Source organism: Dongia rigui, assembly GCF_034044635.1.
GTDB classification, from domain to species: domain Bacteria; phylum Pseudomonadota; class Alphaproteobacteria; order Dongiales; family Dongiaceae; genus Dongia; species Dongia rigui.
Genome location: NZ_JAXCLX010000004.1, coordinates 399,132 through 449,061 on the forward strand (window position 1 = coordinate 399,132; position 49,930 = coordinate 449,061).

The 49,930-nt window shown below is 61.9% G+C and carries 49 protein-coding genes, 1 tRNA gene and 1 riboswitch (1 of these 51 running past the window's edge); of the genes, 9 read left to right on the plus strand and 41 right to left on the minus strand.

All coding sequences use genetic code 11. The annotated features are described in order from the left end of the window. A protein-coding gene (locus tag SMD31_RS20645) for a class I SAM-dependent methyltransferase (protein ID WP_320502829.1) crosses the window boundary here: on the plus strand, positions 1-306 show its final stretch. 387 nt of this gene lie to the left of the window's left edge; 306 of the gene's 693 nt are visible here — the last part of the coding sequence; the start codon falls outside the window, past its left edge; it ends in the stop codon at positions 304-306. Between the two features lie 142 nt (positions 307-448). Here the strand turns inward: SMD31_RS20645 and SMD31_RS20650 are convergent, their stop codons facing one another. The 8 genes from SMD31_RS20650 to SMD31_RS20685 all read right to left on the minus strand — a co-directional run bounded on the left by SMD31_RS20650 (position 449) and on the right by SMD31_RS20685 (position 6,639). After that, positions 449-850: a DUF6285 domain-containing protein gene (locus SMD31_RS20650; protein ID WP_320502830.1), complete on the minus strand. Its 402-nt coding sequence runs from the start codon at positions 848-850 to the stop codon at positions 449-451. After that, the gene (locus SMD31_RS20655; protein ID WP_320502831.1) at positions 847-1,911 is read right to left on the minus strand and encodes a phosphotransferase family protein; all 1,065 of its coding nucleotides are present in this window, start codon (positions 1,909-1,911) and stop codon (positions 847-849) included. Before SMD31_RS20655 ends, SMD31_RS20650 begins: the two co-directional genes overlap by 4 nt. A gap of 6 nt (positions 1,912-1,917) precedes the next feature. Further along, positions 1,918-3,117 (minus strand): acyl-CoA dehydrogenase family protein, encoded by a 1,200-nt coding sequence (locus SMD31_RS20660; RefSeq protein ID WP_320502832.1) that lies wholly within the window; start codon positions 3,115-3,117, stop codon positions 1,918-1,920. 12 nt (positions 3,118-3,129) lie between these two features. Further along, positions 3,130-3,894 (minus strand): SDR family NAD(P)-dependent oxidoreductase, encoded by a 765-nt coding sequence (locus SMD31_RS20665; RefSeq protein ID WP_320502833.1) that lies wholly within the window; start codon positions 3,892-3,894, stop codon positions 3,130-3,132. 501 nt (positions 3,895-4,395) lie between these two features. After that, positions 4,396-4,923, minus strand: coding sequence for an inorganic diphosphatase (gene ppa, locus SMD31_RS20670; RefSeq protein WP_320502834.1), 528 nt, complete (start codon positions 4,921-4,923; stop codon positions 4,396-4,398). A gap of 171 nt (positions 4,924-5,094) precedes the next feature. Next, a complete protein-coding gene (locus SMD31_RS20675) occupies positions 5,095-5,475 on the minus strand; it encodes a hypothetical protein (protein ID WP_320502835.1) in 381 nt (126 codons plus the stop codon). A gap of 171 nt (positions 5,476-5,646) precedes the next feature. Continuing rightward, positions 5,647-6,021, minus strand: a complete 375-nt coding sequence (locus tag SMD31_RS20680; RefSeq protein WP_320502836.1) for a hypothetical protein — start codon at positions 6,019-6,021, stop codon at positions 5,647-5,649. Positions 6,022-6,180: 159 nt separating this feature from the next. Next, positions 6,181-6,639, minus strand: a complete 459-nt coding sequence (locus SMD31_RS20685; protein WP_320502837.1) for a PAS domain-containing protein — start codon at positions 6,637-6,639, stop codon at positions 6,181-6,183. Between the two features lie 169 nt (positions 6,640-6,808). Here SMD31_RS20685 and SMD31_RS20690 point away from each other — a divergent pair, with 169 nt between their 5' ends. Then, entirely contained in the window at positions 6,809-7,537 is a 729-nt protein-coding gene (locus SMD31_RS20690; protein WP_320502838.1) for a GntR family transcriptional regulator, read from the plus strand. Here SMD31_RS20690 and SMD31_RS20695 read toward each other — a convergent pair whose 3' ends face one another. Further along, positions 7,538-7,981, minus strand: a complete 444-nt coding sequence (locus SMD31_RS20695; protein WP_320502839.1) for a hypothetical protein — start codon at positions 7,979-7,981, stop codon at positions 7,538-7,540. Between the two features lie 121 nt (positions 7,982-8,102). Here SMD31_RS20695 and SMD31_RS20700 point away from each other — a divergent pair, with 121 nt between their 5' ends. Then, on the plus strand, positions 8,103-9,266 hold the full coding sequence (locus SMD31_RS20700; protein ID WP_320502840.1) for a hypothetical protein: 1,164 nt from the start codon (positions 8,103-8,105) through the stop codon (positions 9,264-9,266). A gap of 229 nt (positions 9,267-9,495) precedes the next feature. Here SMD31_RS20700 and SMD31_RS20705 read toward each other — a convergent pair whose 3' ends face one another. From SMD31_RS20705 to SMD31_RS20740, 8 genes are all read right to left on the minus strand, one after another. Continuing rightward, positions 9,496-10,569: a DUF1513 domain-containing protein gene (locus SMD31_RS20705; protein WP_320502841.1), complete on the minus strand. Its 1,074-nt coding sequence runs from the start codon at positions 10,567-10,569 to the stop codon at positions 9,496-9,498. Continuing rightward, positions 10,566-11,741 carry an imelysin family protein gene (locus SMD31_RS20710; RefSeq protein WP_320502842.1) on the minus strand — a complete coding sequence of 392 codons (1,176 nt, stop codon included), beginning with the start codon at positions 11,739-11,741 and terminating at the stop codon, positions 10,566-10,568. Before SMD31_RS20710 ends, SMD31_RS20705 begins: the two co-directional genes overlap by 4 nt. A gap of 71 nt (positions 11,742-11,812) precedes the next feature. Beyond that, positions 11,813-12,931: an imelysin family protein gene (locus SMD31_RS20715; protein WP_320502843.1), complete on the minus strand. Its 1,119-nt coding sequence runs from the start codon at positions 12,929-12,931 to the stop codon at positions 11,813-11,815. A gap of 11 nt (positions 12,932-12,942) precedes the next feature. Further along, positions 12,943-14,319: a di-heme oxidoredictase family protein gene (locus SMD31_RS20720; RefSeq protein ID WP_320502844.1), complete on the minus strand. Its 1,377-nt coding sequence runs from the start codon at positions 14,317-14,319 to the stop codon at positions 12,943-12,945. Beyond that, on the minus strand, positions 14,309-15,805 hold the full coding sequence (locus SMD31_RS20725) for a multicopper oxidase family protein (RefSeq protein WP_320502845.1): 1,497 nt from the start codon (positions 15,803-15,805) through the stop codon (positions 14,309-14,311). Before SMD31_RS20725 ends, SMD31_RS20720 begins: the two co-directional genes overlap by 11 nt. 66 nt (positions 15,806-15,871) lie before the next feature. Then, positions 15,872-17,155 (minus strand): imelysin family protein, encoded by a 1,284-nt coding sequence (locus tag SMD31_RS20730; protein WP_320502846.1) that lies wholly within the window; start codon positions 17,153-17,155, stop codon positions 15,872-15,874. Positions 17,156-17,278: 123 nt separating this feature from the next. Then, positions 17,279-17,782: a hypothetical protein gene (locus SMD31_RS20735; RefSeq protein WP_320502847.1), complete on the minus strand. Its 504-nt coding sequence runs from the start codon at positions 17,780-17,782 to the stop codon at positions 17,279-17,281. A 109-nt stretch (positions 17,783-17,891) separates the two neighbouring features. Beyond that, positions 17,892-18,824 (minus strand): 2-hydroxyacid dehydrogenase, encoded by a 933-nt coding sequence (locus tag SMD31_RS20740; protein ID WP_320502848.1) that lies wholly within the window; start codon positions 18,822-18,824, stop codon positions 17,892-17,894. Positions 18,825-18,903: 79 nt separating this feature from the next. On the opposite strand from SMD31_RS20740, the gene SMD31_RS20745 reads away from it, so the two are divergent. Both SMD31_RS20745 and SMD31_RS20750 read left to right on the plus strand, forming a co-directional pair. Further along, complete coding sequence (locus SMD31_RS20745; protein ID WP_320502849.1) at positions 18,904-20,271, plus strand: aspartate aminotransferase family protein; 1,368 nt, start codon at positions 18,904-18,906, stop codon at positions 20,269-20,271. 227 nt (positions 20,272-20,498) lie between these two features. Further along, positions 20,499-21,038, plus strand: a complete 540-nt coding sequence (locus tag SMD31_RS20750) for a GNAT family N-acetyltransferase (protein WP_320502850.1) — start codon at positions 20,499-20,501, stop codon at positions 21,036-21,038. 75 nt (positions 21,039-21,113) lie between these two features. Here SMD31_RS20750 and SMD31_RS20755 read toward each other — a convergent pair. The 15 genes from SMD31_RS20755 to SMD31_RS20825 all read right to left on the minus strand — a co-directional run bounded on the left by SMD31_RS20755 (position 21,114) and on the right by SMD31_RS20825 (position 35,268). Next, a tRNA-Val gene (locus tag SMD31_RS20755) sits at positions 21,114-21,189 on the minus strand. 46 nt (positions 21,190-21,235) lie between these two features. Next, entirely contained in the window at positions 21,236-21,508 is a 273-nt protein-coding gene (locus SMD31_RS20760; RefSeq protein ID WP_320502851.1) for an HU family DNA-binding protein, read from the minus strand. Between the two features lie 157 nt (positions 21,509-21,665). Then, on the minus strand, positions 21,666-24,077 hold the full coding sequence (gene lon / locus SMD31_RS20765; RefSeq protein WP_320502852.1) for an endopeptidase La: 2,412 nt from the start codon (positions 24,075-24,077) through the stop codon (positions 21,666-21,668). Positions 24,078-24,438: 361 nt separating this feature from the next. Further along, positions 24,439-24,891, minus strand: coding sequence for a type II toxin-antitoxin system RatA family toxin (locus SMD31_RS20770; RefSeq protein WP_320502853.1), 453 nt, complete (start codon positions 24,889-24,891; stop codon positions 24,439-24,441). A gap of 12 nt (positions 24,892-24,903) precedes the next feature. After that, on the minus strand, positions 24,904-25,851 hold the full coding sequence (lipA, locus tag SMD31_RS20775) for a lipoyl synthase (RefSeq protein WP_320502854.1): 948 nt from the start codon (positions 25,849-25,851) through the stop codon (positions 24,904-24,906). Positions 25,852-25,860: 9 nt separating this feature from the next. Further along, entirely contained in the window at positions 25,861-26,079 is a 219-nt protein-coding gene (locus tag SMD31_RS20780; RefSeq protein ID WP_320502855.1) for a DUF805 domain-containing protein, read from the minus strand. Between the two features lie 29 nt (positions 26,080-26,108). Next, complete coding sequence (lpdA, locus tag SMD31_RS20785; RefSeq protein WP_320502856.1) at positions 26,109-27,509, minus strand: dihydrolipoyl dehydrogenase; 1,401 nt, start codon at positions 27,507-27,509, stop codon at positions 26,109-26,111. A gap of 13 nt (positions 27,510-27,522) precedes the next feature. Beyond that, complete coding sequence (locus SMD31_RS20790; RefSeq protein WP_320502857.1) at positions 27,523-27,876, minus strand: hypothetical protein; 354 nt, start codon at positions 27,874-27,876, stop codon at positions 27,523-27,525. 14 nt (positions 27,877-27,890) lie between these two features. After that, positions 27,891-28,226 carry a hypothetical protein gene (locus SMD31_RS20795; protein WP_320502858.1) on the minus strand — a complete coding sequence of 112 codons (336 nt, stop codon included), beginning with the start codon at positions 28,224-28,226 and terminating at the stop codon, positions 27,891-27,893. Further along, complete coding sequence (locus SMD31_RS20800; protein ID WP_320502859.1) at positions 28,226-29,512, minus strand: pyruvate dehydrogenase complex dihydrolipoamide acetyltransferase; 1,287 nt, start codon at positions 29,510-29,512, stop codon at positions 28,226-28,228. The genes SMD31_RS20795 and SMD31_RS20800 overlap by 1 nt, the downstream gene beginning before the upstream one ends. A 15-nt stretch (positions 29,513-29,527) precedes the next feature. Beyond that, the gene (locus SMD31_RS20805) at positions 29,528-30,886 is read right to left on the minus strand and encodes a pyruvate dehydrogenase complex E1 component subunit beta (protein WP_320502860.1); all 1,359 of its coding nucleotides are present in this window, start codon (positions 30,884-30,886) and stop codon (positions 29,528-29,530) included. 15 nt (positions 30,887-30,901) lie between these two features. Beyond that, entirely contained in the window at positions 30,902-31,909 is a 1,008-nt protein-coding gene (gene pdhA / locus SMD31_RS20810; RefSeq protein WP_320502861.1) for a pyruvate dehydrogenase (acetyl-transferring) E1 component subunit alpha, read from the minus strand. 268 nt (positions 31,910-32,177) lie between these two features. Then, the gene (locus tag SMD31_RS20815) at positions 32,178-32,534 is read right to left on the minus strand and encodes an FtsB family cell division protein (protein ID WP_320502862.1); all 357 of its coding nucleotides are present in this window, start codon (positions 32,532-32,534) and stop codon (positions 32,178-32,180) included. A 107-nt stretch (positions 32,535-32,641) separates the two neighbouring features. Then, positions 32,642-33,928: a phosphopyruvate hydratase gene (gene eno / locus SMD31_RS20820; protein WP_320502863.1), complete on the minus strand. Its 1,287-nt coding sequence runs from the start codon at positions 33,926-33,928 to the stop codon at positions 32,642-32,644. An 89-nt stretch (positions 33,929-34,017) separates the two neighbouring features. Next, positions 34,018-35,268 (minus strand): YihY family inner membrane protein, encoded by a 1,251-nt coding sequence (locus SMD31_RS20825; protein WP_320502864.1) that lies wholly within the window; start codon positions 35,266-35,268, stop codon positions 34,018-34,020. 282 nt (positions 35,269-35,550) lie between these two features. On the opposite strand from SMD31_RS20825, the gene SMD31_RS20830 reads away from it, so the two are divergent. Next, positions 35,551-36,348: a hypothetical protein gene (locus SMD31_RS20830; RefSeq protein WP_320502865.1), complete on the plus strand. Its 798-nt coding sequence runs from the start codon at positions 35,551-35,553 to the stop codon at positions 36,346-36,348. A 19-nt stretch (positions 36,349-36,367) separates the two neighbouring features. Beyond that, positions 36,368-38,050 carry a methyl-accepting chemotaxis protein gene (locus tag SMD31_RS20835; RefSeq protein WP_320502866.1) on the plus strand — a complete coding sequence of 561 codons (1,683 nt, stop codon included), beginning with the start codon at positions 36,368-36,370 and terminating at the stop codon, positions 38,048-38,050. Between the two features lie 73 nt (positions 38,051-38,123). Here SMD31_RS20835 and SMD31_RS20840 read toward each other — a convergent pair whose 3' ends face one another. The 9 genes from SMD31_RS20840 to SMD31_RS20880 form a co-directional block, all read right to left on the minus strand. Further along, entirely contained in the window at positions 38,124-38,870 is a 747-nt protein-coding gene (locus SMD31_RS20840) for a CbtA family protein (protein WP_320502867.1), read from the minus strand. Between the two features lie 11 nt (positions 38,871-38,881). After that, positions 38,882-39,076: a CbtB domain-containing protein gene (locus SMD31_RS20845; RefSeq protein ID WP_320502868.1), complete on the minus strand. Its 195-nt coding sequence runs from the start codon at positions 39,074-39,076 to the stop codon at positions 38,882-38,884. A 112-nt stretch (positions 39,077-39,188) separates the two neighbouring features. Then, a riboswitch (cobalamin riboswitch) is annotated at positions 39,189-39,427 on the minus strand. A gap of 66 nt (positions 39,428-39,493) precedes the next feature. Further along, positions 39,494-40,537 (minus strand): carbohydrate kinase family protein, encoded by a 1,044-nt coding sequence (locus tag SMD31_RS20850; RefSeq protein ID WP_320502869.1) that lies wholly within the window; start codon positions 40,535-40,537, stop codon positions 39,494-39,496. Between the two features lie 91 nt (positions 40,538-40,628). Continuing rightward, positions 40,629-41,657 carry a hypothetical protein gene (locus SMD31_RS20855; protein WP_320502870.1) on the minus strand — a complete coding sequence of 343 codons (1,029 nt, stop codon included), beginning with the start codon at positions 41,655-41,657 and terminating at the stop codon, positions 40,629-40,631. Next, entirely contained in the window at positions 41,657-43,234 is a 1,578-nt protein-coding gene (locus SMD31_RS20860; RefSeq protein ID WP_320502871.1) for a ribulokinase, read from the minus strand. Before SMD31_RS20860 ends, SMD31_RS20855 begins: the two co-directional genes overlap by 1 nt. 2 nt (positions 43,235-43,236) lie before the next feature. Continuing rightward, a complete protein-coding gene (locus SMD31_RS20865; RefSeq protein ID WP_320502872.1) occupies positions 43,237-43,944 on the minus strand; it encodes an L-ribulose-5-phosphate 4-epimerase in 708 nt (235 codons plus the stop codon). 65 nt (positions 43,945-44,009) lie between these two features. Continuing rightward, the gene (locus tag SMD31_RS20870) at positions 44,010-44,942 is read right to left on the minus strand and encodes an ABC transporter substrate-binding protein (RefSeq protein WP_320502873.1); all 933 of its coding nucleotides are present in this window, start codon (positions 44,940-44,942) and stop codon (positions 44,010-44,012) included. A 98-nt stretch (positions 44,943-45,040) separates the two neighbouring features. Next, complete coding sequence (locus SMD31_RS20875; RefSeq protein ID WP_320502874.1) at positions 45,041-46,048, minus strand: ABC transporter permease subunit; 1,008 nt, start codon at positions 46,046-46,048, stop codon at positions 45,041-45,043. A gap of 28 nt (positions 46,049-46,076) precedes the next feature. Beyond that, on the minus strand, positions 46,077-47,642 hold the full coding sequence (locus SMD31_RS20880; protein ID WP_320502875.1) for a sugar ABC transporter ATP-binding protein: 1,566 nt from the start codon (positions 47,640-47,642) through the stop codon (positions 46,077-46,079). Between the two features lie 203 nt (positions 47,643-47,845). Here SMD31_RS20880 and SMD31_RS20885 point away from each other — a divergent pair, with 203 nt between their 5' ends. Then, positions 47,846-48,679, plus strand: coding sequence for a DeoR/GlpR family DNA-binding transcription regulator (locus tag SMD31_RS20885; protein ID WP_320502876.1), 834 nt, complete (start codon positions 47,846-47,848; stop codon positions 48,677-48,679). Between the two features lie 84 nt (positions 48,680-48,763). Further along, the gene (locus SMD31_RS20890) at positions 48,764-49,807 is read left to right on the plus strand and encodes a zinc-dependent alcohol dehydrogenase family protein (protein ID WP_320502877.1); all 1,044 of its coding nucleotides are present in this window, start codon (positions 48,764-48,766) and stop codon (positions 49,805-49,807) included. Positions 49,808-49,930 lie beyond the last annotated feature (123 nt).

Genomic DNA, 49,930 nt, shown 5'->3' on the forward strand with positions numbered 1-49,930 from the left:
GACCTGTGGAAAGGCGTGGCGCTCGCCCGGCTCAACCGCGCCTTGAAGCCGGGCGGCCGGTTGTTCCTGCGCGACGTCGTCTTCGTCTGCGACCCAGCAGAGATGCCGGCCGTGGCCGAGGAATGGATCACCTGGATGGGCCATAACACCGGGTATGACCGCGCTGAGGTGGCAACCCATATCCGCGACGAGCACAGCACCTATTCCTGGATCATGGCCGGCCTCATCGAACGCGCTGGGTTTCGCATCGAGCATGCGGAATACAGCCAGAAGATCTATGCGGATTATTGGGCGGAGAAGGTTTGAGGAGCGGTCGCTACGCGCCCCCTCTCCCTAGCCCTCCCCCACGTAGGGGGGAGGGAATTCTAGCCAGCTTGAACGCAGTCGCTCTCGCGAAACTGGATAGGGCTCCCTCCCCCCTACGTGGGGGAGGGTTGGGGAGAGGGGGTTACACCGCTGATTCCGCCCCCCGGCCGCGTTGGCGTTGGGCGAGGTATTTGGTGTTGGTGAGGCGGAGTTCGGTGGTCGTGGTTTCGACCAGGTGATCGATGAGGCGCGTTTCTTCCGCTGTGCCGGGTTTGAAGCGGCGGGCGCGGATGTCGGCGGCGAGTTGGCGGCGCAAGGCGGTGAGGTCGTCGCCGACATCGCGGCCATAGAGGCGCGAGAGGCTTTGCAGTTCGCTGTGGCGGGAGTTCGCGGCGTTGGCCATATCCTGCTTTGCCACAGAAATTGCGCGGGCGATCATGGCGGCCTGGAATTTCTGCCGGCCGCTCAATGTCGGCAGCAGATCTTCCTGCAAGGTCGCAAGTGCTGCATCGAGAAGGGCTTCGGCACCGGGGCGTTGCTTCATGCTGCGTCTCCATCTTCCTGGCGCTTCTTCGGCGCGGGCTTGAAACCGGGCAAACGCAGATCGACCAGCAGATCGTATTCCATTTCCAATGCGACCAGGCCGGTCAGCGCCAGCTCGATCGATCGCTCGCGCCCAGAGAGGTGCCGCTCCGCCTGCTCCAGCGCCATGATGGCCCAGCGCAAGGCAGCCATCTGCTCCCAGAAGCGAACCTTGCCGTCATCGACTGTGTCGCCGCCCGCCTCTTCATAGCCGGCATAGAAGGCGGCACGTTGACCGACACCGCCGGCTTCAGCCCCATACATGCCGAAGCGCCAGCAGCGGGCGCAGAACCAGCCGAAGTCTTCATATGGGTCCGACCAGCCGGCGAACTCGAAATCGAGCACGCCCACCAGATGCGCATTTTCGACCAGGTAGTTGCCAGTGCGGAAGTCGCGGTGGCAGAGGCGGATCGCATCTGGGCCGCGCGCGTAAGTGGATGCTTCGTCTTCAAGGCGGTTGATCGCCCATTCGAGAACCGGCTGCGCTTCCGGCAATGCATCCAGGCGGTGGCGAAACTCGGCGAGGCGCGCGGCGACGATGTCGGCGGGCGGCTGCGGCAGGAAGGCCAGTTCGGCAGGCGACTTGGCGGGTGTCAGACGGTGCAGCTTGGCAAGCTCCGCGCCGAGTTCGCGGGCGAGGGCATCCCCCTCCTCTTCCTCCAGCGCGCGCACGAGCTTGCGCGGATCGGCCGAACCCGGGAGGCGCGCGGTGATGTGGAAGGGTTGACCAATGACACTGCCCGTCGGCTCCAGCCACAAGGCCTGCGGCGCTTTCATGCCAGCTGCATGCGCCACTTTGAGCAGGGCGAATTCCTGTTCCTTGCCCCAGCTTTCATCGATGCCCGATGGCGCGTCGGCACGCAGCACGGCCGCGACAGATTTGCCGTCGATGTCGATGTCGGTGGCCCAGTTCTCCTGGATGGCGCCGCCGCCCAGGCGGCCGACGAGCTTGACGGCAACGTCGCGCGCGCCGGTTTCACGGCGGAGGAAGTCTGCAATGGCAGGGATCTTGTTTGCCAGCACGATGCTTTAGCCCCATTTCCAGAAATCGGCGCCTTCACTGGCGAGATGCTGCGCCAGCACCATCTTATGCACTTCCGAGGCGCCGTCGACCAGGCGCGCCTGGCGCGCATAGCGATAGATCCATTCGAGGATCGTGTCCTTCGAATAGCCCTTGGCGCCAAGGAGCTGGATCGCGGTATCGGCGGCCTTGTGCAGGCAGTCGGCCACCGCCACCTTGGCCATCGACACCTCCTTGCGGGCGCGGTGGCCGAGATCGAGCTGATAGGCGGCGTTGAAGGTGAGCAAGCGCCCCATCTGCACCTGCATCGCCGCTTCGCCCAGCATCCACTGGACCCCTTCATGTTCCATCAGCTTGGTGCCAAAGGCTTCGCGGGTGCCGACATGCTTGACCGCGATATCGAGGCAGCGCTTGGAGAGGCCCAGCCAGCGCATGCAATGCGTGAGGCGGGCAATGCCGAGGCGAATCTGCACGGCCTTCAACCCCTCGCCCACCCCCATCAAGCGGTCGGCATCGTCGATCTCAAGACCGTCGAAAATGAGCTCGCAATGGCCGCCATGTTCTTCCGGGCCCATGATCGGGATGCGGCGTTCGATGCGCCAGCCGGGCTGGCTGCGGTCGAAGAGAAAGGCCGTCAAGCCGCGGCGCGGATCGTCGGAGGTGCGGGCCAGGAGAATGAAATGCTCGGCCACCTCGCCCCCGGTGATGAACCATTTGTGGCCGCGGATGACCCATTTGTTGCCACGCTTCTCGGCCGTGGTGCGCATCATGCCGGCGGGGTCGGAGCCGGAGCCCGGCGCCGGCTCGGTCATGACGATGGAGGAGCGCACCTCGCCATGGACGATCGGCATCAGCCAGCGCTGCTGCTGCTCGGGCGTCGCCACGCGGGCAAGGAGATGGATGTTGCCGTCATCAGGCGCCGCGATGTTGAAGCAGGTGGGGCCGAAGATGGAGCGGCCGGCGGCTTCATAGATCGGCACAAGCTCGGTGAATTTGAGCCCCTTGCCGCCGAGATGTTCCGGCAGCTGGAAGTTCCACAGGCCCGCCGCCAGGGCCTTGGCATGGAGTTGCTGCAGCAGTTCCTCGCGGATGTTCTCACCGGCATCGAAGCTCGCACGCTCGCTTTCCAGCGGGATCACGTGCTCATCGAGGAAGGCATCGATGCGGCGGACATAGTCGGCAGCGCGGGGGCTGAGCGAGAAATCCATGGGTAGGGCTTTCTAGAGGCTGGAATTGAGATGGCCGCCGTCGACCGTCAAGACGGTACCGGTCATGTAGCGCGAGGCGTCGGCGGCCAGCAGCAGCAACGGGCCGTCGAGATCCTGAGGCGTACCCAGCCGCCGTTGCGGAATGCGCTTGACCAGCGCGGCGCCGGCTTCGGTGTTGAAGAAGTCATCGTTGAGGGCGGTGCGGATATAGCCCGGCGCCAAGGCATTGACGCGGATGTTGTGGCGCGCCCATTCCAGCGACAGGGCCTTGGTCATTTGAATCATGCCGGCCTTCGAGACGGCATAGGGCAGCGTCTGGCTGGCGACACGCTGGCCCAGGATCGAGGCAATGTTGATGATGTTGCCAGGGCGCTTGGCGCCGATCCAGCGCCGCGCGGCTTCCTGGGCTGCGAGCCAGGCCCCTTTGAGATTGGTGTCCATGACCTGGTCCCAATCTTTGTCCTCGAGTTCCAGCGACGGTGTGGTGAGCGACACGCCGGCATTGTTGACGAGGAGCGAGATCGGCCCCAGCTCGCTCTCGGCCGCGGCGAAGGCGGCGTTGAGGCCCTTGGGCAATGTGATGTCGCCGGTAACGGAGGCCGCCTTGAAGCCGCGGGCGCGGAGCTTCTCCGCCTCGGCCGCAACGATGTCGCCGCGCCGCGCCATGAGCGCCACGGCTGCACCCGCTTCCGCCAAAACGGCCGCGAAATGCCGCCCGAGATCGCCGGAGGCACCGGTCACAAGAGCCACCTGTCCGGTAAGATCGAACGCCGCCATCCTTGCCCCTGATCTTTTTTATCTGTGCGCTGTTCGCACTATGCCCGGCGTGTGCGGCCAAGGGAAAGACTTCAGGGCCAAAAAATGAAACCCGCCGCGGCCTCGGCCCGGCGAGTTTCGCTTTTAGATGTCGCAGGGATCTAAATGGACGGATCGGGATTGAGGAGAACCCTCGTTTCGCCGCCGCCCTCAGGCCTTGGACTGCTGTCCGGGAAAAGGCCCCTCGGTATCCCTGGTTCTCAGATGAGAGATATCAATCTGCTGTGGTAGCCAGATTGTCAGGTCTTATCGCCGGTGGAGTCATGGTTCTTAATCACCCTCCTTGGCTCGGGTTGCGGGCGTCACCTTCCGCAAAGCCAGCTTTGCCCCCACCTCCTGTGCAGGGGAAGCGGCGCTGGAAGATCCAGATCGCGCGCTTCCCATTGTGCACAGGATCGACCTGAAGTCAAGAATTACGCAACAAATATGCGCGTTTTGCGCAATATTTATTCCGAATATTGCTTACTTCTTGCCGGCCTCGATCGCCTTGCGGATGAGGTCGACCGCCTCTTCCGGCTCTGCCCAGCGCGAGAACTTGACCCATTTGCCCTTCTCCAGATCCTTGTAATGGCTGAAGAAATGGCGGACCTGCTCGCGCAGGACCTCAGGCAGGTCGCGGTACGAACTGACGTTCGAATAGAAGGGATGCAGCTTGTCGACGGGGACGGCGATGATCTTCTCGTCGCCACCCGCTTCATCTTCCATCATCAGGCAGCCCACCGGGCGCGAGCGCACCACGGCGCCCGGGACGACCGGGGTGGGGCCAAGGACGATGATGTCCAAGGGATCGCCGTCGCCGCCCAACGTGTGGGGGATGAAGCCGTAATTGCCGGGATAGAACATCGCCGTGTAGAGGAATCGGTCGACGAACATCGCCCCGGAATCCTTGTCGAGCTCGTATTTCACCGGCGTGCCGCCGAGCGGAATCTCGATGATCGCGTTGAGGTCGTAGGGCGGGTTCTCGCCGATCTTGATCTTGCTGATATCCATGATGGTCTCTTTTTCGGGGCTGCGGCCAACCTGCTGGCAGGCCTTTGCTGCACTGCAAATAAAGACCAATCCCCCGCCTCTGCAAGGAAAAAGCACGGCGAAACCGGAAGGTCACAAAAAAACCCCGCTTCGGCCGAGGCCGCAGCGGGGTTTTCTTGAAAAATCCGGAGGTTAGTTGAGGACGTTGTAGCCCCGACCAGCCATGCAGCGGCGATAGACATCGCGCTGGTTCTGGACGCCGGTGACCGCACCGCCGCCAAGGCCCAAGGCACCACCGGAAGCGGCACCGAAGGCAGCGCCTTCGCCGGCGCTGACACCGCCCACCAGGGCGCCGGTGATGGCACCAAGTGCTGCACCAGCGGCGGCACCGCCCACGGCGCCGACAGCGGCATCACCGACCGGGCTGACCTGGTTGGCGTATTGCTCGCACTCGTAATTGTCCTGGGAATAGCGCGACTGATCGACCCCCTTGGTGTCGACCATCGGCTGGCTGTAGCTGGAGCACGCTGCCAGCATCGACGCCGTCATCACGACCGCCACAATACGCTTCATCTCGGTTGTCCTTTCCTGCTTCTCGTCCCGGCACCAGCCCATGAGGGTCCGGTTTGCCAGATAGCGTCAAATCACACGCATTATAGAGCGGTTCCCTGCCGCCCCGCACACTCAAATTTAAGTGAACGAGGCCCCGCCGAATGCCCAAAAATGGGCGGGATTTCAATGAACTTAGTAGTAGGTGCTGTAGCCGCGACCACGCATGCAGTTGTTGAGCACCTGCTTCTGGTTCTGGGTCCCGGTATAGGCACCGCCAGCCAGGCCCAGAACGCCACCGGCAGCGGCGCCGACCGCCGCACCTTCACCGACCGAGACGCCCTTGAAGAGGGCGCCAGACAGGGCACCCAAGGCGGCACCGCCGGCAGCGCCACCCAGGGCACCGACCGCGGCGTCCTGCACCGGGCTCACCTGATTGGCATAGGCCTGGCACTCGGCCAGATCCTGGTTGTAGGTGTTGGCACCGGCCTGCTGGTAAGGCTGATAGGTCTGCGCGACAGCGGCCTGGCTCACCAACGTGAAGGCGGCAACAAGAAGAATGCGTTTCATGATCTGATCCCTTTCCCAACCGGATGGAGCGTCGTTGCTCCCTTGCCTTGAGACTTAAGGGTTGGCCGGGATTTCCGCAGTGACCCGCAACACAAGTTCGGCGTGATAGCGCGCACAGAATCGGGGCAAAAGAGGGTTCAGCGCCCTTTCCGGGCTGAATCAGTCCCAATGCGGGGTCAGCACGACCATCAGCTGGTCCACCTTGGCGCCGTCCGAGGATTGCGGCAGAACCACGAACTCGTAGCGGATGATGCGGCCGGCATAGGGCACCTTGCGCTGATAGTATTGGGGCCGCCCCTCGGCAACGGTGCGGCCGTAGCTCTCGACCGCCAGGGCGTAATAATCGGCCGGAAAGCAGTCGTCGAGATAACGCTGCGAACAATCGACCCCGAACAGCTCGACCTGCCGCGTGCCGTCGAGGCGGCACCAATAGCGGCGCGGATTCTCTTCGACATCGTAAAGGCTGATGTCGCCCAGCGCGTATTTCATCTCGATAGGATCGAAATCCGCACGGCTCGGCCACACCCGGCCAGCGCGCTTCTCGTCCCAGAGCGCAATCAAGCGCTTGAGCACGGGATGCTCGGCTGCGGCAAGAATGCCGGCGACGTGTTCATCCATGTTTCGCTTACCCGCCCCAGAAGATGGCGGAGTATGGACGTCATTTCGCCGCCAAATCCAGTGCGCAAAACCACGCACGCATCGGCACAGCTATATACAGCTCTATTGACAGGCCCGGCTGGCAGGATAGAGAGGGATCAGACAAAGAATCCGAGGTTTCATTTCGACCATGCGCAAGAACGGCAGCACCAAGAAGGCGGTCGCACGACCCAGCAAGACCGCCGCCGCAGCCGGCGGGCGCAACGGGGTTTCGCCGACCCAGATCTATGAGCAATTGCGCCAGCGCATCGCCACGCGCCTCTACGCGCCGGGCACGCGCCTCAGCGAATCGGAACTGGCGACGGAATTCGGCCTCAGCCGCACGCCCGTGCGCCAGGCCCTGCAGCGCCTGGCAACGGATGGACTGGTCAGCATCAAGAACGGCGTCGGCGTGACGGTGACCGATCTCGACCGCACCGAGATCGACCAGGCCTATTACCTGCGCTGCCAGCTGGCGGCGATGATCGGCCATACCAATCCGCGCCCGTTATCGGACGCCGATCTTGCGGCACTGAAGTCATTGCACGCACGCGTCAAGGCCATGCTGGCCAAACGCAGCGCCATACCGCTCGCCGAGTTTTCGGAGCTGTGCGAGCGCTTCCACAATGTCGTCAACAATGTGATCGGCTCGCGCATGCTGCGCGATTTCATCGAGATCCTCTATCACCAGACGGACCGTTTCTGGTTCGGCTGGATGAGCGAGGCCGACATGCGGGACGAGGTCACCCATTTTCTCCACGAACTGGAAGAAACGCAGCGCGCGCTGGAGATCAACGATTTCGAAGCCGTGGGCTATATCCGGCGCAACCACATCACCATGATGCTGGCGCGCATGGCGGCGTTCCGGGACAGGTCTTAACTATGTCCCACGCTGCTTGGTCCACACATAGGATCGCGTGACATAAGTCACGACGGCGGTTGTAATGAACGAACTCACTGCGATTGCGACCATCTGCAGCGCGGTACCGTCCACGCCGTCTCCATCCACACCAAAGACCGCAGCATCGACAACTCGATCAATCTTGCCGAGGAGATACCCGGTCAGAATGGCAGAAACGGTTTTGCCGACGCCGAGCAAGCGCTTCGACTCTCCAGCGGTATAGGGCGTTGCAAGTATACCAGCACCCCAGCCAAGTACCCCAGACATAACCAGGATTAGGACGCAATTGGCTTGTTTTTCGCTAGAGACGCCGAAGTAAATGATCCATCCAATGATTCCGATCACCACGAGCAAGACAAGCGCTGCGATCATGACGTCCCAAATATCACCCCCATAGGAAGAAGAGCGTGCGCCGTCAGCCATGACTCCACCTTGCAATTCCCTTGATATCTATATGCCCTTTTTAGTATATTGATACAATATAAATCTCCCATTTATCGCACCTCGACCTTTTGAACTGACTCTCTATAAGGGAGACGCGGTGATGCCCGAACTCTATCTCGATCTAGCCGAAGTTCGTCCATTCGACATTTTGTTAACAAGCGAGAAAACTTGGCAATCAATTGCGATAAACGCGATCCAAACGCTGGACCGACGTCGCAGGAGCAAATACTCCCACGCCGCCCTCTTTCTAGCGCCTAGTCTGCTCGTCGAATCCGATGCGGCGATCACTTTCCGGAGTGTCACTCACCGCTGGAAAGACCGGTTAAATTCCGAACCCATAATGATCTTTTGCCGACGTAACGGAGTTTCGACGATTCTTGTCCCATTGCAGAACTGTCGTGCGGCGACGGTCCTGCGCGTAAAAGACCAAAGCACCGGCATCTCCTTTGCGACTATCGAGAAGCCTTTGGAAGCGGCGCTCTATCGACAATATGATTATTCTCGCATTCCTGCGGCGCTCGGATTTCTTTCTCCACGGATAGCCGCTCTTCTGACAGATATATACCGCAAATTCGTTCGAGTGACGCACGCAGGTCCATTTTGCTCGGAGTTCGTGCAGACAATGATGGCGTCAATCGGCCTCACCTTTGCGAAAGGGCGGCCCCTTTTGCCTTCAGACTTTTGTGATGACAAACAACTTACCGAGATCAGATCTGCCGTCTTTGTCTCAAGCCACGACCAGGACATAGAGGAAATTGGCCCCCAGCAAAGCACCAGATTCTCAAGCTTGCTGATTCCGCCTTTACTCTGGCAAGCGATGCCCGATGTTGCGTTGGCCGCATTCACTATCGACAAAGTGGAGCGGACTCTAGGTGCCAATCCACGGGATCTGCCAGATCCTAGTCAATCGGCAAAACAACTTGCGCAGTGGCATACCGAAGTGATCGAACGCTGGACGTCGATCAGTGAGCGCTTCTGGTTCTACTTTAAGGAGAGTCGCAAATGCTTTGACAAATGCCCTTCACACAAAGACTCTGCGCGGGCGAAGAGAGAGTGGCGCCCGCGGCTGCGTTTCCCAAACACAACGAACACACTCTCCCCATCAACTGAGACGAGATGTAGATCTGCCAACGACTGTTACGTCATCAGCCCTTACTACGAGGAAATCGACGAACAGAGAAGTCAGTTACTAAAAGAGATATGTCTCGCGTCGACACAACGTTTTGTGGACGCTAAGAAAGCCTCATCATCTTTTCCAGATTGAACAATCCGCATTGTCGGCAAATTGGAACCGGCAGAGCAGAGGTGGATCACGTCACCGCACTTGAGGAACCAGTCGAGTTTCGCCTTTGTCTCCAAGAGGGTCAGCGGACCCTCAGAAAAATAGCGGTCGATACCGGCATCTCAATCGAGCGCAAAAAGCGGCCGCAGATCGTCAGGCCGTACTCGACGCAGGACAACTTAGTTAGTCTCCAGCACCGGCATGGAGCGGGTCAGCCGCGGACCAGCGACAGGTGGTTGTCCCATTGCAGGGGATCGAGGCGCAGCGCCTCCGGCAGGGCGACGATGCCCTCGACCGGATCGATATGGATCGGCAGGCGCGCACCATGTCCGGAACTGAGCAGGAAGTCCCCTGCCCCCGGGCCGCCGGCGGCGCCGCAGGTATCCGGGAGATCGATGGTGTCGATATAGTGGCCATCGATCGCCGACCAAACGACCGCCAGCCCCCCGCGCGGTGAGGTCGCGCAAATATAGGCACCGCTGGGATCGACGGCGACACTGCCGATATAGCCCATGAGGCGGCGGTGAACGGCGGCTGGTAGATCGAGGGCAGTGACACGCCCAGCGGAATCGGCAAGGAACACCAACGGTCGCAGACCGGTCGCAAAATCCTGGTCCTGGACGCCGCACACGACCCGGCCATCGCCAAGGCGCGCGATGTGCCGCAGCGACAAGGTTTCATTGTCTTCGTCGAGCACCACCCTGCCCAGGAGGTCGCCGGTTGCAGCATCGAGCCACACCAGGCTCGACGTGATGGGGTCGGTGGAATTGCGGTCGAGTATGCCGCCATTGCCGATGGCGAGCGTCTTCGCATCGGCCCAGAGCAGTTCATGCGGCTCGATGCCCTGGCTGGAAAAGCTGTGGGCGATCGCACCGCTGGCGACGTCATAGATCACGACATGGCCGATCTGCGCCTTGCCCTGGCTTTGCGTCGTATAGAGGTTGGCGCCATCACCTGAAAAGACGGCATGGCCGTCGAATGTGCAGCCCGGCAGCGGGTGCAACCTGCGCAGCGCCTCGCCACTTGCCAGGTCGCACAGCAGTGCCTCGTGCCCCGGCTTGCGGCCGATGATGGCGCAGATTTCTCGCGCCGGATCGGCGATCACGTCATGTGCCCGCCAGCCGAGTGCTTGGCGCCACACTTGACGCCCGCTGTCGCTGACCGCAATCGCCGCGAATGTCGCTTTGCCACCGGCATTGTCGCCAACGGCCAGGAGATGCGCCGGGATCTCCGCCCGATGATCGAGCGCCTGCGCGCGGCGCTTCAGGAAACGATCGATGCTCATGTCTCTTTCAGATCCGGGACGAGGCTGATGGCCTCAGCTAAGTCGGTTTGCATGAGTTTGCGTAGATCAGCGACCGCGCGGCGCAGATCGTCGAACTGAAGTCTGATTTTTTCGCTCCGCGCCTCCGCGCGCTTGCGTTCATCCTCGATCATGTCAGTCGTGCAAAAGCAGCACATGCCAAAGTGCCCGCCGCTTCGCAACACCCAGCCGGGATAGCCACCCGCCTCATACCCAAGACTGAGCGCTGTCGCGCTGGTGCTGAGCAGCGACGCCTTCAGCGCACTCTGATCGTCTCGCAACAATGCGCCAAAACCGGCTGACGACTGGAGCGACGTATTAACAACCTCCAGAGCGTTGATGAGGCCACTCTCGCGTCGCGCATCCGACGCCACCTCATCCCCGTGCCCAAGTGCAAACGGGACGGGCCGGAGTTCGCGCCGGAGCAACCTCCCCAGCACATTGATCTGAGCGCCCAGGAACTGAGCCGTCATCCGGCGCGGGGTTATACCCGCTGGCCGTTCCATCTCGGCGATTTTGGCCCAAGCCTGTCCTGCTGCTGCCGCTTCGGATTGCATATGGTCGACGAGTACTTGCAGCAATTTCGTGCGTGTCGGGCCGTTCTCCGCCACGTAGAAGTCATGCATGATGTGTGCGTCCTTACCATCAGGCAGCAGAAGGTGATCCATGACCTCAAGGCTGTGCTGTCCAATGAGAGATGTCCGAACCAGCTCCGGCGACAGATCTTCAGGTGTCGAACGCGCAAGTAGGGCGTCCACATCCTGATACAGGCCAGCAGGTCCGCGCGCCCATCCGGCCAACTCCATCTCACGCTTTTGTGATGGCCCGGGGAGGTACATGAAGGGCTCCGCCGCCATCCAATTGTCCCAGATCTCGTCATCTCGGCGGCCCATCATATCGACCTTGCCTGCCGAAGGCTGGTGCACGGCCGGTGCAATTCGCTCGCTCCATGCCGCGCATGTTGCTGCCAGTCTGGTGAAGCGGGGAACAATGACTTCAGCGATGTAGCGCCGATTAAAGCCGGCAAAATCAAAGGAAACTGCAAATCCATGGCGGGGTGCCAAAGCGGCGAGACCCGCGCCACCGAGCAGTGCCAGCGCATGTCGGCGCGGCAGTCTCTTTCGCTCAGCGATATGCCGATCATGAGTCGTCATGGCCCGTGCCCCCACCTATTCGATCACTCTTGATGAGAGCGCAGGCAGGGTTCCTCTGCAAGCCCCGATCGTCAGGAGCCATCGCCGTCCAACTCGTTGAAGCCCAGGGTCACACCAAGGGCCGGTGGCATTTGCTGGCGCAGCAGATCGCGTAGATGGTTGACCTTGACCAGGAGCGCCGTCACCGGCTTGCGGTGATCTTGATGCGTCACGGCGGCGGAAAGATCACTGCCAGCCGCCTTGGTGGCGGCGATGGCGTCATCGAAAGCTTTGGTGACGCTGTCCTGGAGGGCGGCTTGGTCGGATGGCAGAAGATCGGCAAAGCCCCCCGGCGCCAAGACCGAGTTCCTGGCGGTCTCGAGGTTGAGCTGAATGTTTCGCAAAGACCTGCCCGAGCGCCATTGTTCCGCCGCCTTGGGCTTGGCGTTGGCGGCATCGGCACCGCCCAGGGGCGCGCCGAGTTTCTGATCGGCCACGATCTGGGTGATGGTGAGGAGATTGGTGTAGGCTTGCGCGATGCCTTCGCCTGGATTGGCGGCAAAGATGTTCGCGGCCTTGGCCGGATCCTTGATGTTAGCAGCCCAAATGCCTTGCGCGTCTGCGGCGATCGATTTGAGGTTGCGGGCGATCGCCACGACGATGGCACGGCGCCGTTCCGCTTCGTCGCCCGCCAGCAAGTGCTGACCCTTGTCCTCGCCATAGAGAATGCGCTCAAGGACCGGCAGGCCTTGGACGGCGACGCTGCCATTGGCCAATTGGTCGGGCGCCAAGCCGTCCTGGCCTTTGCCGGCCAGCAAGGCGTTGATCTGCTTTTCGACGACGTTGCGCCGTTCCGGCCAATAGGCGAAGCGCTCCGCGCGCTGCTCCTGCGCCAGGGCGCCGATGCGGAACTGCTGGGTCAAGGCCCAGGCATCGGCAACATCGTTGAAGCCCTTTTTCACCGCCTCGAGGCCAGCAGCATCGGGCGTGGCGGCGAAGGCATCGGCGGTCTTGGCAAAGGCTGCCGTGATCTCGACCAGATGATCGAACGCCGGCAGCACGATCTTTTGCGCGAAGGCAGCATTGAAGGCGCCAAAATCCGGTGCGCCTGCAGCATCGGCCGGGCGCGCCACGGCCGGCACCATGCCGGCGGCGATCAAGGCGGCCAGGGTCTGGCGGCGAGAGATCTTGTCGTTGGATTGATCCGTCATGAGACGCGCTTTCACAGACTGGAGAGGAAGGAGATTAGGGCTTGCCGGTCGCCCGGTGACAGGTTGGCAACATGGTCGCGTGCCGGCAAGGCCTCGCCGCCATGCCACAGGATGGCTTCGAGGATGGTGCGCGCGCGGCCGTCATGCAACAGGGCGCCCTGGCCGTGGTGATCGACAGCCCAGCGCAGGCCCCAGAGCGGCGACGTGCGCCATTCACGGCCTTTGGCGTTTTCTTCGATCAGATCTTCGGCCAGGCCATCGCCCATGTCGTGGAGCAGCAGGTCGGTATAGGGTGAGATATGGCGCGTTTTAGACGCGCCTTTGGGCCATTCGACGTCATAGCTGGGATTGTGGCAAGCCTGGCAGCCAGCCGAGGCAAAGAGCGCACGGCCGCGTTCCAGCATGACCGGATCGGCCTGGGATTTGGGGCCGGCGGGCAGGACCGCTTCGGCCACAAAACGGTCTAGCACCTTGACCAGCGTGCTGGTCACTTCGAGATCTTCGAATTGCGGCGAGGCACCGCTGGGGGCCGCACGGCAAGCCTTCTGGCGCGCCGTGCATTCGCCATAGGCATCGGTGAAGAGCGGCGTCGACAATCCCATATCGGCGAAGAAGGCATGCGAGTTCTGCGCCTCAAGGCTGGGCATGATCGCCTTCCAGCCGAAGCGGCCGAAGGTTTTCTGCTCGGCATCCAGCCAATGAATGCGGCCGGATATGCCGTCGCCGTCCTTGTCGTCCGGATCGGCGCGCGCAATGATCGATGCCGCAGGAATGGCGTCCAGCGGCCCCATGCCGTGAATGGCGGGAGCAAGGCGCAATCCCGTCACCGTGTCGGGTGCCACGGGACCATCGGCCATGTCGTGCAAGGTGACCACCGGGCGCCGCAGCGGAACAATGGTGCCATCGGCGAGCTTTGTTTCGGAAAGCGCATAGTCGATGGAGAAGCGCCCTTCGGGCGGTACGCCGCGCGCCGCCTCGGTCTGCAACTGGTTGCCATAGACCGGATCGGCGGCACCGTCATTTTTGGCGCCCAGGCGCACGAGCAGCGATGGACTCTGCGAGCCGTCCTTGTTGACCAGCGTCCCATGGGCACCACCCGGATGGCAGGCGGCACAGGAGCGCGCATTGAACATCGGTCCCAAGCCGTCCGCGGCCTCGGTCGATGAAGGTGCTGAAACCCAGATGCGCTCGAAGATCGATTGGCCGATGACATTTTCCATGCGCGCCACAGCATCGTCGCCAAGCGCCGGGTCGCGAATGACTTTCACGACGTGCTTGGGCTTGGTGGTGTCGTCGGCTTTCGTCCAGAGGGCACCGGTCGTGAGAACCGTGGCACAGATGGCGAGACCGAGAACGGTGGCGAGTGCCGCTTTAAACCTACGCGACACGATATATACCCATCATGCCGGTTTCCTGGTGTTCGATGATGTGGCAGTGGATCATCCAGTCGCCCGGATTGTCCGCCACGAAGGCAACCTTCACCCGTTCCTTCGGCGCCACGATGGTGGTGTCGGCCCAATGCGGAACGACATCGCCCTTGCTGGAGCCAATCACCTTGAAGGTGTGGCCATGCAGATGAATGGGGTGGATGTGCGGCGTCTGGTTGATGATTTCGACGATATAGGTCTTGCCGCGCTGGAAGGTGACGAGTGGCGGCGGTAGCACTTCATGCGAGGCGCTGGGCCAGGGCTGGCCGTTGAGCGCCCAGAAGGTCTTGGGCGACAGGCACAGGGCATCGGCATAGCGCAGCACCGAACCATCGGGCAGAACCAGATCGGGCGGCAAATCCGCCGGTGCTGAACTGGCGCTGAGGCGGAGTTGAAATGTCTCGGCGCCGTCGATCTGCGGCTCCGGGATGGAGGCCGGCTTCAACGCCGCTGGCACGAAGGCTGGCCGGTCGAGGGGTGTCCCTTCCGCTTCGAGTTCCGCCATCACGATTGGCTGTGCCGAATAATAGTTCACCAGCTGGATACGGGTCCCTGCCACGTGCGGCATGCGCAAGGTGAGATCGGCGCGCATGGCCGGACCCAGCCGCCAGGATTTCAGTTTCTGTGGCGGCAGCGGATTGCCGTCGGTCGCAATCACCCAGGCGTCGGCACCGACGATTCCGAGATCGACCACGCGCGACATGTCGACATTGAGGAAACGCACGCGAACATCGCCGCCCGCCGGCACCTTGAAGACCGGCTGCACCTGGTCGTTGATGGTGCGGTGATCGCCGAAGGTCCCTGCCTTGCTGGCCCCAGCATCGGTCATCAGCGGCTGATATTTGCCGTCCTTGTCGATGCGCCAGTCGCGATAGACGCAGACCAGGTCATGATCATGCGGCCGTACTTCATCGCCTTCGACAATGAGGATACCGGCAAGGCCATGGCCCAGCTGCTCGACCGTGCTGCAATGAGGATGAAAAAAGAAGGTGCCGGTATCGGGCGGCTGGAAACGGTAGGTGAAACTCTCGCCCGGCATCACCGGCGCCTGCGTCAGATACGGCACGCCATCCATTGCGTTCGGCAGGCGAATGCCGTGCCAGTGAATGGTCGAGTGTTCATGCAGGCGGTTGGTGAAGGCGGCTTCCAGCCATTCGCCCTGCTGCAGGCGAATGATGGTCGGGCCGTCGCTGTAGCCCAGAATATCGGTGGGTGGTGCGGGAGGTGCCGCCAATTGCCGCGATCGCCGTATCGCGGTGAGGGTTTGCTTGTGCACCTTCGCATCTGCCGGCATGACGGGCGCCTGCGGATAGGTCTGGCTGCCCTTCCCGCCCTTGGCTAGCGCGCACCCGCCGGCATAGCCCAAACCAGCCGCCAGAACGACGCCGCCGAGCGAGTAGATCGCTCGGCGGCGGGTGACTGGGTTTTGACCCGGTAATCTTGGCATCACTCGCAAGATCCTGTCCTGCGATCGTCCTTGGGCTTGGTGCTCAGTGGGCGATCTGTCGCCTTATTACTGGCCCACGGCCGAAGGATTGTCGAGGCTGTCCGAACCCTCGACGGTGATCTTGAGACCAAGTGCCGCAACTGCGGCTTCGACCGCATGGGCCTGCGCCACGAGCGTCGTCACCACGTTCTCGATGATCTTGTTGCCGGCAGCATTGTCGGCACCGATCATCTGGTCATAAGATTCCTTGCCGCTGTCGGCCGTGTCCTTCATGACCTGCATCGCCTTGCTGGTGTCGGCCAGAGCCGCCACGACCCGCTTGCCGACCTTCTTGTCCTTGGCGGCGACCAGATCCTTCACACTGGCACCTTTCACAACCGTGCCATCGAGCCGCTTGTAGGTGCCCTTGTAGATGTCGACCATGCCGACCTGGTCGTAATAATGCGAGTTGTGAGTGTTGTCGCTGAAGCAATCATGCTCTTCCTCGGGATCGTGGAGCATGAGGCCGAGCTTGGTGCGCTCGCCGGCGAGTTCGCCATAGGACAGGCTGCCGAGACCGGTGAGGATGCCGGCGATGCCCGCATTGGCATCGCCCGTGAGGAGACGCTGACGCGCTGCACCATCCTTGGTCCAGATCGCATGCATCTGGCCGAGGTCTTCGATCAGCAGATCGGTTGCGGCCTTCAGGTAAGCGCCGCGGCGATCGCAATTGCCGTTGCTGCAGTTCTTGGTGTCGTAATCGGTCGCCGGCCGGTTGCCGGCACCCGGACCCGTGCCATTGAGATCCTGGCCCCACAGCAGGAATTCGATGGCATGGTAGCCGATCGCCACATTGGCCTCGTTCTCGCCCACTTCCTGCAGCGACTGCAGCAGCTTCTTGTCGATGACCGACGCGTCGACCTTGTCGGCGCCGATCTGGATCTCTTTATTGGCGATGACGTTCAGCGTGTAGAACGGGTTGCTGTCGGAGCTCTCGCCATAGGATGCCTTGTCGACGTAATCGATGAGGCCCTCGTCGAGCGGCCAGGCATTGACCAGGCCCTCGAGATCGTCGACTTCCGGGTTGCCGAAGCGGAAGCCTTCGGTGCGCATATAGGCCGGGCGGGAATCGATCCAGGCCTTGCGGGCGGCTTTCAGATTGGCATCGGTGGGGTCGGCGATCAGCTTGTCGACGGCCTTCTGCAGGTCACCGGCCGTGGTGATCGCATCGGCATACATCGCCTCGGCGATGTCGGAATAGTTCGTCAGCACGGCCTTGGCGTCCGGCGCCTTGGCTTCTGCGACACCCGCGAATGCGCTGAGCCCCAGAATCACGGCGGATCCCGCCAGAATTTTCCGACCTTTGGTCATTTGCCCCTCTTTGGAAATGCGAATGGAAATGCGACGCATGAGCAACTCTCTAGCCCATGCGGTCTACGTTTGCAACTCATTCGCATTAACAGAAACCTGGGTTTCCAGCCGGTGGGCGTGGCCTTAGGCGGCCTTGGCTTCCTTGGCCTGCAGCGCCGTCATGCGCTCGATCTCGCTCCAGGAGGTGCGGACGGTCTTGTCGGCCTCCGGGCTGCTCTCCTTGCGCATGTATTCGCGCAATCCCCGATGAAAGGCGCGGATATGCTTGTCGACCTCCAGCTTGTTCCGGCGCAGGAAGTCACGGCGGAACAGGATGCGTTTGATGAGGTCGAGGGACATTTCCTCGTCCTGGACCGAACTGACGATGGCAAACGCGGCGCTGACAAGGGCAAAGCGCTGGGCCGATTCATTCTGCATTTCGTAGAGGGAATCGAGCATGTGGCCTTCTTGCTTGGCCTCTTTCTCGGCAATCAATTCCGCCATGGCCTCAGCAGGAGCCTGGTGCATGCGCTCGTTATACTCGAATTCAAGCGACATCACGGCCTGCTCGGCACGCTTCACTTCCTCATAGGCGAGGTCGAGTTCGGCCTTGGCTTCTTCGATGAGATGATGACGCCGGATCGCCAACCAGAATGCTCCCTGCTCAGGACGCCCTTTTGGGCCCTGATCCGCGAGCAGCATGCCAGCAGGCCGTTAAAGCGAGGTTAAACGGCGCAAGCTAACCCTCTGAACAGGATCAATATCCTTTCCTGACATCAACCTGATTGAGCAACGGCCGGCCGGACATGGCACGGCGGTAGTTCTCCAGAATGTCATCCGCCCCGGTCCCCGCCCGGGTAATCGCGGCGACATGGGGTGTGAGGGTGATTTGCGGATGGCGCCAGAAGCCATGGGTCGCGGGCAGCGGCTCCTCGCGGAAAACGTCCAATACCGCCCGGCGGAGGCGCCCCTCCGCCAAAGCCGCCAGCAAATCCGCCTCGTTGAGCTGCGCGCCGCGCCCGACATTGATGAGGACGGCACCCTGGGGCAGATGCCCGAAGAGCTTGGCGTCCAGAATATTCTCCGTTTCCGCTGTCAGCGGCAGCAGGCAGATCAGGATGTGGAGATCGCCCAGAAAGGTAGGCAGGCTGTCCGCCCCGCCGAAGCTGCGGATATTGCCACCCGGCTCTTTTGCCGACCGGCTCCACCCGCTGACCGAAAAGCCCAGGCCGGCGAGCTTCTGCGCAATATCGCTGCCCAGCGTGCCGAGGCCCAGGATGCCCACCCGGCAATCCTTGGCAAGACGCGGCATGGTCTCGACCCAGCGCGCATCACGTTGCGCCGCGCGCAGTTCCGGCCCACGGCGCCATTCGTCGAGCACCTGATAGACGACGAACTCGGTCATGCTGCCCGTGAGGCCCCGGTCGACCATGCGCGCGATGGGCACGCCCTGCGGCAGGCCCGGCGAGCGCAGCAGGTGATTGACCCCGGCCCAGGTCGATTGGATCGCCTTGAGCTTCGGAAAGATCGAAAGATCGCCCGGCGATCGCCCGCCGACGACGACAAAATCGACGGTCGCCGGATCACCCCATTCCGGCCAGAAGCGAATGTCGAGGCCGGGATCGAGCGCCCGCAGCGAGTCCGTCCATTGCGCCGCCTCGTCGGCTTCCGCCGCATAGAGAATCGTCATCCTAATCCCTGCCCGCCCTTGACTTGCGGTCCACCACCTTGGCATGACCGCTGGGCATAGCAGCCAAAGGGAGCATTGAATGTCAACCGCGGCAAGACGCGACAAGGTGATGGATTGGGAACCAGGCACCTTGCCCAAGGTCGATTACGGGGCAGGCTGCTATATCTTCGACACCGATGGCCGGCGCTATCTGGATGGGTCGGCTGGTCCCGCCGTCTACGCCCTGGGCCACGCGCATCCCGAGGTCAACGAGGCCATCAAGAAGCAGCTCGACCGCATCGCCCACGGCTATCGCTACACCTTCACCAGCGCGCCACTCGAGGAACTGACGGCGATCGTCGCCGCGCGTTGCGGCGGTGGCCTCAACAACATGACCTTCAACAGCAGCGGCTCGGAAGCGATCGAATCGGCGATCAAGATCGCGCTGCAGTACCAGACCGCCATCGGCCAGAAGAGCCGGCGCCTGTTCATCAGCCGCGAACGCTCATGGCATGGCAACACGATGGGTGCCACGTCCATTTCGGGATTTGCCGCCCGGCGTGCGGCGTTCGAGGGGGCGCTGATGCCGTCCAATCTGATTTCGCCAGCCAATGTCTATCGCCCGCCGTCGGGTTATCTCGCCAAAAGCGGCGGCAAGATCGATCCGGTCGAGGTCGGGAAGTATTGCGCGCAGGAGCTTGAGGACAAGATCCTTGAATTGGGCGCCGAGCGGGTCGCCGCTTTCGTCTTCGAGCCGGTGGTGGGCGCTGCCGGGGGCTGCGTCCCCGCCCCGCCGGGCTATGCGGCCCTGGTGCGCGCGATCTGCGACAAACACGGCGTGCTGATGATTGCCGACGAGGTCATGTGCGGCTCGGGCCGGACGGGAACTTGGCGCGCCCTCGCCCATGACGGCGTCGAGCCGGACATCATGACGGTCGCCAAGGGGCTGGGGGCCGGCTATGTGCCGCTGGGCGGCACCATCTATCACGACCGCCTCAAAGGGCCGATGTTCGCCAAGGATGGCGGGCTGCTGACCGGGCACACATTCACCGGCCATACCTTGGCTTGTGCCGCCGCCGTCGCCGTGCAGAACGTGATCACCCGCGACCATCTGGTGGAAAAGGTCCATGACGACGGGCTGCATTTCGAGCAGCTGCTGCGGCGGGCCTTTGCCGACAACCCACATGTCGGCGACGTGCGTGGCCGGGGCTTCTTCTGGGCGATCGAGATCGTCAAAGACAAGCTGACCAAGGCGCCATTCGATCCGTCGCTGGCGGTCTATCAGCGCTTCCGGGATCGGTGCTTTGCCAACGGCCTCATCTGCTATCCAGTCGGCGGCAATGTCGACGGCAAGGCCGGCGATATCGCCATCTTCTCACCGCCCTATATTGCGACGCGGGACGAACTGGCCACGATCGCCGATATCGCCAAGGCAAGCCTCGATCAGGTTCTGGCCGACCTGGCGTAAGTAAGCCTAGGCCGACGTCATTTCCGCGCATTTCTGCACACGATGATGGAAGCAGGGTTATCCTTTTTCAAGGAATCGCCTGTTATAGTTCTGGCGTGGCGGTTCAGGGGTCGTGCCCTGCAGCTGCCAGACAGTTCCACAGACCATCTCGACCCCCTTAAGCAACTCGCCGGCATCCCCCCGATGCCGGCGTTTTCTTTTTGGAAGGAAGGGATCATGATGTTTCGATGCAAGCCGACCAGGACAGGCCGATAGCCAGCATACGCCTTGCTCAAGCCGAGGATGCGGCTGGCATTGCCCGGGTCCATGTTGAAAGCTGGCGCGACGCCTATTCCGGCGTCCTCCCCGACCGGCACCTGCTGAACCTCGATCCCGAACGCCACGCCATCGGCTGGACACGCAGCCTCGCCCGCGCTGACGACAGACGCCACACCTTGGTCGCCGTCGCCGATGATGAAGTCGTGGGCTTTGCGACCTTCGGCCCGGCGCGCGAAGGGCGGCCAAGTGCCGAGGGCGAAATATACATGCTCTATGTCGCCACCGATTGGCGGGAACTTGGTATCGGCCGCCAACTGGTGCAAGCCGCGTTCGTTGCCATGTGGGAGATGGGCAGCAAGGCCGCCAGCATCTGGTGCCTCGAGGAGAATCACGCGGCGATCGGCTTTTATAAGCGCATCGACGGCAAGCGAATATCCGCGCCGCGCCAAGAGCGCGTCGGTGGCGCCGACTTTCCAGTGATTGGATTCAGTTGGTCGCTGTTCAATTGAGCGGGAGCGGAAGCCTGCTTTCGCCCGTTCGGGCTTCAGAGCGGCAGCCTTCACTCGGCTCTCGCGAGCGGAGGGTGGTGGGCGATGACGGACTCGAACCGCCGACATTCTCGGTGTAAACGAGACGCTCTACCAACTGAGCTAATCGCCCCCAGGCAGCAGGCTCTATGACAGAGCCTGCACCGGTAATCGTAACCTTAGTTGATCGCGTCCTTGAGGCCCTTGCCGGCCTTGAACTTGGGCTGCTTGGACGCGGGAATCTGGATCTCTTCACCCGTGCGCGGGTTGCGGCCGACGCTGGCTTCGCGCTTGGCGACATGGAAGTTGCCGAAGCCAACGAGGCGTACTTCCTGCTCAGCCTTCAGCGAGCGGGTGATCGAATCGAAAACGGAATCGACGGCCTTGGCGGCATCAGCCTTGGAGAGGCCGGTCTCCTGCGAGACTTCGGCGATGAGATCATTCTTATTCACGGGTAACCCCTTTTCTTACTGGATCGGTCAAACCTGCTCGCCCATCCCCGCAAGAAGGTGCGCGGATATTAGAACCGGCTCGCTCCAAAAATCAATCACGGCACCAGGGGTTTTTCGCCCTGGCGCCGCGATTTTATTGAGATAAATCAGCGCTAGATCAATGGGTCACGATGCCGCCGACGTCATCCTCGCCGTCTTTCTTGACGGTGTGGTCGACTTCCGGCGGTTCAACCCATTCAATCGGCGTCAGCGGGTTGACGAGCGCGTTCTTCAACACTTCGTCCACCGTCTGCACCGGAATGATGGTCAGACCCTTTTTGACGTTCTCGGGAATGTCGGCGAGATCCTTTTCATTTTCACTTGGGATCAGCGCCGTCTTGATGCCGGCACGCAACGCGGCCAACAGCTTTTCCTTCAAACCACCAATCGGCAGCACGCGACCACGCAGGGTGACTTCGCCGGTCATGGCCACATCACGCCGCACCGGATTGCCGGTGAGAACAGAGACGATGGTGGTGACCATGGCGATACCCGCCGATGGGCCGTCCTTTGGCGTTGCACCTTCCGGCACGTGGACGTGGATGTCCTTGCGGTTGAACAGGGTCGGCTTGATGCCGAATTCAACCGCACGGGACTTCACGAAGGATTCGGCGGCCTGCACCGATTCCTTCATCACATCGCCGAGTTTGCCGGTCGCAATGACACGCCCCTTGCCAGGCACGGTCACGGCTTCGATCGTCAGAATCTCGCCGCCGACTTCCGTCCAGGCAAGACCGGTGGTGACACCGACCATGTCGGTCGTCTCCGCCTCGCCGTAGCGGAACTTGCGCACGCCAGCATATTTGGCGAGGTTGCGCCGGCTGATCGAGACCTTCTTCAGATCCTTCATCAGGATCTCTTTGATCGACTTGCGCGCAAGGTTCGCGATCTCGCGTTCCAGGCTACGCACACCGGCTTCGCGCGTGTAGTAACGCACGAGGTCGCGAATGGCGTCCTCCGAGAGCACCCACTCGCCCTTCTTCAGACCGTGGTCCTTGATCTGCTTGGGCAGCAGATGGCGCATGGCAATTTCGACCTTCTCATCCTCGGTGTAGCCGGGGATGCGGATGATCTCCATACGATCCAAAAGCGGCTGCGCCATGCGCAGGCTGTTGGCGGTCGTGATGAACATGACATCCGAGAGGTCGTAATCGACTTCCAGGTAATGGTCGTTGAAGTTGACGTTCTGCTCCGGGTCCAAGACCTCAAGCAATGCCGCCGACGGATCGCCCCGGTAATCGGAGCCCATCTTGTCGATCTCGTCCAAGAGGAACAGCGGATTCGACGACTTCGCCTTCTTCATCGCCTGGATGATCTTGCCCGGCATCGAACCGATATAGGTCCGGCGGTGACCGCGAATCTCAGCCTCGTCACGCACACCGCCCAGGCTGATACGCGAGAACGTACGGCCCGTGGCACGCGCGATCGACTTGCCGAGCGAGGTCTTGCCGACGCCCGGAGGACCGACCAAGCACAGGATCGGGCCTTTGATCTTCTTCTGGCGCTGCTGCACGGCCAAGTATTCGAGGATGCGCTCCTTGACCTTCTCGAGACCGTAATGGTCTTCGTTCAGCACTTTCTCGGCCAGCTTGATGTCGCGCTTCACCTTGGTCGGCTTGTTCCAAGGAATCGACAGCAGCCAGTCGAGATAGTTGCGCACGACCGTCGCTTCCGCCGACATGGGGCTCATGGTGCGAAGCTTCTTCACCTCGGCCATCGCCTTTTCGGCGGCTTCCTTGGAGAACTTGGTCTTCTTGATCTTGTCTTCGATTTCGGCCACTTCGTCGCGGCCTTCCTCGCCCTCGCCGAGTTCCTTCTGAATGGCCTTCATCTGCTCATTCAAATAGTACTCGCGCTGGGTCTTCTCCATCTGGCGCTTCACGCGGCTGCGGATGCGCTTTTCCACCTGGAGAACGCCGATCTCGCCTTCCATGAAGGCATAGACCTTCTCCAACCGCTCGGCGACGGTCTGGCATTCGAGGATTTCCTGCTTCTCAGGAATCTTCAGTGCCAGATGCGAGGCGACCGTGTCGGCAAGCTTGGCTGCGTCTTCGATCTGGTTGATCGAGACGAGGACTTCCGGCGGGATCTTCTTGTTGAGCTTGATGTACTGCTCGAACTGCGAAACGACGGAGCGGGCAAGCGCCTCGATCTCCTTGCCTTCGATGGGCGCATCGACGATCACCGCCGCTTCGGCCACGAAGAACGTATCGTTATCGACAAATTTGGTGATGCGCGCGCGCTGACCGCCTTCGACCAGCACTTTCACAGTGCCGTCGGGCAGTTTCAGCAGCTGGAGAACGGTACCAACCGTGCCGACCTCATAGATATCGCCGGCGCCGGGGTCATCCTGGGCGGCGTTCTTCTGGGTGGCCAAGAGGATTTGCTTGTCCTCCTTCATCACGTCTTCGAGGGCCCGCACTGATTTCTCGCGGCCAACGAAGAGCGGCACGATCATGTGTGGGAACACGACGATGTCGCGCAAGGGGAGGACTGGGTAGTTCTGGGTCTTCGGCGTTGTCTCGGACATGATAGGTTTTTGCGCCTTTCTCGATAAGCAGCAGACTAGCCCCTGGGACCTACGACCCGCAACTGCGCGACCGTTAGCCTCACTCGTTCAAGCACGGAACATGCGGCGCACCGTGGCCTCGAACTCTCGGGAAGAAAGTACCGCCCTTCCGTTAACAATCTGGTCAATCCTTAACGCGCATTCAAGGGGTACGGCATGGATGGGCCAGTGCCTTGGAATCATGACCTATTTTTACAAGCAATTCTCGGGCCGCGGCGCCCAAGCCGGGCGACTCCGGCACTGATCGCCGGACTGGTTTGCTGCAAATACAAGGTTTGGCGGCGCATCATTCCAGTGTGACGCGAGGTGAAGTCGGGGGAACTTACGCCACCCCCGGGCCATATAGCTGACGCGCCCGGCCCTCGAATGCCGCCACCATGCGCTTCACTGCCTCGTGAAAGAGCACGCCGATCAATTTCTGCAGCATGACCGATTTGAACTCAAACTCGAGATAGAAGCCGACGCGGCACTTGCCGTCGCCGGTATCGGTGAAGGTCCAGTGGTTCTTCAAGTATCGAAACGGGCCGTCGACGAATTCGACATCGATGCGCATGTCGGGGCGGTTGAGCCAGACCTTGCTGGTGAATTTCTCGCGCACCATCTTGAAGCCGATCATGAGATCGGCCAGCACCATGTCAGGCCGCGTCTCGCGAATGCGGGCACCGGTGCACCAGGGCAGGAACTCGGGATACTTCCCGACATCCGCCACCAAATCGAAAATCTGGTCGGCGCGATAAGGAAAAATTCGGTCTTCGGTATGAATGCGCGCGGTCATAAGGGATTGATATCAGCTGGCTGCCGCCAATTGTGCTTCACGGGCGGCGCGAAGGCGCTGGAAATCCTCGCCGGCATGGTGCGACGAACGGGTCAGCGGCGATGACGCCACAAGCAGGAAGCCCTTCCCCTGCCCCATCCGCTTCATCTGGCCGAACTCGTCCGGCGTCACGAAACGGTCGACATGGTGATGCTTCTTCGTGGGCTGCAAGTACTGGCCGATGGTCATGAAGTCGACTTCGGCAGCGCGCAGATCGTCCATCACTTGGCCCACTTCATCCAGCGTCTCGCCAAGTCCTACCATGATGCCGGATTTGGTGAAGAGCGAGGGGTTGATCTCTTTGGCGCGGTTGAGGAGACGCAACGAATTGTAATAGCGGGCACCCGGCCGCACATTGCGATAGAGCCGCGGTACGGTTTCGAGGTTGTGGTTGAAGACGTCGGGTGCCGCGTTGGCGACGATCTCGATCGAACCTGGCTTCCTGAGGAAATCGGGGGTCAGCACCTCGATCGTGGTCGAGGGCGTCAGCGCGCGAATGCGCTTAATGGTCTCGGCGAAATGGGCGGCACCACCGTCTTCGAGGTCGTCACGATCGACCGAGGTGATGACGATATGCTTGAGCCCGAGGCTCGCACAGGCTTCGGCGACATGCGCCGGCTCATGCGGATCGAGCTTGTCCGGGCGGCCGGTCGCCACGTTGCAGAAGGCGCAGGCGCGGGTGCAGACCGACCCCAGGATCATGACGGTCGCATGCTTCTGCGACCAGCATTCGCCGATATTGGGACACGCGGCTTCCTCGCACACCGTGTTGAGGCCGAGCTTGCGCATGAGGGTACGCGTGTTGTTGTACTCCTCACCGCCCGGCGCCTTGACACGGATCCAGTCCGGCTTGCGCTGGACGGGCGTGTCGGGCCGGTTCGCCTTTTCAGGGTGACGTTGCGCCGCGCTCGGTTCAGTCAAGTTCGTTCCTCAATCGACAAAGCCATCGTCGGGGCGGCCACCGCGTTCGACCGGCCAGGTCGATAGAGCGAACACCCAGAGCATGATGAAGTTCAGCACCGGCACCAGGCCAGTGAGGACCCACCAGCCTGAATAGCCAGCCTTCTGGACGATCCGGACATAGGGGTAAAGCATGGCAAGACTGAACAGGATGATCAGCAGATGCCAGATCGAAAAACCTGATTCCATGAACTACCCCCCTTTTCTATGCCACGAAACTAGATATGGATCGCCCGGCCGTAGGCCGCAAGAACGCTCTCATGCATCATCTCAGACAACGTCGGATGCGGGAAGACGGTGTGCATCAGTTCCTGTTCGGTCGTCTCCAGCGTTCTTGCCACCGTATAGCCCTGGATCAGTTCGGTCACCTCGGCGCCGATCATATGGGCGCCCAATAGCTCGCCAGTCTTGGCATCGAACACAGTCTTCACCAAACCTTCGGGCTCGCCCAGCGCAATCGCCTTGCCGTTGCCGATGAAGGGGAAGCGACCGACCTTGACCTCATGGCCCTTATCCTTGGCGGCCTGTTCGGTGAGGCCGACGGAGGCCACCTGCGGCATGCAATAGGTGCAGCCCGGAATGTTCCTGGTGTCGAGAGGGTGCACGCCTTTGACGCCGGCGATCTTCTCGACGCAGATGACGCCTTCATGGCTGGCCTTGTGGGCGAGCCAAGGTGCCCCGGTGAGGTCGCCGATGGCATAGACGCCGGGTTCGCCGGTGGCGCCGTAGCCGTCGGTGATGATGTGGGTCTTCTCCACCTTCACCTTGGTGCCCTCAAGGCCCAGATTCTCGACATTGCCGACAATGCCGACCGCGAGGATGACCCGGTCGAAGGTCTGATCCTCGGTCTTGCCGCCAGCCTCGATCGTTGCCGTCACATTGTCGGCGCCCTTCTTGAAGGCCTTCACATTGGCGCCGGTCATGATCTTCATGCCCTGCTTCTCGAAGGACTTCTGCGCGAAGGCCGAAATCTCGGCATCCTCGACGGGGAGGATGCGCGGCATGACCTCGACCACCGTCACCTTGGCGCCGAGGTTATGATAGAAACTCGCAAACTCGATGCCGATGGCGCCGGAACCGACGACCAGCAGCGATTTCGGCATCACGGTCGGCACCATCGCTTCCTTATAGGTCCAGATGAGCTTGCCGTCGGGTTCAAGCCCCGGGAAGACGCGGGCACGCGCACCGGTCGCAAGGATGATGTTCTTGGCGGCAAGATCGGCGACCGGCTTGCCGTCCTTCTCGACCTTCACCTTGCCGGCACCGGCGAGCTTCCCTTGCCCGTCGAAGACCGCGACCTTGTTCTTCTTCAGCAGATGTTTGACGCCGCCAGAAAGCTGGCCCGCCACTTTGCGCGAGCGGTCGACGATCTTGGCGAGGTCGAAGGTGACATTGCTGGCCGAGAAGCCATAGGCGTCGGCGTGCTTCAGGAGATGGCCGACTTCGGCCGAGCGCAGCAGCGCCTTGGTCGGGATGCAGCCCCAATTGAGGCAGATACCGCCCAGATGCTCGCGCTCGACCACCGCGGTCTTCAAGCCGAGCTGGGCCGCGCGAATGGCCGCCACATAGCCGCCCGGGCCACCACCGATCACGACGAGATCGAAAGACGTATCCGACATTGCGAGCTTCCCTCTATTGGGCCGTCAATTCCTGGATGCAGGCGAGTTCCGCCGCATCGGTCTGTTCTTCCGTGATGTCGCTCGGCTTCAGCTTGCCGTCGACCGCATAGGTGTCGATCACGCGGTTCACGGCGCAAGCGCAAACCTGGTTCATCTGCTCGGGCGGCAGGCTGGTTGCCGACTGTGCCTTCTTCAGCACCTCCGGCATGCGCACCTTGCACCCAAGCACCATGGCTTCCATCTGTTGCGCCCGCGCCTCCGGCGTCGAGACGTCGATCGCGCGCTGCATGCCCCAGACGAATGCCAACGCCGCCAAGACGATGACGGCAACAACCGTGACCAGCAGAATCCGCGCGAAGATCTTCATCGCCCGGCCTGTCCCTATTTGCCCTGACACTGGGCAAAGAAGGGCTTCATCTTCGAGGCCCCCGGTTCGCTTTCCGGGTTGTTGGCAAAGGCGATGATTTCACCTGCCGACAGATGGCTGACCACCGCCTGGGAGGTGCAGGCGCAGTAATTCTCGATGCTTTCGCCGAGCCCGCCTTGATCCAGTTTCTTGCCACGCGCCTGGGCCTGGGTCTTCAGGGCGCTGTCGCACTCTCCGGCAAAGTAATCGAAGAACTGCTTTTCCAGCGGCGGGCGCAAATCATCCGCGCGTGCCGACACCGTTGCTGCTGCCAGAATGGCTGCACTCACCATCAAACCAATCCGCATCATTACACCAGCATCGCCAGCGGCTGTTCGATGAGGCGCTTGAACGCGGCGAGGAATTCGGCGCCGATCGCACCATCGACGGCACGGTGGTCGACCGAGAGCGTGCAGGTCATGACATTTGCGACCGTGAGCTGGCCGTTCTTCACCACAGCCCGCTCTTCGCCGGCACCGACGGCAAGGATGCAAGCCTGCGGCGGGTTGATGACGGCGCTGAACGACTTGATGCCGAACATGCCGAGATTGGAAACAGAGAAGCTGCCGCCGGTGTAGTCCTCCGGCTTCAGCTTGCCTTGCTTGGCGCGGCCGGCGAGTTCCTTCATCTCCATCGAGAGTTCGGTGATGCGCTTCTTGTCGGCATGGCGCAGGATCGGCGTGATGAGGCCGCCCGGAATGGCAACCGCCACCGAGATGTCGGCGGATTTGTACATCTTGACGCCGTCATCCGACCACGAGGCATTGGCCGTCGGCACCTGCATGAGCGCCACGGCCGAGGCCTTGATGACGAAATCGTTGACCGAAACCTTGTAGGCGCCGGGGCCGTCCTTGGGCGAGGCGGCGTTCACCTCCTCGCGCAGTTTGAGCAGCTTGTCGATTTCGCAATCGACTGAGAGATAGAAGTGCGGGACGAACTGTTTCGATTCCTGCAGCCGGCGCGCGATGGTCTTGCGCATCGAGGTATGCGGGATGAGGTCGAATTCCGGCTCGCCGAATTGTGCGGCACTGGAAATCACCGGCGCAGCGCTGGGCGCCTTGGCAGCCGCCGCCGGTGCGGGCTTGGCGCCACCCTTGGGCGCGCCTTCAACATCAGCCTTCACGATGCGGCCGTTGGGGCCGCTGCCCTTGATGGCGGAAAGATCTATGCCCTGCTGTTCGGCAATGCGCTTGGCAAGCGGGCTTGCGATGACACGGCCGCCGCCGGTCGCGGGTGCCGCGGCAGGCTTCGCCGCGGGGGCGGCGTCGGCCTTGGCAGGCGCAGCGGACGGTGTGACGGATGGCGCAGGCGCTGCCTTGGTTGCCGGTGCCGCGCCAACGGCGCTGGCGTCCTCGCCCTCTTCGATCAGGACCGCGATGACATCGTTCACCTTGACGCCCTGGGCCCCACCGGGAACCAGGATCTTGGCGAGCGTGCCTTCGTCGACGGCTTCGACTTCCATCGTCGCCTTGTCGGTTTCGATCTCGGCCAACACGTCGCCGGCCTTGACCGCGTCGCCTTCCTTCTTCAACCACTTCGCCAGATTGCCTTCCGTCATGGTCGGCGACAGGGCGGGCATCAGGATATTGATCGGCATCAAGCCCTCCCTGGCTTAGCGGTAGCAGACGCGCTTGGCGGCATCGACAACCCATTCGGGCTGCGGCAGCGCCAGCTTTTCGAGATTGGCGGCGTAAGGCAGCGGCACGTCGGCACCGCTGACACGCAACACCGGCGCGTCGAGATCGTCGAAGGCCTGTTCCATCATCACCGAGGCAATCTCGGAACCGATGCCGGAATAGGCCCAGCCCTCTTCCACCGTCACCAGGCGATTGGTCTTCTTGACCGAGGCGATGATCGTCGCGGTATCGAGCGGACGAATCGTGCGCAGGTCGATGACCTCCGCCTCGATACCGTCCTTGGCGAGGATGTCGGCAGCAGCAAGCGCCACGGCGACCATCTTGGAGAAGGCCGTGATCGTCACATGCTTGCCGGGGCGCACGACGCGCGCTTTGCCGATTGGCACGATGAATTCGGGGTCGGTCGGCACCTCGAACGATTGGCCATAGAGAAGTTCATTCTCGAGGAAGATGACCGGGTTGGGATCGCGGATCGCCGACTTCAAAAGGCCCTTGGCATCGGCCGCCGAATAGGGCGACACAACTTTGAGGCCCGGCACATGGGCGTACCAGCTGGCATAGCATTGCGAATGCTGGGCGGCGACACGGGAGGCGGCACCGTTGGGACCACGGAAGACGATCGGGCAACCCATCTGGCCGCCCGACATATAGAGCGTCTTGGCAGCCGAGTTGATGATGTGGTCGATCGCCTGCATGGCGAAGTTGAAGGTCATGAACTCGACGATCGGGCGCAGGCCACCAAAGGCCGCACCGACCGCAAGGCCGGCAAAGCCGTGCTCGGTGATCGGCGTGTCGATGACGCGCTTCGGGCCGAACTCTTCGAGCAGGCCTTGGCTCACCTTATAGGCACCCTGATACTCGGCGACTTCCTCGCCCATCAGGAAGACCTTGGGGTCGCGTCGCATTTCCTCGGCCATCGCGTCGCGCAGGGCCTCACGCACGGTATGCGTCGCCGTAGCGCCGGTATATTCGGGTTCGGCCGCCACTTGATGCTGGACGATCGTCGGCGCCTGGGGTGCTGCCGCCGCTGCATCGGCCTTTGCTTCCACCTTGGGCGCCGCACTCTTCACCGGAGCTGCACCGGCAGCTTCGTCTTCCCCGCGCAGGATCGCAATGGGCGCGTTCACCGCCACATTCTCGGTCCCGGCTTCCACCAGGATCTTCTCGAGGATGCCTTCGTCGACGGCTTCGACTTCCATCGTCGCCTTATCGGTTTCGATCTCAGCCAGGATATCGCCGGGCTTCACCGCATCGCCGGCATTCTTCAACCACTTGGCCAGCTTGCCTTCGGTCATGGTCGGCGACAGAGCGGGCATCAAAATTTCGGTCGGCATGTCTGCTCCCTCCCCTTACGCGTCTACCAGAATGTCGGTCCACAGTTCCGACGGATCCGGCTCGGGCGAGGATTGGGCGAATTCGGTGGCAGCTGAAACGATGTCCTTGATCTCGCGATCGATGTTCTTGAGGCCGGCTTCATCGATCACCTTCTCGGCGAGCAGGCGTTCGCGGAGGCGATCGATCGGGTCGTGCTCCTGGCGCATCTTGGCGACTTCTTCCTTGGTGCGGTATTTCGCGGGGTCGGACATAGAATGGCCGCGATAGCGATAGGTGTTCATTTCAAGAATGAAGGGGCCTTCGCCGGAGCGGGCATGCGCCAGCGCCAGCGCCGCCGCTTCCTTCACTTTCACCACGTCCATGCCATCGACCTGCTGGCCGGGAATGCCGTAGGCGGCACCGCGATCGCACAGCTTGAGGCCAGCGGCCGAACGCGCCACGGAGGTGCCCATGGCGTATTGGTTGTTCTCGATCACATAGACGACCGGCAGCTTCCAGAGTGCCGCCATGTTGAAGCTTTCATAGACCTGGCCCTGATTGAGCGCGCCATCGCCGAAATAGGCCATGTTGACGCCGCTATCTTCGCTGTACTTGTGCGCGAAGCCGAGGCCGGTGCCGATCGGCACCTGGGCCGCAACGATACCGTGGCCGCCGTAGAATTTCTTCTCGCGGCTGAACATGTGCATCGACCCGCCCTTGCCCTTCGAGTAACCGCCACGACGACCGGTCAGTTCGGCCATGACGCCCTTGGGGTCCATGCCGCAGGCCAGCATGTGTCCGTGATCACGGTAGGAGGTGATGACGCTGTCCTGGGGTTCTGCGGCCGCCTGCATGCCGACCACCACGGCCTCCTGGCCGATATAGAGGTGGCAGAAGCCGCCGATGAGGCCCATGCCGTAAAGCTGGCCGGCCTTCTCCTCGAAGCGTCGGATCAGCAGCATGTCGCGATAAAATTGGATGAGTTCTTGTGGAGTAACCTGCGCGCCGGCTTTGGATGCCATGCGGGACGCTGACTTGGCCATTCGACCCCCCTGACTGGGTTTTGGCGTTTACTATAGGCCGCTGAAACGGGCTGTCGACCGCTGCTGCGTACCCCGATGAATAAGCGGATTATCGTGGTTAACATGCTTCAAATCAACCGCGATCAAATTATTGATTTTATGACATAAATCGCACTTTAACCGATTTTCAGTTAACTCTACGCCATCGCCAGCGGATTTGAGTGCGGTGCAGCATAGGAAAACGCGCCGAAAAAGCGCGCTCACAGCATCTGAAGCGGGGATTTCTGACCTAGTTGACGGCCGACGAGGCGGGCGCTGGCGCGGTGTCGTCCTGACCGTTCAGGAAGATGATGAGATCATCCGGGTGGGCGTAATTGAGCATCACCCGCGCGCGTTCCTCGAGCATGTCGAGGTCAAGGGAGTTATTGGACAGCAGGGTCACACGCCGTTCCATGGCCGTGCGGTCGTCAGCCGCCTGGACGGCCTCGGCGGTTGCTGCCTTGAGCTCCTGATTGAGGCGCAGCCAGGCCAGGATGCCACGATCACCATGGATCGCGTGGAACACGAAATAGGCGGAGAGACACGCCCCCAAAAGGGGCAATGCAACCTGGCGCAAACGACGCCGTATTTCGCGGCCAATTTCCATGAGCCTAGCGAATCACACTCCGATTCCCACCGTCAATAGAAAAGCGATTCAAGACGTTAGAAACGGTGGCTTGAGTCGAAAATGAGAGTCGCGCCTTCACACCAAGCTCACATGCGGATTTTTTCGATGCCAGCCCGACCGCCATAGAGCGCGGCGGATCCCAGCCCCTCCTCGATGCGCAGGAGCTGATTGTACTTGGCGATGCGGTCGGAGCGGCTGAGCGACCCGGTCTTGATCTGCCCGCAATTCGTGGCGACCGCGAGATCGGCAATGGTCGAATCCTCGGTTTCGCCCGAGCGATGCGACATGACCGCCCGGTAGCCCGATTTGTGCGCCATTTCCACGGCTTCCAACGTCTCGGTCAGCGTGCCGATCTGGTTGACCTTCACCAGAATGGCATTGGCGACACCCTTTTCGATGCCACTCTTCAGCCGGACCGGGTTGGTGACGAAGAGATCGTCGCCCACCAGCTGCACCTTGGCGCCGATCTTGTCGGTCAGCGCCTTCCAGCCGTCCCAGTCGTCCTCGGCCATGCCGTCCTCGATGGTGACGATCGGGTAGGCCTTCACCAGCTGCTCGTAGAATGCAACCATGCCGGCGGCGTCGAGCACCTTGCCCTCGCCTTCCAGATGATACTTCCCGTCCTTGAAGAACTCGGTCGAAGCTGAATCGAGGCCCAGCGCCACGTCGGCTCCCGGCTTGAAGCCAGCCTTCTCAATCGACTTCACGATGAAAGCCAGCGCCTCATCGGCGCTCTTGAGGTTCGGCGCGAAGCCGCCCTCGTCGCCGACATTGGTGTTGTGGCCGGCCTTCTTCAATTCCGCCTTCAGGGCGTGGAAAATCTCGGCCCCCCAACGCAGCGCCTCTGAACCGCTCGGCGCCGCCCAGGGAAGGATCATGAATTCCTGGAAGTCGATCGGGTTGTCGGCGTGGGCGCCGCCGTTGATGATATTCATCATCGGCACCGGCAGGGTACGGGCCGAGGTGCCGCCGACATAGCGATAGAGCGGCAGGCCGGCATCGGCCGCTGCGGCCTTGGCCACCGCCAGGCTGACACCCAGGATGGCATTGGCACCCAGACGCGCCTTGTTGGGCGTACCGTCGAGCTTGATCATCAGGCGGTCGATCTTGACCTGGTCTTCGGCATCGAGACCTGAGATCGCCTCGAAAATCTCGCCATTGACGGCCTCGACGGCCTTGAGGACGCCCTTGCCGAGATACTTGCTCTTGTCCCCGTCGCGCAGCTCGACCGCCTCATGGGCGCCCGTGGATGCCCCCGACGGCACGGCGGCACGGCCACTGGCGCCGCTTTCCAGGATGACATCGACCTCCACCGTGGGGTTGCCGCGGCTGTCCAGAATCTGGCGCGCGTGCAGGTCGATGATGGCGGTCATGGGCGACTCCCTGGCAGAAAAGTGTTGGATATATCTGCCGAGTTATAGGGGGCCGACGGCGCCCTATAAAGGGAAAATGCCGTGTAACGTCAGATTGCGTCGATACTCTTCAGCGCGGCGGCCACCGTTTCATCGAGCGCCGCCTTCTCGGTTTCAGCAATTCGGCGCATCAGCGGATCGACCAGGGGTACCACCTCTTCCAGCGTCTCGCCCAGGGCAATGCCCAAATGGTGGCAGACATCATGGATGGTGAAGGTGCTGAGGTCGCGGGCGAGAATCCAGCGACCATTGTCCGATTTGGCAATCAGGCGATGGGATTTGAGCGTGTCCAGCAACCAGACCAGGCGCCCTGGGTCGGCGGCAAGACTGTGGACCAGTTGTTCCGTGCGAATGCCGGCGCCATGGGAATGCGCCTTGGCCAGTTCGGCAAATGTGCCAAGGGACAGGCTGAGCATATCTCCCCGGCGCAGCGTTTCGCCGACCTGCCGGCGCCCTGATCGCCATTCGGGCAATGCCGCCGCTATTTCCGCGCCGATCAGCACGGTGACCCAGACGAGATAAGTCCAGATCAGGAAGATCGGCACCGTTGCCAGGGCACCATAGACGACCTGATAGGAGCCGAAGAATTGGAGGTAGAGGCCAAAGCCGCGCTTCAATATCTCGAACAGCACCGCAGCGGTGATGGCGCCGATGCCGGCGTCGACCAACCGCACCGGGCGGGTTGGGATCAGGCGATAGAACAGGGTGAAGCCCGCTGTCTCGAGCAGGAACGGCAATATGGCGGTGACGATCTTCAGGCCAGCGGAGAGGCCATAGAACTCGCCCTTATTGGCCAGAGAGAAGACATAGGTCGAGATTGAAAGGGAGGCGCCAAAGAGCAGCGGCCCCAAGGTGATGATCGCCCAATAGACCGGAAAGCGATGCAGCTTGTTGCGCGCGTTGACGACACCCCAGATCTTGTCGAAGGCCGTCTGAATTGTATTGATCAGGAGGATCGCCGTGACGCCGATACCGATGACACCGGCAACGGATGTGCCACCGGCATTGTTGATGAACGTGCCGAGGTAGTCGTTCACAACATTGGCAAGATCGGGAGCCAGATTCTGGGCGAGGATGATGATGAAATCGTCACGCAAGTCGCGGAGCGGCGGAAAGGCCGCGAACATCGCCAGGCCGATCGCCAGGGTGGGCACGATCGCGAGGAGCGATGTATAGCTGAGCCCTGAGGCAACGCCCGTGCAGCCGTCCGCCTGGAAGCGTCGCCACACATAGGGCACGAAACTCATCGTGGCACCCTTCGCGCGGACGGCGATCGCGCGCGCGCGATCAGCGGCCGGCACTTCCCTATCCTGTGACTGATCCTGCACTTGCTCCGACGAGCCTTCCATCACGACGCCTTCCGAGGTGAATCAGTCCTAACAACTTATAGCATGCTGTGGGTCCATGCCGCGAATGTCGGGAAGTCGGACTTTCCGCCATCATCACCAACGCCAATACCGACTGTCCTAGAATAATTCCAAGTAACAACGACAAGGAATATTAACCTGTTTTTAAGCACAGAAATCATTTCTTTACCAGTTGCGCGCAGGCTGAACGTGACTCCAATTGCATTGAGAGCTGTCATGTTCCAACCGCATCGTTTCAGTACCATCGCATTCGCAGCCAGCGCGCTGACATTTTCCGCGATGACCGCCGCTTTCGCCCAAGAAGCCACAACGACGGCTGCACCGGTGGCTGCGGATCCGGCTGCACCGGCAACTGCGCCCGCAGCGGCAGCGGCAGCAGCACCTGCGGCGGCAGCGGCACCTGCAGCGACAACCGCTAGCGTGCCGGCGCCGGCGGCACCAGCTGCTGCACCAGCCGCAGCGGAACAGACGGCCGCGTCGGCAGCACCTATTTCCGCCAGCATCATCACCCCCGAGATCATCAAGGATATGCGTGATCGCATCTTGCAGCCCGTCGCGATCATGTCGATCGAGGCGGCGAGCAAGAAGCATGAAGGTGTCGATCAGGCGACGATCGATAAAATGGACGAGGCATGGAAGGCAGAGGCGAAGTCGGACGACCAGCCCTTCATCGCCGAGATCCTGAGCAGCCCACTCTCCAACTATCTCCTTTACATCCAGGCAAGCTCAGCCGGCCTTTTCACCGAGATTTTCGTCATGGACAAATTCGGCCTCAACGTTGGGCAAAGCTCGGTCACGTCAGATTACTGGCAAGGCGACGAGGACAAGTATCAAAAGACATTTGCCGTCGGACCCGATGCCGTCTTCGTTGACGAACCGGAATTTGACGATGCAACGAAGACCTGGCGGACGCAGGTCAATTTCACCGCCGTCGATCCGGCGACCAAGGAAGCGATTGGCGCCGTGACCGTTGAATTCAATCTGACCGAAATGCAGCGCAGGCTGCAGAGCTGATAGAAGCGGAGAGAAGAAAATGAACTTTGCCAACCTTTCCGTTGCCAAGAAGCTCATCATCGCGTTTTCGCTGCTGGGTCTGGTCATCATCATCTCCGGCGCGATCTCGATCATGCTGACAGCGCGTATCGACGAAGCCAATTCGGTCAATGACGCCGCCGAACGTCAGGCAAGCTCGATCAATGCGACACTTGCCGAGGCGTCGAAGATGCAGACGGCCATTCGCGGCCTGCTGGTTACCGGCAGCTCGGACTATACAAAGAGCTATCAGGCCTTCAGCGCGAATTTCGATCAGTTGCTGCAGGCAGCGATTGCCAACGCGGCTGGCGACCAGAACCTCCTGGCGCCACTCGATAAGATTGGCAGCGCCATGAAAGACTGGCGCGACGGCCCCGCCGCCCAGCAGTTGAAGCTGATGCGTCACCCATCAACGGTCAATGAAGCCCGCGCCATCGAAGTCACCGGCGCCGGCGAAGAACTGACGGACAAGCTGGAGGCTGCCGGCAAGGAAGTCTCGGAAGCCATCAAGGCGAACTCCGCCGCGGCGAATGCGCAGATCTCAACTGCATTGGCCTGGACCCTGCGGACGGTCATCACCAGCGCTGTGGTCATGCTGGTGGCTGCCGTCCTGTTCTTCTTCGTCCTGTCGCGCCAGATCGGCGCACCGATCCGCATGATCACCGACACGATGAAGGAACTGGCTGCCGGCAACACCTCGGTCAACATCCCCTATGCCGAGCGCGCTGACGAGGTCGGCAACATGGCCGGCGCCGTTGCCGTCTTTGCCGACAACATGCGCCGCAATGAAGTCCTGCAGGCCGAGGCTGCCCAGCAGCAGCAGTCCCGCGAAAAACGGGCGGCGCAGATGTCGGAGCTTGCCCGTGGCTTCGACCAGGAGGTCGAAACCATCCTGCAGGCGCTGGTGAAATCGGCTGACGAGCTGGATCATACGGCCGAATCGCTCAACAAACTGTCGAGTGATTCGCTTGAGCAGGTCCAGAAGGTCGCTGCTGCCGCAACTGAGGCCAGCGCCAATGTGCAGACGGTTGCTGCCGCAACCGAAGAGCTGTCGAGTTCCATCATGGAGATCAGCCGACAGGTCTCCAGCCAGGCCGAGATCGCTGCGACCTCGACGCATTCGATCGAAGACACAACCGAGCGTGTTTCGCACCTGACCGAAGCCTCGACCAAGATCGGCGATGTGGTTCGCCTCATCACCGAGATCTCGAACCAGACCAACCTGCTGGCGCTCAACGCGACGATCGAAGCCGCGCGTGCCGGCGAGGCTGGCAAGGGCTTTGCCGTCGTCGCCAATGAGGTCAAGAGCCTGGCAAACCAGACGGCGCGTGCCACGGAAGACATCGCCGTTCAGGTCCAATCGATCCAGACATCGACGCAATCGACGGCGGATTCGATCCGTTCGGTCGGCGATCAGATCCGTCAGATGAAGGATATCTCAAGCGGCGTCGCGGCTGCGGTCGAAGAGCAGAACGCTGCGACCAAGGAGATCGCCCGCAACATCCAGGAAGCCTCGGCCGGCAACCAGGAAGTTTCGGAAAAGGTCGTCTTCGTGGCGCAAGCCGCCGGGCAGACGCAGAACGCCACAGCGACTGTGCTGTCTGCCGCCAGACTGCTGGGTCAGAACACGTCCCAGATTCGCACCACGATCGAGCGCTTCATTCAGGACGTCCGCGCGCTCTGAACCAACGACTAAAGAGAAGGCCGGGCACCCGATCGGGCGGCCCGGCCTTTTTCTTTGCTGCTGCCAGATCTGGTCAGGAAGCGGTCGACTTGAAGAACCGGTGATAGAAATAGCCGGTCGATGCCCCGAGGATCGCCCAGAAGACCAGCCCCGCGATCGTCGCTGCGACGATGAAGCGGTGCGCCAGTTCCTCAGGCGCCACGCTCGCATATTCCGCCGGCTGCGGCGCGCCATAGGCGTGCGGCAGCACGATCAGAACAAGTCCCAGGGCAGCGGCCCAGGCGCGCTTGGCAATGAAGATGCAGCCAAGTCCCAGCGCCGTCAGCACCGCCGTCGCCACCCACCAGACCTGACGGTCAGCGAGGGGTGCGGCTTCGGTACCCGGCACTTCCGGCGGCAGGCCGAGATTGGGTGAGGCAACGATCGCCGCGAAACCGGCCAGGCCCCAGAACAGCCCCGTCCGCCAGGTCATGTTGCCGCCCCAGATGCGGTAGGCGGCAACCAGCAGGAGCGAAAAGCCGATGCCGGTGAGGACATCAGCAATGGCCGTCGAGAGGGTCCGCTGCCAGCCATCGGCGGGCGACCAGGCGTCGCCGCCACCATGGTCATGCCCTTCGGCCGCATGGTCGTGATCGTGGCCCGTTTCGCCGGCCGGCGCCTCGGCGGCAGCAGCTGGTGCTTCTGCCGGCCCGGCGTTCTCGTAGACCTCAGCCGCCAGGATAAGCGGCGTCGTGCTCACCTGGTGGACGGCCGTAATGGCGATGCCGCTGATGAGACCAGCCAACAGAGCGACCAGAAACAGTCGCCGGAACGTCTCCATGAACCCGCCCCTTAGTGGCAGGGGAAGGCGTTGGCGTGGCGCGTGTCGTGGGCGGCGTTGTGAACCGCTTCGATATGCGAGAAGCCGACACCCCAGACCATGACGAGGCCGAGCACGGCAGCCATGAAGGCGCCTGCGAGGGCTTCGGTGCGGGCAGTGGTCTTGGTGGAAACGGCGCTTGAGGCAAGCTGGGCGTTGGTCTGCATGATGGATCCCCTTGAGTTCTGGTCTGGCCGGCAGGGGGTTACCGCTACTGAAGTGACCGGTGCCAGTTGGTACCAGATCCACCACACCGCGCGGACACCCCGTCCGGAATACGGATTCGTCTCGTCGCTGGCAGGTCTCCTGACTCGCGAGTACCAGGCGGCGCCACCTTCCCAACCGGATCCGGCATGTTACCCATGCCCGCCACCGGTCAGTGGTTATCTCGGCGTCCGCTCCTCGCTTACAGTTGCGGGGGCAGTCACGGTTTTGGCCCCTTTTGGGTCGTCCGCACCGTGTTCCCTATTAATCCCCAGGAATCTATCCATCGGGGAACCTTCGACTGGTGGATCATTCGCCCAGGGCATCGACGGCGTCAAGAAATTTGTCCAATCCCCGACGGATGAGCGGCGTAATTTCTCTTATAGCGACGCTTGTTGCAGAGCCAGCGACGGCCGGAGGCCCCACTTACGGGCCCTGGCAAGGCACGCGCGGTAGTCCTCGACCGCGGCGCAGGTCGAGAGTCCCCGTAGCGAAATGGCCGCCGTGGCATGGGCCATTTCGAGTGCCGAGGCGATCTCCCACCCTTCGTGAAGGGCGTAGAGCAGCCCGGCAGCGAACGCGTCCCCTGCCCCATTGGCGCTGACAATCTCGGATTGGGGAATATTGAAGGATGGCGCCGAGGTGACGGTGCCATCCCGCTCCAAGGCAATCGCCCCGGCCGGGAAGTGGACGACGATGAGGCGCATGCTGCCCTTGGCCATGACGGCCTTTGCCGCCTGGATGCAGGCGCCGATCTCGGTCAAGCCGTCCGTCGACGTCTGCAACTGAGCGAGGGCGCCGATTTCGAAATCATTCACCACGAGATAATCGAGATACGGCAGGCAGGGCAGGACGAGGGCCGCGATCCGTTCGGGGGCGATGCTGAAGAGTTCGAGATTGGTGAGCAATCCGACGTCGCGTGCGCGCCGCAGCACGTAGACCCACCCATTCGGATCGCCCTTCCACGGTTGATCCATGAGCTTGTGTGCGCCGGGGAGCCCCAGATGCAGGATCCGTGCATCGACTCCATCGAAACTGAAGTGATCCGGAGTCAACAGCGCGCCGGTTCCCTGAAAGAAGATGTGGGTCCGCCGGCCGCTGCGCTGCGAGACATAGGCATCGGTGAACTGGGTCGCCGCATCCGCCGTTACGGCCATGCGGCTGCGGTCGATGCCATGGGCGTCGGCTTGGGCAAGCAGGAAATGGCCATCTGCGTCATCGCCCACGAGACCGATGGTTGCCACTGGAAAGCTGGGATCGAGCTTTCGGATATCGATGGCAAGATTGCAGCCGGAGCCACCACCATAGAGTTCGGTCGCCAGAATTTCGGCGACGCCATCTTCATGTGGCCACGCATCGATCGCCCGGTTGCGATCGACGCACCAGGTGCCACCCGTCACGATGCCGCGGCGAGACGTTGTCATGTTTCATCTCTACAATCGGTCGCGGCGGGAATCCAGGGGGGAATGCCGCCAGGGAAATGCCGCCGGGGGAATGCAGCCAGGGGCAATTCCTTCAGGCAGCCTGCTTCAGAACCGCCTCGGAGATGGCGGCATCCTCCTCGAGCGAGCGGGCCGGTCTGATACCCTTTTTGGCCAAGATTCCATGGTAGGCGCGGACCGCCTCCGCCGGTGTCACCGATCCATCAGCGACATTGCGCATCATTTCGACCATGGCCAGGGGATCTTCGGCCAGGTTGATCTTGCGCCCGAACAGAGCCACGCGCGCGCCGTAACGCTCGGCCTGGCACAACAGTTCGAAGCAGTCGCGCGTGGTCCCGGCGCCGCCGCCCAGCACACCGACGATCATGCCCGGATCATAGCTCGCCAATTCCTCGAGGGCGTTCGGGCCATTATAGGCAATCTTCAAGAACTGCGGGCGATCAGACTTGCTGACACCGGCCAGGCAGCGAACAATGCTGTCGTTGACGTAATGTGGCATGATGTCGGGCGACAGATCGCGTCCCGCGTTCGGGTTGAACACTTCGAGGAAGTACTTGAAGCCATGCTGCGCCGCGTCGGCGCGGAAATCGGCAAACGCCTCCAATGAACATTGGTCGGCGTCGAGGTCGTTGTTGAAGGTGATCGAATAAAGGCCGAGGTCGGTGCCGATCACCCCGGCCCCTTCGCGCAGACTGGATCCGCCATGAAGGACGCGTGGCAAGGCGGCCGAGCGGAAGGGTCGCGACGGATGCTTGTTGTAGGTGCCGCCACGAACGACCCAGATATCGGTCGTATCATTGGCGCGAATGGCAGGCTTCACCGGGCAATTGCGGAATACGCCTTCACTCGCCAGCTGCTCCAGATTGGACACCGACATCAGCATGATATCGACGATGTCCTGCGCCACAATGGCGCGAATCTGGTCCAAAAACTCGGCCCGCGTGCGATAGCGCGACCAGGTGCCATCGGGCTGCCGGTTCGGCCCCATCGCCGGAATGCTCGGTCCCATGTCGGCGTCCTTCGCGTCGGCGATAATGAAGTCGCTGCGCTTGTATTGGCCGGCGCGAATGCGGGCGAGTTTCTGATCAAGACGCGTCGACATCAATGACTGCCTCCTTGGGCGATCTTGCGAAGTTCCGGCAATACGCTGCCGAGGTTGGCCGCGGCGGCAACGCCACCGAAACCGAGATAAAGCTCACGGAACATGGGATAGAGACGCTGATAGACGGCGTGCGCCGCCGGATCAGGCTGGAACGTCCGGAACGGTAGACACATGGCCGCCTGGGCCGCCGCCACATCGGCATGAAGGCCTGCCGCCATGCTGGCAAAGATGCCGGCGCCAAAGCCGGTCGGTACGCCGTCCGGCACCAGAACGGGTTTCCCCAGGACATTGGCATAGACCTGGTTGAGCACCGGGTTATGCTGGGGGATGCCGCCGCCATTGATGATGCGCTCGATCGGCACGCCACCTTCCGCCATGCGCTCGAGGATCAGGCGGGTATGGAAGGCGGTACCCTCGATGGCGGCAAAAAGCTCGTCCTGTGCCGTATGCAGCAGGTTCCACCCCAACGTGATACCGCCGAGATCCGGACGCACCAGCACCGTGCGGTCGCCATTGTCCCAGGTCAGGCGCAACAGGCCCGTCTGCCCGGCGCGATAGTTTTCGAGGCCGCGCGACAGTTCAGCAATCTTGGTATTGGCGCGCTTGGCAATGGCATCAAAGATGTCACCCGTCGCGGAAAGCCCAGCCTCGATACCCATAAGGTGCGGATCGACACTGCCCGGCACGATGCCGCACAGCCCAGGGATCAGCCCGACATCCTTCGCCGTCGCGATGATGCAGGTCGATGTGCCGACGACGTTGACGACGTCGCCGATCTTGCAGCCAGCGCCGAGCGCGTCCCAATGCGCATCAAAGGCGCCGACCGGGATCGGAATGCCGGGCTTCAGCCCCAGCTTCTCGGCCCAGCCCGGCGCAAGCTTGCCGGCAATCTTGTCCGACGTGCAGAACGTGCCATTGATCTTGGCGCGGATGCCGTCGAAGAGCGGATCGACCCGCGTCAGGAAGTCTTGCGCTGGCAAGCCGTCCCAACGCGGGTTCCACATCCATTTATGGCCCATCGCGCAGACGCTGCGCTTGACCATTTTGGGATCGGTAACGCCGGTCAGCGTCGCTGCCACCATGTCGCAATGTTCGAGTGCCGTGACGAATTGCCCGCGCTTCTCGGCATTGTGACGCAGCCAATGCAGCACCTTGGCGAAACCCCATTCATGCGAATAGACACCGCCGCACCAATCGATTGCCTCGACGCCGTCCCGATGGGCCTTGGCCGTGATCTCCTGCGCCTCAGCTTTGGCGCGATGATCGCACCACAGGTAGTATTCGCTGAGCGGCTGCAGCCCCTCACCCACCATGACGACACTTGAGCCTGTCGTATCGATGGCGAGCGCGACGACGTCCTCTCCCTTGACGCCGCTGCCAGCCAGCACCTTCTTGAAGGCAGCGGCGAGCGCCGCCATCTGGTCATCGTGCGATTGCGTGGCGTAGTCGGGGTCATCGCGCCGGCGGTGCAGGGGATATTCGGCGCTGCCGTGGCCGAGCGCCCGCCCGACGTCCGAAAACAACGTCACGCGAACGCTGAGCGTTCCGAAATCAACGCCGGCGACAACCGATGGCATGCTCATAGCGCCTTGTCTGATGAAGCCTGGCCATAGGTGGCCTTGGCGCCATGCTTACGAAAATAGTGCTGGTCCAGCAAGGATTGGGAGATCCCGCGGGTCTCGGGCCGCAGCGCCACCGTATGGACCGCCATGCGCGCCACCGATTCAAGCACGACTGCATTGTGTACGGCATCGGCCGCGTCCCTGCCCCAACAGAAGGGTCCGTGCCCGGCGACGAGCGCTGCCGGCATCGACATCGGATCCTTGTCGCCAATGGCCTCGACAATCACGACACCGGTGTTGAGGACGTAGTCGCCCTCGATCTCCGCATCCGTCAGCACACGCGTGACCGGTACGGGGCCATGAAAATAATCTGCATGGGTGGTACCAAGCGCCGGAATGGCGCGCGCGGCTTGCGCCCAGATCGTCGCATATTCGGAATGAGAATGAACGACCCCACCGATGCCGGAAAACGACTTGTACAGCAGCAGATGCGTCGCGAGATCCGATGACGGTCGCATGTCGCCATAGACCTTCTTGCCATCAAGGTCAGTGAGGACGATATCGTCGGCCTTCATTCTGTCATAGGGCACGCCACTCGGCTTGATCGCGACCAGGCCTTGATCGCGGTCGATGCCGCTCACATTGCCGAAGGTGTAGAGAACCAGACCGCCCTTCACCAAATCGAGATTGGCTTCCAGCACCTGTTCCCGCAACGCTTTCAGCATGTTCTACCTTCAGATAAGAAAAGGCCGGCCGCGACCTTTCATGGATCGCGACCGGCTGGTAACAGTTAGTGCGAGGTCCAGCCCTTGTAGGAGCCGAGATTCTCGTTTGTGATCAGGACCGGATCAAGCAGGATCACCTTGGGGTCCGGCTTCTTGCCCTGCAGAATGCCGGCAGCCAGCTCCAGCGATTGGCCGGCCATGGTGTAGGGGTCCTGCGACGAGGACGCCTTGATCAGCGAGGTGCCGGTCTTCAGTTCGGCCTCGATATCCGGGGCGCCGTCGACCGCGGTGATGATGAACTCGCTGCGGCCCAACTGCTTGGCAGCAAGGCTGGCACCGATGCCGGTCGGGTCATTGATGGCGAAGATACCGTCCACTTTGGAGAAGCGGGTCAGCAGGCTCTGCGTCACGGCAAAGCCGCCGTCGCGCGAACCCTTGGCATCCTGATCGTCAGAGAGGATCTTGATGTCGGGATTCTTGGCGAGGACTTCCTTGCAGCCTTTGACGCGGTCGGTGACCGAGGTGACCTGCGGGCCATTGACGATGAGCACATCGCCTTTGCCCTTCAGGTGATCGACGATGTACTGGCAGGCAAGCGCACCGGCCTTTACGTTGTCGGTCATGACGGTGACATCGGCCCCGTTGGCGCCCACGTCGAAGGCAGCGACCACGATACCAGCGGCCTGGGCCTTCTTGATCGCCGGTTCGATGGCGACGGGATCAACGGCGTTGATCATGATGACGTTCACGCCGGCAGCGATGAAATTGTCGATCTGGGTGAACTGCTTGTTGAGATCGTAGTCGGATGAAACGGACGTCACTTCAACATTGGGGTTGATCGCCTTGGCTTTGTCTTCGATGCCCTTGATGGTGGCGACGAAGAACGGGTTGCCGAGCGAGCCTACCGAAATGCCGACTTTCTTCAATTCCTGTGCAGCCGCGGGGGCCGCGAGGCCGACCGCAACCACCAGCCCGAGGGCAAGACGCGAGAGTTTCATGTTTCCTCCTGTTGCATTTTACCTGGCCCGGCCGGTTATCCGGCCGAACATGGCTTTCTATCCAGCGACCTCGTTGAGCGCCGGCATTCTTGGTCCCGTCATGTCCGCCCACCTTCCCGCAAACGATAGCGGTCGAGTGCCACGGCACCGATGATGACCAATCCCTTGATGATGTATTGCCAGATATCCGAGATACCGAGCAGGATCAGGCCGTTCGTGAGAACGGCAATGATGAGGGCACCGATCAGCGTGCCCCAGATCGAGCCGATACCGCCGGTGAAGCTGGTGCCACCGAGGATCACGGCCGCGATGGCGTCGAGTTCGTAGCTCTGCCCCAATTGCAGGCCATTGGCCGCAAAGAGCCGCGCCGCCGACATGGCGCCGCCCAGGCCGGATAACAGACCCGCCATCGAATAGACGAAAAGCAGGATCTGCCACACCTTGATGCCGGCCAAGCGTGCTGCATCCGGATTGCCGCCGACGGCGTAGATGCGGTTGCCGAGCACGGTGCGACGCAGGATCACCCAGGATATGATCACGACGGCAAAGGCGATGATGACCAGCCAGGGCACGCCGAACAAGGTGCCGTTACCAATGAACGCGAATGGCAAGTCCGGATTGAAGACGGTCGTATCCTCACCCAGCAGGCGCGCGACACCGCGGACAGCCGTCAGCGAGCCCAATGTCACGATGAACGGCGGCAATCGCATGGCTGAAATAAGGATGCCATTGATCAAACCGAAGATGAGGCCGACCAACAACGCCGCCGGTACACCGAGCAGGCCGTAATCGGGAATCTTCGAACAGATGATGGCGATCATGGCCGAGGCCGCCAGGATCGAGCCGATCGAAAGGTCGATACCACCCGTGAGGATGACGAAGGTCATGCCGGCAGCGAGCACGATATTGATCGCGGCCTGCTGGGCCACGATCGACAGGTTCATCCAGCTCATGAACCGGTCGGTGGACACTTCGAAGAAGATCGCGAGTATGACCAGGATCGGCAGCATGCCGACAACCTGCAGGATCGCGCGCATCCGCTGCTTCCGGGCAAGTGCTGCTTTCTCGGGATCCGCCGTTGCACCTGCCATTGCTCTGTCGCTCATTGTGATGTCCCTTTGCCTCGGTCCACCATCAGGCCGCGCTCAATGAGGCGGCGCTGGTGGCAATATCCATGATCTTTTCCTGGGTGATCGGCGCTTCCGGCCGCCCCTCGATCTGGCCCACGATATGGCCATCGCGCATCACCAGCACGCGATCGGAAATACCGACGATTTCAGGGAGCTCGCTCGAAATCACCACGACGGCCGCACCGCTGCGCGCCAGGCCGTCGATGATCTGGTAGATCTGCGACTTGGCGCCGACATCGATGCCGCGGGTGGGTTCGTCGAGCAGCAGCACGCGAGGCTTGGTCTCCAGCAGGCGCGACAGCAGCACCTTTTGCTGGTTGCCACCGGACAGCGACCCCACGGTGACCGCGGCGTTGAGGGTGCGAATGCCCAGTGACCGGATCGCCTCGGCCGCGCGCTGGCGCGCCGCCTTGAGATTGAGCAATCCGGCCGGCAAGGCGTCCGTGCCCAGCACGCTCATCGAGATGTTTTCGCGGATCGTCATGTCGAGGAACAGCCCCAAGGCCTTGCGGTCTTCGGTGAGATAGACGATCCCGGAATTGATCGCCTGCAAGGGCGATTCCACCTTGCATTCCTTGCCGTCGACCAGAATGCGGCCGCTGGCCCGGATATCGGCACCGTAGATCAGGCGCGCGAGCTCGGTACGGCCCGAGCCAACGAGGCCAGCCAGCCCCACGACTTCGCCGGCACGAACCGAAAAGCTGCAATCGCGGATGAAGTGGCCGTCGCCGACGCCCTCGACCTCGAGGACCGGCTTGCGGTCCTCCGTCGGGTGGCGATGTTCCTTGGTATAGAATGACGAGAGTTCACGCCCGACCATCATGCGCACCAGGGCCGGCGCGGTGATTTCTTCCTTGTCCAGGGTGCCGATCAGCGACCCGTCGCGCAGCACGCTGACGCGGTCGGCCAGTTCATAGACCTCGGCCATGCGGTGACTGATGTAGATGATGGCGATACCTTCGCTTTTCAGCTGGCGAATGATCGTGAAGAGCCGCGTCGCTTCGCGCGCGGAGAGGCTGGTGGTAGGCTCATCCATCACCAGGATGCGCGGATGCCCGGCAAGCGCCCGGGCGATCTCGACCAATTGACGCTCGGCGATCGAAAGGTTGGCAACACGGTCCGATGCCTTGAAAGGCGCGGCGAGACGCTCGAGCAGCGGCCGCGCCGCGGCCTCCATTGCCTTGCGATCGATGAAGCCCAGGCGCTTTTTCTCCTCACCCAGAAAGATGTTCTCGGCGACGCTGAGATTGGGTGAGAGCGACAACTCCTGATAGATGATGGCAATGCCATGGCGACGCCCGGCGAGCGGTCCGTTGATCGATACGACCTCGCCCCGCAGACGAATCTCGCCCCCCGGATCTGCCTGGTAGGCGCCCGATAGAATTTTCATCAGGGTGGATTTGCCGGCGCCATTCTCACCCATCAGCGCATGGATTTCGCCGCCGCGCACGGAAAAGGAAACATTCGAGAGCGCGCGAATGTTCGCAAAGCTCTTGGCGATGTTGCGCATGTCGAGTTCCGGCACCTCGCCGGAAACGTCGCCCGCGCGCGGACCCGCTTCTGCCGTCATGGATGAACGGTCCCTGTCATGCCGTTTCCTCAGTCATCATGGCAGCTTTTGATCGCCGCTCTATTTGTGATATAGAAACTTCCGTATCGAAAGTCGAATGTCAAGATGGATTGAATTCACCGCCGATCTTGCGGTATTTCCCCCAGAAGCCTGCGAATTCGGAGTTTCGATTTGTGCAGTGCGAAAGATTTGGAGCCGACGCGATGACGGCTGAAACGCTCGATGACGACATCAGTGCCCTTCCGCAGGGCACGGAATCTTCAGCTTCTGACGCTCGGCGCGAGCAGCTGCTCTCGTTCATTCAAACGCATGAATTCGTCCGCATCTATGATCTCGCGCGTCAGTTCAGCGTCTCCGAAGTCACCATCCGCAGCGACGTCGATATTCTGGCGCGACGCGGCGGCATTCGGCGCGTGCGCGGCGGCGCCATGCGCGTGGTCGAAGCGGTGCCGGAGGTCGATTACGAAGCCCGCGTCTCAAGCTATCTCCCGGAAAAGCGCCTGATCGGCCAGGCCGCGGCGGCCATGCTCTCCTCCGGCGACAGCCTTATCCTCGATGTCGGCACAACAGCGATGGCCATCGCGCACGCCATTGCCGACCGCGAAGACTTGATCAACCTCACCATCTTCACGCCGGGCCTCAATATCGCCCTCGCCCTCGAACGCGCCATTCCCCGGGTCGAGGTGATTGTCACGGGCGGCACCCTGCGACCGCAGCAGCACTCGCTGGTGGGGCCTGTCAGCACGCTGATCCTCGAGCGCATCCGCGCCTCCTTTGCCTTCATCGGCTGCAATGGCGTCGACCCCTCCTTCGGCATCATGGGACTGAGCCTGCCTGACGCCGCCTTGAAGCAGGCGATCCTCAAGGCGTCGCGCCTGGGCATCGTCGTGACCGATGCCAGCAAGTTCACCCAGACGTCGCTGGTGCGCGTCTGCGGCTTCGAGGATGTCGACATGATCATGACCGCCGGCGCACCCGACCCCTCGGCCGTGGCCGCCGTGCGCGAAAGCGGCGTCGAGCTGAGGATCCTCAACTAGGCCGGCCACCCAGCCGGTGGCTCTTGTCGAATCCGCTGCCGCCGGTCACTCTTTCGCCAGCCGACAATCATGGGGACCGCGTCGATGCGTGCCGCTCTTTTTGAAACCGCCCGCCAGCCGCTAGAGGTGCGGGAAGTTCCCGACCCCATTTGCCCGCGTGACGGCGTCGTCGTCGCGGTCGAGGCCTGCGGGGTTTGCCGTTCCGACTGGCATGCGTGGAACGGCGCCGACCCGGATGTGACGCCACCGCATGTGCCAGGGCACGAATTCGCCGGCATCGTCGTCGATGTGGGCCCGGAATGCCGGCGCTTCAAAAAAGGCGACCGCGTCACCGCTCCCTTCATCATCGCCTGTGGCGAATGCCCGGACTGCCGGGGTGGCGATCCCACGATCTGTGCGCATCAGTTCGTCATCGGATTCTCCGCCTGGGGCGCCTTTGCCCAGTTCACCGCGGTGCCGCATGCCGATTTCAACTTGGTCCTGCTGCCGGAGATGATCGGCTTTGCCGAAGCGGCCGCCATGGGTTGTCGGCTCACCACTGCCTTTCGCGGCATCGTCGACCGCGCCGATCTCAGGCCGGGCGAGTGGCTCAGCGTTCATGGCTGTGGTGGCGTCGGACTCTCGGCCATCATGATCGCAGCTGAGCTCGGCGCACAGATATTGGCGATCGACGTCAATGACGCAGCCTTGGAACTGGCAAAGTCGCTCGGTGCGACGGCAACACTCAACGCCGCAACGTCATCCGATGTTGCCATGGAGGTGCGCGCCATCACCGATGGCGGCGCCCATGTCTCGATCGACGCACTCGGCATCACGACGACCTTCCATAACTCCATACGCGGCCTGCGCAAGCTCGGCCGGCACGTGCAGATCGGCATGCCGCTCGAGAAGCATGCGGCACCCGTCATCCCGCTGCTCGAGACGGTCTATTCGCGCCAGATCAGCATCATGGGCACGCGCGGCATTGCGGCCAGCCGCTTCCCGGCATTGTTCGGCATGATCAAGGCCGGCAGGCTGGATCCCGCCCGCCTTGTCACCAAGCGCATTCCGCTGACCCAAGCCGGTGAAGCCATGGCAGCCCTCGACGGGTTCCAGGGTGTAGGCGTCACCGTGATCGATCGCTTCTGAGCGGAATGAGAAAACCCCCGGGCCATGCGGCGCCGGGGGTTTTCAAGATTGGTTGCGGGAAGAGGATTTGAACCTCTGACCTTCAGGTTATGAGCCTGACGAGCTACCGGGCTGCTCCATCCC

Excerpts from the sequence above, each read along its gene's own strand:
- SMD31_RS20650 (WP_320502830.1), bottom strand. The coding sequence starts at position 850 with ATGAAGCAACGCCCCGGTGCCGAAGCCCTTCTCGATGCAGCACTTGCG.
- SMD31_RS20660 (WP_320502832.1), bottom strand. The coding sequence starts at position 3,117 with ATGGATTTCTCGCTCAGCCCCCGCGCTGCCGACTATGTCCGCCGCATC.
- SMD31_RS20665 (WP_320502833.1), bottom strand. The coding sequence starts at position 3,894 with ATGGCGGCGTTCGATCTTACCGGACAGGTGGCTCTTGTGACCGGTGCC.
- ppa (WP_320502834.1), bottom strand. The coding sequence starts at position 4,923 with ATGGATATCAGCAAGATCAAGATCGGCGAGAACCCGCCCTACGACCTC.
- SMD31_RS20675 (WP_320502835.1), bottom strand. The coding sequence starts at position 5,475 with ATGAAGCGTATTGTGGCGGTCGTGATGACGGCGTCGATGCTGGCAGCG.
- SMD31_RS20680 (WP_320502836.1), bottom strand. The coding sequence starts at position 6,021 with ATGAAACGCATTCTTCTTGTTGCCGCCTTCACGTTGGTGAGCCAGGCC.
- SMD31_RS20685 (WP_320502837.1), bottom strand. The coding sequence starts at position 6,639 with ATGGATGAACACGTCGCCGGCATTCTTGCCGCAGCCGAGCATCCCGTG.
- SMD31_RS20690 (WP_320502838.1), top strand. The coding sequence starts at position 6,809 with ATGCGCAAGAACGGCAGCACCAAGAAGGCGGTCGCACGACCCAGCAAG.
- SMD31_RS20695 (WP_320502839.1), bottom strand. The coding sequence starts at position 7,981 with ATGGCTGACGGCGCACGCTCTTCTTCCTATGGGGGTGATATTTGGGAC.
- SMD31_RS20700 (WP_320502840.1), top strand. The coding sequence starts at position 8,103 with ATGCCCGAACTCTATCTCGATCTAGCCGAAGTTCGTCCATTCGACATT.
- SMD31_RS20705 (WP_320502841.1), bottom strand. The coding sequence starts at position 10,569 with ATGAGCATCGATCGTTTCCTGAAGCGCCGCGCGCAGGCGCTCGATCAT.
- SMD31_RS20710 (WP_320502842.1), bottom strand. The coding sequence starts at position 11,741 with ATGACGACTCATGATCGGCATATCGCTGAGCGAAAGAGACTGCCGCGC.
- SMD31_RS20715 (WP_320502843.1), bottom strand. The coding sequence starts at position 12,931 with ATGACGGATCAATCCAACGACAAGATCTCTCGCCGCCAGACCCTGGCC.
- SMD31_RS20725 (WP_320502845.1), bottom strand. The coding sequence starts at position 15,805 with ATGCCAAGATTACCGGGTCAAAACCCAGTCACCCGCCGCCGAGCGATC.
- SMD31_RS20730 (WP_320502846.1), bottom strand. The coding sequence starts at position 17,155 with ATGACCAAAGGTCGGAAAATTCTGGCGGGATCCGCCGTGATTCTGGGG.
- SMD31_RS20740 (WP_320502848.1), bottom strand. The coding sequence starts at position 18,824 with ATGACGATTCTCTATGCGGCGGAAGCCGACGAGGCGGCGCAATGGACG.
- SMD31_RS20745 (WP_320502849.1), top strand. The coding sequence starts at position 18,904 with ATGTCAACCGCGGCAAGACGCGACAAGGTGATGGATTGGGAACCAGGC.
- SMD31_RS20750 (WP_320502850.1), top strand. The coding sequence starts at position 20,499 with ATGCAAGCCGACCAGGACAGGCCGATAGCCAGCATACGCCTTGCTCAA.
- lon (WP_320502852.1), bottom strand. The coding sequence starts at position 24,077 with ATGTCCGAGACAACGCCGAAGACCCAGAACTACCCAGTCCTCCCCTTG.
- SMD31_RS20770 (WP_320502853.1), bottom strand. The coding sequence starts at position 24,891 with ATGACCGCGCGCATTCATACCGAAGACCGAATTTTTCCTTATCGCGCC.
- SMD31_RS20780 (WP_320502855.1), bottom strand. The coding sequence starts at position 26,079 with ATGGAATCAGGTTTTTCGATCTGGCATCTGCTGATCATCCTGTTCAGT.
- lpdA (WP_320502856.1), bottom strand. The coding sequence starts at position 27,509 with ATGTCGGATACGTCTTTCGATCTCGTCGTGATCGGTGGTGGCCCGGGC.
- SMD31_RS20790 (WP_320502857.1), bottom strand. The coding sequence starts at position 27,876 with ATGAAGATCTTCGCGCGGATTCTGCTGGTCACGGTTGTTGCCGTCATC.
- SMD31_RS20795 (WP_320502858.1), bottom strand. The coding sequence starts at position 28,226 with ATGATGCGGATTGGTTTGATGGTGAGTGCAGCCATTCTGGCAGCAGCA.
- SMD31_RS20800 (WP_320502859.1), bottom strand. The coding sequence starts at position 29,512 with ATGCCGATCAATATCCTGATGCCCGCCCTGTCGCCGACCATGACGGAA.
- SMD31_RS20805 (WP_320502860.1), bottom strand. The coding sequence starts at position 30,886 with ATGCCGACCGAAATTTTGATGCCCGCTCTGTCGCCGACCATGACCGAA.
- pdhA (WP_320502861.1), bottom strand. The coding sequence starts at position 31,909 with ATGGCCAAGTCAGCGTCCCGCATGGCATCCAAAGCCGGCGCGCAGGTT.
- SMD31_RS20815 (WP_320502862.1), bottom strand. The coding sequence starts at position 32,534 with ATGGAAATTGGCCGCGAAATACGGCGTCGTTTGCGCCAGGTTGCATTG.
- eno (WP_320502863.1), bottom strand. The coding sequence starts at position 33,928 with ATGACCGCCATCATCGACCTGCACGCGCGCCAGATTCTGGACAGCCGC.
- SMD31_RS20830 (WP_320502865.1), top strand. The coding sequence starts at position 35,551 with ATGTTCCAACCGCATCGTTTCAGTACCATCGCATTCGCAGCCAGCGCG.
- SMD31_RS20835 (WP_320502866.1), top strand. The coding sequence starts at position 36,368 with ATGAACTTTGCCAACCTTTCCGTTGCCAAGAAGCTCATCATCGCGTTT.
- SMD31_RS20840 (WP_320502867.1), bottom strand. The coding sequence starts at position 38,870 with ATGGAGACGTTCCGGCGACTGTTTCTGGTCGCTCTGTTGGCTGGTCTC.
- SMD31_RS20845 (WP_320502868.1), bottom strand. The coding sequence starts at position 39,076 with ATGCAGACCAACGCCCAGCTTGCCTCAAGCGCCGTTTCCACCAAGACC.
- SMD31_RS20850 (WP_320502869.1), bottom strand. The coding sequence starts at position 40,537 with ATGACAACGTCTCGCCGCGGCATCGTGACGGGTGGCACCTGGTGCGTC.
- SMD31_RS20855 (WP_320502870.1), bottom strand. The coding sequence starts at position 41,657 with ATGTCGACGCGTCTTGATCAGAAACTCGCCCGCATTCGCGCCGGCCAA.
- SMD31_RS20860 (WP_320502871.1), bottom strand. The coding sequence starts at position 43,234 with ATGCCATCGGTTGTCGCCGGCGTTGATTTCGGAACGCTCAGCGTTCGC.
- SMD31_RS20865 (WP_320502872.1), bottom strand. The coding sequence starts at position 43,944 with ATGCTGAAAGCGTTGCGGGAACAGGTGCTGGAAGCCAATCTCGATTTG.
- SMD31_RS20870 (WP_320502873.1), bottom strand. The coding sequence starts at position 44,942 with ATGAAACTCTCGCGTCTTGCCCTCGGGCTGGTGGTTGCGGTCGGCCTC.
- SMD31_RS20875 (WP_320502874.1), bottom strand. The coding sequence starts at position 46,048 with ATGAGCGACAGAGCAATGGCAGGTGCAACGGCGGATCCCGAGAAAGCA.
- SMD31_RS20880 (WP_320502875.1), bottom strand. The coding sequence starts at position 47,642 with ATGACGGCAGAAGCGGGTCCGCGCGCGGGCGACGTTTCCGGCGAGGTG.
- SMD31_RS20885 (WP_320502876.1), top strand. The coding sequence starts at position 47,846 with ATGACGGCTGAAACGCTCGATGACGACATCAGTGCCCTTCCGCAGGGC.
- SMD31_RS20890 (WP_320502877.1), top strand. The coding sequence starts at position 48,764 with ATGCGTGCCGCTCTTTTTGAAACCGCCCGCCAGCCGCTAGAGGTGCGG.